Origin of the sequence: Tritonibacter sp. AK171 (genome assembly GCF_030127025.1) — a bacterium.
GTDB lineage: Bacteria > Pseudomonadota > Alphaproteobacteria > Rhodobacterales > Rhodobacteraceae > Epibacterium > Epibacterium mobile.
The window spans coordinates 1,982,331-2,038,938 of sequence record NZ_CP126134.1 but is presented as its reverse complement, the minus strand read 5'-3'; the positions used below and the strand labels follow the sequence as shown (position 1 = coordinate 2,038,938).

At 60.0% G+C, this 56,608-nt stretch carries 51 protein-coding genes and 1 pseudogene (2 of these 52 only partly in view); 31 read left to right on the top strand and 21 right to left on the bottom strand.

Translation table 11 applies throughout. The features are described 5' to 3' along the window. Positions 1-267: the 5' end (the start) of a GcrA family cell cycle regulator gene (locus tag QNI81_RS09605; protein ID WP_283966355.1), read on the bottom strand. Its footprint begins 324 nt before the window's first position; only the first 267 of its 591 coding nucleotides appear in the window; it begins with the start codon at positions 265-267; the stop codon falls past the left edge of the window. Between the two features lie 189 nt (positions 268-456). On the opposite strand from QNI81_RS09605, the gene QNI81_RS09600 reads away from it, so the two are divergent. Next, positions 457-1,281, top strand: coding sequence for an ABC transporter permease (locus QNI81_RS09600; protein ID WP_126137387.1), 825 nt, complete (start codon positions 457-459; stop codon positions 1,279-1,281). On the opposite strand, the gene QNI81_RS09595 is transcribed toward QNI81_RS09600, so the two are convergent. Further along, the gene (locus QNI81_RS09595; RefSeq protein ID WP_283966354.1) at positions 1,278-2,204 is read right to left on the bottom strand and encodes a DMT family transporter; all 927 of its coding nucleotides are present in this window, start codon (positions 2,202-2,204) and stop codon (positions 1,278-1,280) included. The genes QNI81_RS09600 and QNI81_RS09595 overlap by 4 nt on opposite strands. 398 nt (positions 2,205-2,602) lie before the next feature. Here QNI81_RS09595 and QNI81_RS09590 point away from each other — a divergent pair, with 398 nt between their 5' ends. The 3 genes from QNI81_RS09590 (at position 2,603) to QNI81_RS09580 (ending at position 5,901) form a co-directional block, all read left to right on the top strand. After that, positions 2,603-3,778 (top strand): aspartate aminotransferase family protein, encoded by a 1,176-nt coding sequence (locus QNI81_RS09590; protein WP_283966353.1) that lies wholly within the window; start codon positions 2,603-2,605, stop codon positions 3,776-3,778. A 76-nt stretch (positions 3,779-3,854) separates the two neighbouring features. After that, positions 3,855-4,781 (top strand): ornithine carbamoyltransferase, encoded by a 927-nt coding sequence (gene argF, locus QNI81_RS09585; protein ID WP_005630508.1) that lies wholly within the window; start codon positions 3,855-3,857, stop codon positions 4,779-4,781. Between the two features lie 175 nt (positions 4,782-4,956). Then, positions 4,957-5,901: a ketopantoate reductase family protein gene (locus tag QNI81_RS09580; RefSeq protein ID WP_283966352.1), complete on the top strand. Its 945-nt coding sequence runs from the start codon at positions 4,957-4,959 to the stop codon at positions 5,899-5,901. On the opposite strand, the gene QNI81_RS09575 is transcribed toward QNI81_RS09580, so the two are convergent. From QNI81_RS09575 to QNI81_RS09560, 4 genes are all read right to left on the bottom strand, one after another. Beyond that, a complete protein-coding gene (locus tag QNI81_RS09575; RefSeq protein WP_283966351.1) occupies positions 5,902-7,392 on the bottom strand; it encodes an inorganic phosphate transporter in 1,491 nt (496 codons plus the stop codon). It abuts the gene before it with no gap. A 109-nt stretch (positions 7,393-7,501) separates the two neighbouring features. After that, on the bottom strand, positions 7,502-7,969 hold the full coding sequence (locus QNI81_RS09570) for an NUDIX hydrolase (RefSeq protein WP_283966350.1): 468 nt from the start codon (positions 7,967-7,969) through the stop codon (positions 7,502-7,504). A gap of 143 nt (positions 7,970-8,112) precedes the next feature. Continuing rightward, entirely contained in the window at positions 8,113-10,608 is a 2,496-nt protein-coding gene (gene hrpB / locus QNI81_RS09565) for an ATP-dependent helicase HrpB (RefSeq protein WP_283966349.1), read from the bottom strand. Between the two features lie 26 nt (positions 10,609-10,634). After that, entirely contained in the window at positions 10,635-11,384 is a 750-nt protein-coding gene (locus tag QNI81_RS09560) for a DUF3108 domain-containing protein (protein ID WP_283966348.1), read from the bottom strand. A gap of 124 nt (positions 11,385-11,508) precedes the next feature. Here QNI81_RS09560 and meaB point away from each other — a divergent pair, with 124 nt between their 5' ends. The 4 genes from meaB to QNI81_RS09540 all read left to right on the top strand — a co-directional run bounded on the left by meaB (position 11,509) and on the right by QNI81_RS09540 (position 14,195). Continuing rightward, entirely contained in the window at positions 11,509-12,510 is a 1,002-nt protein-coding gene (meaB, locus tag QNI81_RS09555; protein WP_283966347.1) for a methylmalonyl Co-A mutase-associated GTPase MeaB, read from the top strand. Positions 12,511-12,812: 302 nt separating this feature from the next. Further along, a complete protein-coding gene (gene rpmB, locus QNI81_RS09550) occupies positions 12,813-13,103 on the top strand; it encodes a 50S ribosomal protein L28 (RefSeq protein ID WP_005661592.1) in 291 nt (96 codons plus the stop codon). A 168-nt stretch (positions 13,104-13,271) separates the two neighbouring features. Beyond that, positions 13,272-13,616, top strand: coding sequence for a hypothetical protein (locus QNI81_RS09545; RefSeq protein WP_227511849.1), 345 nt, complete (start codon positions 13,272-13,274; stop codon positions 13,614-13,616). 78 nt (positions 13,617-13,694) lie between these two features. Further along, complete coding sequence (locus QNI81_RS09540) at positions 13,695-14,195, top strand: copper chaperone PCu(A)C (RefSeq protein ID WP_283966346.1); 501 nt, start codon at positions 13,695-13,697, stop codon at positions 14,193-14,195. Between the two features lie 64 nt (positions 14,196-14,259). Here QNI81_RS09540 and QNI81_RS09535 read toward each other — a convergent pair. Beyond that, positions 14,260-14,963 (bottom strand): annotated as a pseudogene (locus QNI81_RS09535) (NAD-dependent deacylase). Between the two features lie 114 nt (positions 14,964-15,077). On the opposite strand from QNI81_RS09535, the gene QNI81_RS09530 reads away from it, so the two are divergent. Then, a complete protein-coding gene (locus QNI81_RS09530; protein ID WP_283966345.1) occupies positions 15,078-15,515 on the top strand; it encodes a low molecular weight protein-tyrosine-phosphatase in 438 nt (145 codons plus the stop codon). Between the two features lie 29 nt (positions 15,516-15,544). Here the strand turns inward: QNI81_RS09530 and QNI81_RS09525 are convergent, their stop codons facing one another. Beyond that, positions 15,545-16,510 (bottom strand): LysR family transcriptional regulator, encoded by a 966-nt coding sequence (locus QNI81_RS09525; protein ID WP_009179168.1) that lies wholly within the window; start codon positions 16,508-16,510, stop codon positions 15,545-15,547. A gap of 268 nt (positions 16,511-16,778) precedes the next feature. Next, positions 16,779-17,099, bottom strand: coding sequence for a hypothetical protein (locus QNI81_RS09520; protein WP_065334499.1), 321 nt, complete (start codon positions 17,097-17,099; stop codon positions 16,779-16,781). 202 nt (positions 17,100-17,301) lie between these two features. Between QNI81_RS09520 and lepA the strand changes: the two genes are divergently transcribed. Together lepA and murD are read left to right on the top strand one after the other, a co-directional pair. Further along, on the top strand, positions 17,302-19,101 hold the full coding sequence (gene lepA / locus QNI81_RS09515; protein WP_009179097.1) for a translation elongation factor 4: 1,800 nt from the start codon (positions 17,302-17,304) through the stop codon (positions 19,099-19,101). Between the two features lie 203 nt (positions 19,102-19,304). Then, positions 19,305-20,708 carry a UDP-N-acetylmuramoyl-L-alanine--D-glutamate ligase gene (gene murD / locus QNI81_RS09510; protein ID WP_283966344.1) on the top strand — a complete coding sequence of 468 codons (1,404 nt, stop codon included), beginning with the start codon at positions 19,305-19,307 and terminating at the stop codon, positions 20,706-20,708. 10 nt (positions 20,709-20,718) lie between these two features. Here murD and QNI81_RS09505 read toward each other — a convergent pair whose 3' ends face one another. Beyond that, entirely contained in the window at positions 20,719-21,894 is a 1,176-nt protein-coding gene (locus QNI81_RS09505; RefSeq protein ID WP_283966343.1) for a BaiN/RdsA family NAD(P)/FAD-dependent oxidoreductase, read from the bottom strand. Between the two features lie 223 nt (positions 21,895-22,117). Between QNI81_RS09505 and ftsW the strand changes: the two genes are divergently transcribed. From ftsW to QNI81_RS09435, 14 genes are all read left to right on the top strand, one after another. After that, entirely contained in the window at positions 22,118-23,287 is a 1,170-nt protein-coding gene (gene ftsW, locus QNI81_RS09500) for a putative lipid II flippase FtsW (protein WP_005628759.1), read from the top strand. A gap of 46 nt (positions 23,288-23,333) precedes the next feature. Beyond that, positions 23,334-24,431: a UDP-N-acetylglucosamine--N-acetylmuramyl-(pentapeptide) pyrophosphoryl-undecaprenol N-acetylglucosamine transferase gene (locus QNI81_RS09495; protein ID WP_283966342.1), complete on the top strand. Its 1,098-nt coding sequence runs from the start codon at positions 23,334-23,336 to the stop codon at positions 24,429-24,431. Beyond that, positions 24,428-25,837 (top strand): UDP-N-acetylmuramate--L-alanine ligase, encoded by a 1,410-nt coding sequence (murC, locus tag QNI81_RS09490; protein WP_009179233.1) that lies wholly within the window; start codon positions 24,428-24,430, stop codon positions 25,835-25,837. The genes QNI81_RS09495 and murC overlap by 4 nt, the downstream gene beginning before the upstream one ends. Before the next feature lie 43 nt (positions 25,838-25,880). Beyond that, the gene (locus QNI81_RS09485; protein ID WP_283966341.1) at positions 25,881-26,144 is read left to right on the top strand and encodes a DUF2484 family protein; all 264 of its coding nucleotides are present in this window, start codon (positions 25,881-25,883) and stop codon (positions 26,142-26,144) included. Next, positions 26,141-26,389 carry a DUF2484 family protein gene (locus QNI81_RS09480; RefSeq protein ID WP_009178985.1) on the top strand — a complete coding sequence of 83 codons (249 nt, stop codon included), beginning with the start codon at positions 26,141-26,143 and terminating at the stop codon, positions 26,387-26,389. The genes QNI81_RS09485 and QNI81_RS09480 overlap by 4 nt, the downstream gene beginning before the upstream one ends. 67 nt (positions 26,390-26,456) lie before the next feature. Further along, the gene (gene murB, locus QNI81_RS09475; RefSeq protein ID WP_283966340.1) at positions 26,457-27,383 is read left to right on the top strand and encodes a UDP-N-acetylmuramate dehydrogenase; all 927 of its coding nucleotides are present in this window, start codon (positions 26,457-26,459) and stop codon (positions 27,381-27,383) included. Between the two features lie 345 nt (positions 27,384-27,728). After that, positions 27,729-28,613, top strand: a complete 885-nt coding sequence (locus tag QNI81_RS09470) for a D-alanine--D-alanine ligase (RefSeq protein WP_283967882.1) — start codon at positions 27,729-27,731, stop codon at positions 28,611-28,613. Continuing rightward, positions 28,601-29,500, top strand: a complete 900-nt coding sequence (locus QNI81_RS09465) for a cell division protein FtsQ/DivIB (protein ID WP_009179186.1) — start codon at positions 28,601-28,603, stop codon at positions 29,498-29,500. Before QNI81_RS09470 ends, QNI81_RS09465 begins: the two co-directional genes overlap by 13 nt. A 1-nt stretch (position 29,501) precedes the next feature. Beyond that, positions 29,502-30,836 carry a cell division protein FtsA gene (gene ftsA, locus QNI81_RS09460; protein WP_009179265.1) on the top strand — a complete coding sequence of 445 codons (1,335 nt, stop codon included), beginning with the start codon at positions 29,502-29,504 and terminating at the stop codon, positions 30,834-30,836. A 423-nt stretch (positions 30,837-31,259) separates the two neighbouring features. Further along, entirely contained in the window at positions 31,260-32,960 is a 1,701-nt protein-coding gene (gene ftsZ, locus QNI81_RS09455) for a cell division protein FtsZ (RefSeq protein WP_065326808.1), read from the top strand. A 197-nt stretch (positions 32,961-33,157) separates the two neighbouring features. Then, positions 33,158-34,105, top strand: a complete 948-nt coding sequence (gene lpxC, locus QNI81_RS09450) for a UDP-3-O-acyl-N-acetylglucosamine deacetylase (protein WP_283966339.1) — start codon at positions 33,158-33,160, stop codon at positions 34,103-34,105. A 317-nt stretch (positions 34,106-34,422) separates the two neighbouring features. Then, the gene (locus QNI81_RS09445; RefSeq protein WP_009178973.1) at positions 34,423-35,274 is read left to right on the top strand and encodes an outer membrane protein assembly factor BamD; all 852 of its coding nucleotides are present in this window, start codon (positions 34,423-34,425) and stop codon (positions 35,272-35,274) included. A 76-nt stretch (positions 35,275-35,350) separates the two neighbouring features. After that, the gene (gene recN / locus QNI81_RS09440) at positions 35,351-37,000 is read left to right on the top strand and encodes a DNA repair protein RecN (protein ID WP_283966338.1); all 1,650 of its coding nucleotides are present in this window, start codon (positions 35,351-35,353) and stop codon (positions 36,998-37,000) included. 81 nt (positions 37,001-37,081) lie between these two features. Beyond that, positions 37,082-38,776, top strand: coding sequence for a chloride channel protein (locus QNI81_RS09435; RefSeq protein ID WP_283966337.1), 1,695 nt, complete (start codon positions 37,082-37,084; stop codon positions 38,774-38,776). Between the two features lie 106 nt (positions 38,777-38,882). Here QNI81_RS09435 and QNI81_RS09430 read toward each other — a convergent pair whose 3' ends face one another. Together QNI81_RS09430 and QNI81_RS09425 are read right to left on the bottom strand one after the other, a co-directional pair. Further along, positions 38,883-39,575: an EI24 domain-containing protein gene (locus tag QNI81_RS09430; protein WP_005609753.1), complete on the bottom strand. Its 693-nt coding sequence runs from the start codon at positions 39,573-39,575 to the stop codon at positions 38,883-38,885. Beyond that, on the bottom strand, positions 39,572-40,150 hold the full coding sequence (locus QNI81_RS09425) for a nitroreductase family protein (protein ID WP_283966336.1): 579 nt from the start codon (positions 40,148-40,150) through the stop codon (positions 39,572-39,574). Before QNI81_RS09425 ends, QNI81_RS09430 begins: the two co-directional genes overlap by 4 nt. Before the next feature lie 235 nt (positions 40,151-40,385). Between QNI81_RS09425 and QNI81_RS09420 the strand changes: the two genes are divergently transcribed. Further along, positions 40,386-40,664 carry a DUF167 domain-containing protein gene (locus QNI81_RS09420; RefSeq protein WP_283966335.1) on the top strand — a complete coding sequence of 93 codons (279 nt, stop codon included), beginning with the start codon at positions 40,386-40,388 and terminating at the stop codon, positions 40,662-40,664. Between the two features lie 32 nt (positions 40,665-40,696). Here the strand turns inward: QNI81_RS09420 and QNI81_RS09415 are convergent, their stop codons facing one another. Then, positions 40,697-40,939: a DUF8831 family protein gene (locus tag QNI81_RS09415; RefSeq protein WP_283966334.1), complete on the bottom strand. Its 243-nt coding sequence runs from the start codon at positions 40,937-40,939 to the stop codon at positions 40,697-40,699. A 133-nt stretch (positions 40,940-41,072) separates the two neighbouring features. Here QNI81_RS09415 and QNI81_RS09410 point away from each other — a divergent pair, with 133 nt between their 5' ends. The 3 genes from QNI81_RS09410 to QNI81_RS09400 all read left to right on the top strand — a co-directional run bounded on the left by QNI81_RS09410 (position 41,073) and on the right by QNI81_RS09400 (position 42,494). After that, positions 41,073-41,732 (top strand): M48 family metalloprotease, encoded by a 660-nt coding sequence (locus QNI81_RS09410; RefSeq protein ID WP_065320753.1) that lies wholly within the window; start codon positions 41,073-41,075, stop codon positions 41,730-41,732. Between the two features lie 9 nt (positions 41,733-41,741). After that, positions 41,742-42,122, top strand: coding sequence for a YigZ family protein (locus QNI81_RS09405; protein ID WP_283966333.1), 381 nt, complete (start codon positions 41,742-41,744; stop codon positions 42,120-42,122). Positions 42,123-42,218: 96 nt separating this feature from the next. Continuing rightward, positions 42,219-42,494: a DUF6455 family protein gene (locus QNI81_RS09400; RefSeq protein ID WP_009179338.1), complete on the top strand. Its 276-nt coding sequence runs from the start codon at positions 42,219-42,221 to the stop codon at positions 42,492-42,494. Positions 42,495-42,572: 78 nt separating this feature from the next. Here QNI81_RS09400 and gatB read toward each other — a convergent pair whose 3' ends face one another. Further along, entirely contained in the window at positions 42,573-44,081 is a 1,509-nt protein-coding gene (gene gatB, locus QNI81_RS09395; protein ID WP_283966332.1) for an Asp-tRNA(Asn)/Glu-tRNA(Gln) amidotransferase subunit GatB, read from the bottom strand. 292 nt (positions 44,082-44,373) lie between these two features. Here gatB and QNI81_RS09390 point away from each other — a divergent pair, with 292 nt between their 5' ends. Continuing rightward, positions 44,374-46,719 carry a Tex family protein gene (locus QNI81_RS09390; protein ID WP_283966331.1) on the top strand — a complete coding sequence of 782 codons (2,346 nt, stop codon included), beginning with the start codon at positions 44,374-44,376 and terminating at the stop codon, positions 46,717-46,719. An 89-nt stretch (positions 46,720-46,808) separates the two neighbouring features. Here the strand turns inward: QNI81_RS09390 and QNI81_RS09385 are convergent, their stop codons facing one another. The 3 genes from QNI81_RS09385 to pepN form a co-directional block, all read right to left on the bottom strand. Then, positions 46,809-48,095, bottom strand: coding sequence for a hypothetical protein (locus tag QNI81_RS09385; protein WP_283966330.1), 1,287 nt, complete (start codon positions 48,093-48,095; stop codon positions 46,809-46,811). A gap of 240 nt (positions 48,096-48,335) precedes the next feature. Further along, the gene (locus QNI81_RS09380) at positions 48,336-48,788 is read right to left on the bottom strand and encodes a hypothetical protein (protein ID WP_283966329.1); all 453 of its coding nucleotides are present in this window, start codon (positions 48,786-48,788) and stop codon (positions 48,336-48,338) included. Beyond that, positions 48,781-51,345, bottom strand: a complete 2,565-nt coding sequence (gene pepN, locus QNI81_RS09375; RefSeq protein WP_283966328.1) for an aminopeptidase N — start codon at positions 51,343-51,345, stop codon at positions 48,781-48,783. Before pepN ends, QNI81_RS09380 begins: the two co-directional genes overlap by 8 nt. A 121-nt stretch (positions 51,346-51,466) precedes the next feature. Here pepN and QNI81_RS09370 point away from each other — a divergent pair, with 121 nt between their 5' ends. Beyond that, complete coding sequence (locus QNI81_RS09370) at positions 51,467-51,673, top strand: hypothetical protein (protein WP_009179102.1); 207 nt, start codon at positions 51,467-51,469, stop codon at positions 51,671-51,673. A 211-nt stretch (positions 51,674-51,884) separates the two neighbouring features. Here the strand turns inward: QNI81_RS09370 and QNI81_RS09365 are convergent, their stop codons facing one another. The 4 genes from QNI81_RS09365 to QNI81_RS09350 all read right to left on the bottom strand — a co-directional run. Continuing rightward, complete coding sequence (locus QNI81_RS09365; RefSeq protein ID WP_216012075.1) at positions 51,885-53,318, bottom strand: NAD(P)(+) transhydrogenase (Re/Si-specific) subunit beta; 1,434 nt, start codon at positions 53,316-53,318, stop codon at positions 51,885-51,887. A 13-nt stretch (positions 53,319-53,331) separates the two neighbouring features. Beyond that, positions 53,332-54,906 carry a Re/Si-specific NAD(P)(+) transhydrogenase subunit alpha gene (locus QNI81_RS09360; RefSeq protein WP_283966327.1) on the bottom strand — a complete coding sequence of 525 codons (1,575 nt, stop codon included), beginning with the start codon at positions 54,904-54,906 and terminating at the stop codon, positions 53,332-53,334. A gap of 364 nt (positions 54,907-55,270) precedes the next feature. Next, positions 55,271-56,008 (bottom strand): gamma-glutamyl-gamma-aminobutyrate hydrolase family protein, encoded by a 738-nt coding sequence (locus QNI81_RS09355; RefSeq protein WP_283967881.1) that lies wholly within the window; start codon positions 56,006-56,008, stop codon positions 55,271-55,273. A gap of 194 nt (positions 56,009-56,202) precedes the next feature. Then, positions 56,203-56,608, bottom strand: the final stretch of a protein-coding gene (locus QNI81_RS09350) for a malate synthase G (protein WP_283966326.1). Its footprint extends 1,724 nt past the window's final position; the window shows 406 of its 2,130 coding nt (coding positions 1,725-2,130); its start codon lies off the right edge, out of view; its stop codon occupies positions 56,203-56,205.

Here is a 56,608-nt window from a genome sequence, read left to right as displayed (position 1 = left end):
CACCGGCTCCGGCGTCACCGGGCGTGCCGGTTCGGTCTTGGGCTGGGCCTTGGGCTTTGCGGCCGGCTTAGGCGCTGGCTTTTCCTTCGGCTCGGCTGCAGCCTTGCTGCTGCCGCCGGTGGTGCGGTTGGACAGACCGAGGCGGTGAACTTTGCCGATGACCGCATTCCGGGTCACGCCACCAAGTTCTTTTGCGATCTGACTGGCCGACTGGCCTTCGCCCCACATTTTCTTGAGCAGTTCGACGCGCTCGTCTGTCCAGGACATAAAGTGCCTTTCAAAGCTAATAGCGGCCTCAAGAAACCTGTGGCCGCCATCGAATTCCAGAGTACCGCCCTACAATAGTCACTGGCGGGCGAGATACAAGCCATGAACCGACGTCTCATTGCATAGAACCGCAGCTTGCATCCCTGTGATGAGCGATTATGCAGGAGGCAGCGAGAAAATGAGGGTGGCATGTCAGATAACAACACACAGTCGAGCTTTCGCATCGAAGTGGGTGAACGCCGGTTTGGCAGGGTGAATTGGCTGGGTCTTAAAACGCTCGCCGGGCGTGAAATTAAACGTTTTCTGGTGGTCTACACCCAGACCTTGCTGGCACCGATGGTAACGGCAGCGCTGTTCTTGCTGATTTTCTCCATCGCAATTGGTCCGCGCCGCGGGGATGTGATGGGGGTGCCGTTTATGTCCTTTATCGCGCCGGGCATTATGATGATGACGGTGATCCAGAATGCTTTCGCCAATACATCGTCCTCGATTGTGATTTCAAAGGTGCAGGGCAATATCGTCGACACCTTGATGCCGCCGCTGTCGGGATTTGAGATCCTGCTCGGTTATCTCGCAGGTGCGATTGCGCGCGGCGCTTTGGTTGCGGTTGGGATTGGGCTCGGTCTGGTGCTGGTGCTTGGAATGATGCCTGCTCACCCGCTGGTGGCGCTGGGATTTGTCATCTTGGGGGCGGCGTTCCTAGGCGGGCTGGGCATTGTCGCCGGGGTTTTTGCAGATAAATTCGATCAGATGGCGGCGATCACCAATTTTGTGGTGACGCCATTGGCGTTTTTGTCTGGCACCTTTTACTCGGTCGAGGCGCTGCCGCCGGTGCTCTATGCAATTTCGCACGTCAATCCGGTGTTCTACCTGATCGATGGGGTGCGCTACGGCATGATTGGCGTATCTGACAGCGACCCGGCCTTCGGCGCGCTCGTTTGCCTTGGGGCGACAGCTGTCATTGTTGCGCTGGCGTGGCAAATGCTGCGTACAGGATACCGGTTGAAAAACTAACGCTCTGCCTCGGGGCGGGGCAGGCGTTCTGTGACCGTTGGACGCTTGCCATTGACGCTTTCACGCCATGCAAGCAGCCCCGCGCCAGACAGGATAATGCCAGCCCCGAGGATTGTGACCCAGTCTGGTACAACGCCAAAGATCACCGCATCATAGATTGCTGCAAAGACCAGTGTCCCATAGGCAAATGGGGCAACAAAAGACGCATCCGCCCGCGCCATCGCATTGACGAAACAGGCCTGCGCACAGGCCATAAGCGCGCCGAGCGCGGCCAGCGCGCCCCATTGCGCCGCTGTTGGCATTTGCCAGACGGCAAGCGCGGCGCAAGAGGCAATAACCATCCCAATCAGGTTGTTAACCCACAGGATCTGCACCGGCGGCTCCCCACCGGCCAGTTTCTTGATGAAGATCAGCTCAGCCCCCATGGCCAAGGCCGCGCCAAGTGCCAGCAACGCTGCAGGTTGAAAACTCTCAGGTGTTGGCCGCAAGAGAATCATTGCCCCCATAAGAGCAATCGCAGCAGCAAGCCACCGCCACGGCCCGACCTTTTCGCCGAGAAACGGGATCGCCAGCATCATGCCGATCACCGGGTTGAGGAATGAAATGGCCGTTGCGTCTGCCAGCGGGATAAAGGCTACAGAGGCAAACATCAGCGTGACACCGCCCCAGCCAAACGTGGATCGCCCGATATGCAGCCCCCAATGGGGCTTGTGGATCTTCTGACGCAAGACCACAACGGCCGCTGAAATCCCGATAAAGGCAAAAACAAATCGCCCCTGACTGATTTGCAGGGCGTGCAAGGGCGGCCCCAGCACATCTGTCCCGAGCGATTTCGCCAGCAGGGTGGTGCCTGCAATAAACACAGTTGCCAGCAGGATCAGTGCCGCGGCAAGGGGAGGGTTTTGTGGGGTCTCATGCGTCATGCGACAATCGGTGCGACAGCGCGGCTCTAAAGGCAAGCGCAAAGGTTGCGCGGTTGATCGATGCATTCCAGACGCTTTTACCGTGCCCCGCCAGCATGCCAGTCAGCGCGTCCGTCGTTTTGTTCTAAAATAGGTGCCGAAGGGGGTTTTCACGCGTCGATGCTTCCGTTATGGAGCCTTCCTATGATCAAACACGCAACTCTCTTGTCGACTCGACGTCGACGCCAATGTGCCTGACACGCTGCCAATCGCAGCGCTTTTGATCCCGCGCGCCTCGCTTGTTCTTCAAAATGGCGCCACCCTTTCAAACCAAACCGGACCAGTTGTTGACCGTCGCCCCGTGGTGGGGCACTGATTTGGTCCTGACCCCGTTAGATCTCTCTTAAAGGATGTTTCAGATGATCCCCTCCGTTCTTCCGACCTATAACCGGGCGCCCTTGAACTTCGTCAAAGGCGAAGGGTCTTGGCTGATCGAGGCGGATGGCCGACGTTTTCTGGATCTGGGCTCTGGCATTGCGGTGAACGCGCTGGGCCATGCACATCCCGCTCTGGTGGAGGCGCTGACCAGTCAGGCGCAAAACCTCTGGCATGTCTCCAACCTCTACGAGATCCCTCAGCAGCAGGCGCTGGCGGATAAGCTGGTCGCGGAAACCTTTGCCGATACGGTGTTTTTTACCAATTCCGGCACCGAGGCTTGTGAACTGGCCGTTAAAATGGTCCGCAAGTATCATTTTGAGAAGGGCACTCCTGAGAAGGTCGAAATCATCACCTTTGAAGGGTCGTTCCATGGGCGCTCCTCTGCGGGTATCGCTGCGGCAGGGTCTGAGAAAATGACCAAAGGCTTTGGTCCATTGCTTCCCGGTTTTGTGCATCTGCCATGGGGCGATGCACAGGCGGTCGCAGCGGCCATTGATGAAAACACTGCAGCCATCTTGGTAGAGCCGGTGCAGGGCGAAGGCGGCATCCGCCCGATGCCCGATCAGGATCTCAAAGATTTGCGTGCCCTCTGTGACGAACATGGCATTCTTTTGATCCTCGATGAGGTGCAATGCGGCGTAGGTCGCACCGGCAAGCTTTTTGCGCATGAATGGGCAGGGATCACTCCCGACATCATGATGGTCGCCAAGGGCATTGGCGGCGGTTTCCCCCTTGGTGCAGTGCTGGCAACAGAGAACGCTGCCTCCGGCATGACCGCTGGAACCCATGGCTCGACCTATGGCGGCAACCCGCTTGGTTGCGCGGTGGGCTGCGCGGTGATGGATCATGTAGCGGCTCCTGAATTCCTCGCCGAGGTAAACCGCAAGGCAGGTCTTTTGCGTCAGAAACTCGAAGGTCTCGTGGCGTCGCATCCAGAGGTTTTTGAAGAAGTACGCGGCTCCGGTCTGATGTTGGGCCTCAAATGCAAGGCGGTGAATGCAGAGGTGGTCAAGGCGGGCTACGCGGCTGAGGTCATCACAGTGCCTGCAGCCGACAATGTCATCCGTCTGCTGCCTGCGCTGACGATCTCAGATGCCGACATCGAAGAAGCCATCTTGCGCCTTGAGGCTGCGGCGACGGCGGTTGAAGCCGCCTGATCTTCATCTTTTCATAAATACCTCGGGGGTGTGGGGGCTGGCCCCCACGTCTCCCTCTCCAGAAAGCGACGACAGTATGAACCATTTTCTCGATATCCATAAAACCTCACCGGCTGATCTGCGCACAATCATTGATCAGGCAGGCCAGATGAAATCTGCGCGTCAGGGCCGGCCCAAGGGCACCCCCGATGACGACCAGCCGCTTGCTGGCCGCATGGTGGCGCTGATCTTCGAAAAACCATCGACGCGGACCCGGGTGTCCTTTGATGTAGGCGTGCGCCAGATGGGTGGCGAGACAATGGTTCTGTCGGGCAAGGATATGCAACTCGGGCATGGCGAAACCATTGCCGATACGGCGCGTGTCATGTCGCGCTACGTCGATCTGATCATGATCCGGACCTTTGATGAAACAGTTCTGACAGAAATGGCGGAATACGCGGATGTGCCAGTCATCAACGGGCTTACCGACCGCACGCACCCTTGTCAGATCATGGCCGATATCCTCACCTATGAGGAACATCGTGGCCCGATCAAAGGCAAGAAAGTTGTCTGGACCGGTGACGGCAACAACGTCTGCGCCTCATTCATTCACGCAGCGGGGCAATTCGGCTTTGATTTGACCTTTACAGGCCCCTCGCAACTGGATCCTGAGGATGAGTTCATCGGCCTTGCGCGCAGGGCCGGATCTAAGATCACCATTGAACGCGACGCGGCCAAGGCGGTCGAGGGTGCTGATTTGGTGGTGGCAGACACTTGGGTCTCCATGCACGACAGCCAGTCATCTAAAGAGCGGCGTCACAACATGCTGCGCCCCTATCAGGTGAACGATGCGTTGATGGCGCATGCAAAACCGGATGCGCTGTTTATGCACTGCTTGCCCGCACACCGCGAAGAGGAAGTGACCTCTGCGGTGATGGACGGTCCACAGTCCGTGATCTTTGATGAGGCGGAAAACCGGCTGCATGCGCAAAAGGCCGTGATGCGCTGGTGTCTGGGCGTCTGACCTGACCACGGCGGGAGCGCTCCCGCCCGTCGCAGCCGCATTAAAATGCAACTCCTCCCGTTGGGCGTAGCGCCGGGCCTTTGGCCCGGCGCGTTGCGTTCCCCGGGTCAGATCTGGTCAGGACCGCTCACGTCTGACACAGTGGCGCTGCGTGGACCGGCAAGGGAGTGCCGTTGTGAGTGAGGGCCATATCGTTGTACTGGGAGACCCGGCTCTGGCGGGGTTTTGCGCAGGGCTTTGGGCGGCGGCCGGGCATAGGGTGACATGGGCTGTGGCTCGACAAACCCAAGCGCAGTTTGAACGCGGCGGATTGCGCCTTACCGATCCCAGCGGACTAGATGCACGGATCGGGCCGGATGTGTTGGACTGTCTGCCGGTGCGCGACGCTCTGCGGTGTGCTGATCTTGTGGTTCTGCTGGATCTGGACGAATTGGAAGCCGCAACAGTCTGGTCCGAAATCACACCAAACGCGCCTGTGGGCACCATGGTGCTGAACGTCACTTCTGCGACCTCCGCAAACTGCGTGCTACCGCCGGACCCACCCACGGGAAGGCAGATGGTCTTGGGCTTTGCGCCATGGTCTGTGGACCAACATGTCGAGGGCTCGCAAGATGAGGCACTCTGGATGCACCGTTATGGGGCAGGAGGGCCAATGCGCGTCGCGGAAGAAGCAGGCATTTGGGCTCGCGATTTGAGCGTACCCTGTCTCGATGTCAAAGCTCAGTCTGATATTTCGGGTGTGATTTGGGGGAGCAAATTGGCTGGGCTGCTGCCGCTGTGCGCGAGCCTTGCAGGGATTGCGCCACGCGCGCTCTTGCAGGACCGCGTGTGGCGCAACCTGTGTGCCGACCTGCTTGAAGAGGCGCTGGCTGTGCTGCGAAAAACGGGCATTTGCCCAAAACCAGCGCGGGGCTTGCCGCTGTCCTTGCGGCTCAGGGCCTTGCGAGTGGGTGGTCTATTGAACACCTTGGCATGGCCAGAGGTTTCGATGGTTCAAGGCGGCCCCGCGAAAGAGGCAGATCTGTCGCTATTGCAAGACTTGTCAAATCTTGGCGCACGCGTCGGGATGGCGATGCCGGTCAGCGCCTCTCTGCTTCGGGAAGATGTGCGAGGCGGCTGATCAGACCGAGAATACATGCATCAACGCATAAATGCCGGCAGAGAGCGCGGCGGATAAAGGAACGGTGATCAGCCATGCCGCCAGAATGGTCAGCACATGGCTGCGACGCACCAAGCGCCGGCGGCTGCGATCTTCGCGTGGAAGGCCGGGCCGCTCCGCCTTTTGCCCAGCACGGCGCGCATGTGCGGCCGCATATTCGCGGTAAAACCCCACGCCAAAGACCGCACCGACCGCCACATGCGTCGATGAGACTGGCAGCCCAAGCCAACTGGCCACGATCACCGTGAGGGCTGCAGAGGTAGAGACGCAATAGGCGCGAATTGGGTTGAGCTTGGTGATTTGGTTGCCCACCATATTGACCAACCGAGGGCCAAACAGCAGCACCCCCATCGCCATCCCAAAAGCGCCGATGATCAGCACCCAGAATGGGACATGGAGCGAGGCCAGTGCATTGATTTCGGCCGGGTGAGTGCCTGCCTCCTGTTGGCCCATGACATGTACGATGGTCGCAAGCGGGCTGATGGCGTTGGCGACATCATTGGCCCCGTGAGCAAAAGACATCAGCACCGCCGCGATCACCAGCGGCAGTCTGAACAACGCTTTGATTGCGCCTTTTTGATGCTCCAGCTGCGCCGCGCGATGCAAAATAAGCGGTCGGGCAATGAGGAACGATAGCAGTGCCACACCAACCCCGGCCAAGAGCGCTTGACTGGACGTTGCAGACGACAGGCTTTCGGGCAGTTTCAGCACAAAGAACGTGCCAAATGCGCCCCCCATTCCGGCCAGCAATAGCGGAACCCAACGCCGCGCTGCTGCCATTTTGTCATCCTGTTGGGTGATCAGCTGGCGGATCAAAGCAAGAAGCGCCATTGCAAGCACTGCACCGATGAGTGGCGACAGCATCCAGCTGGTCGCAATACCACTGAAGGTGAACCAATCTACCGCGCCAAATCCCGCCGCTGCGGTGGTCGCGCCCAAAATGGAGCCGATGATGCTCTGGGTGGTGGAAACTGGTGCGCCCATCCATGTGGCCAGATTGACCCAGAGCGCCGATGCGATCATGGCCGACATCATCGCCTGCACAACGGTTTGTGGGGCGCTCATGGCCTCTGGGTCGATCAGCTTGCTGGACACCGTCGCGACCACTTCGCTGCCACCAAGGAGCGCGCCAGAGACCTCTGCCAAGGCGGCGGCAATCAGGGCCGCGGTCATCGGAAGCGCCTTGGCACCAACCGCAGGCCCCATGTTGTTGGCCACGTCATTGGCCCCGATGTTGAGCGCCAGGTAAGCACCAAACACTGCCGCAACCATGGCCATGATGGTCGTAGGCGATGTGCCGAGCACGAGTGCGGCCTCGACACCGGCCAGTGCCATGAACGCGAGCGCCAACCCAAACCCCAGAAGCGGGCGCACGACATAGCCTGTGGTGCGCTCCATCTGGTTCAGACGGGCGAGATCTTTGTCCAGCAATCTCCAGTCAGGGCGCGCCATCAGAGGGAACTTTCGTCAAAACGACAATTGGCTACGGTATGCCCGGCATATCGGGCAGACTGACCGGATGCCTTGTGGGCAAGGATAAGGGCGAAGGGTAACAGCGAGTTCAAGAGGGGCGGAAGCTGTTCAGAAGGTCTTGAAGCTGAGGTTCGCGCACCATTTGCGCGGCTTCTTGAGGTGAAACCCAGTTGCGCTTGCGCTCGTGAACCTCTGGAAAATCATCGCGCAGATCTTCGACCTCGATTGCATAGACCAAAGTCTCCAAAGGCTCAGCAGTGCCGTTATCGAGACGTTTGTCATATTCAAAACGCCCCACCGGAGCCTCGTCGAACTGCCCCTGACGCACGCCTGCTTCCTCCCAGGCTTCCTGTGCGGCACTTTCTGCACTGGATTTACCTTCCATGGGCCAGCCCTTCGGGATGACCCAGCGGCCTGTATCTCGGCTTGTTACAAGCAACACCTCGCACCCCGTGTCGGTGCGGCGAAAGCACAGCGCAGCAACCTGCAGCCTGCGCGGGCGCGACAGCATGGGGAGAAAGGTCTGAGACCAGAATTTCTGCAGTAACTGTTGCATCGAATGCTCGAAGCCTTTTGGGCGTGTTCTTATACTCTTTAGCTGAACGAGGAAGTGCAGATAGTCTTGTTCTGGGGTGAGTACAACTTCTTTGTGTTAAACTTTCGCTACCGTTGCTCTTATATCATCGTTGCATCGACCGTTCACTTGCGCGGGCGGGCGCGCAGGGTTGCTTCGGCCTGCGTGGGATCTTCGGGCCAGGGGTGTTTGGGGTACTGCGCGCGCATGTCCTTGCGCACATCGGCGTAGGAGCCGGACCAGAATCCCGGCAGATCGCGGGTGATCTGGATCGGGCGACGGGCTGGCGACAAGAGCGTGACCTTCAGCGCCACACCCGCGACGGTCGGATGGCGGGTGACGCCGAACATCTCCTGCAGGCGGACCTCGATCCCCGGTGTGTCGCTGGCGTAGTCAATGGGGATCTTGCGCCCAAGCGGCGTGATGAAACTGCCCGGAACCTCGCGGTCAAGGAGCTGGGTCTGTTCCCACGTCAGCGCGGCGCGCAGGGCCGGGAGCGCGTCAAACCCCTTCCAATCGGCGTCTGAGCGCACGCCGGTGAGCATCGGCAGCAGCCAGTCCTCGAGGGTTGCCATCAGACCCGCCTCGGAGAAATCCGGCAGGTCGTGGCCTTCGGCGCGCAGCAGTTCGACACGGGTGGCAAGCCGCGCGGCGGCGGGCGACAGGCGCAGGCCGAGGTCTCGCACGCCGTCGAGCATGGCGGTGGCGGTGGCCTCGGGCGGGACGTCCTTCCAGATGCGGTCGTCCAGCACCAGCGCACCAAAGCGTTCCTGTTTGCGCGCCACCACGCGGCGGTCGCGTTTGGACCAGCTGCAGAGATCCTGCCAGTGGATCAGATCTGCAAACAACGCGCGGATTTCGGCCAGGGTGATCTGCGCCGCAAGGCGGATCCTGGCCTCGCGCGGATTGCCGTCGCTGTCGGTCACAACAAGGTAAGGGGCCGCGGCCAGCGGGTCGGAGTTTTCCAGCACCGCGCCCTTGCCACCGGAGAGCACATAGCGGGCATCATCGCCCTTGCGGCGCTGGGCCACCCGATCCGGATAGGCCAGCGCCGCCATGGCCGCCGCAGAGAGTGGATCTGATGTGGCGGCGGCGGCGGGTCTGCCCTCGGCGCTGGTCGAAGCGTCGCTCTGCCCGCCGCGTTGCCGGCGCAGGCGCTTTGCCTCACTGGTAATGGCCTGCAGAGCGGGGGTCTTGACCTGATAGGGGCGGCGGTCGCGGAAGCGGCGCAGATCCCGCAGGGCTTCAAGACGCAGCGCCAGATCCACCGGCGCGCCACGCAACGGATCGCGGTCCGCCAACAGCGCCGCCAGTGTGGCGCTCTCCGGTCCCGCCACCGCCAGCATATGCGCCAGACGCGGGTGCAGGGGCAGGCGGGCCAGCGCGCGGCCATGGTCGGTGATCCGCATCTGCCCATCCAGCGCGCCGAGCATCTGCATCAGGGCACGCGCCTCGGACAGGCTACCGGCGGGGGGCTGGGTCAGCAGCGGCAGATCCGCAGGCTCCGCGCCCCAAAGTGCCAGTTCCAGCGCCAGACCGGTGAGGTCTGCGGCCTCGATCTCGGCCGGGGGATAGGCCATCAGCGCGCCCTCTTCGCCCTTGGACCAGAGCCGATAGCAGGTGCCCTCGGCCACGCGACCGGCCCGGCCCTGCCGCTGGGTGGCTTCGGCGCGGGTCACCCGTTCGGTCACCAGCCGCGACATGCCTGCACCGGGGTCAAACCGGGCGCGCCGGGCCTGTCCCATATCCACCACGACGCGGATGTCCTCGATCGTCAGGGAGGTTTCGGCGATGGAGGTCGCCAGCACCACCTTGCGTCCCTCGGACACGGGGGCGATGGCGGCGCGTTGCTCGGCAAAGGGGAGGGCGCCAAACAGCGGGCGGATCTGGCAATGGCCGGGCAGCCGGGCCTCCAGCGCGCTGGCGGCCCGGCGGATTTCGCCCTCGCCGGGCAGGAACACCAAAAGGCCCCCGCCGGTCTCGCGGGTCTCACCTTCCGCGCGGACGACCAGATCCACCAGCGCGTCCAGCTTGCGTGCCTTGGCGGGCAGGGGGCTGTCGAGCCAGCGGGTTTCGACCGGGTAGCTGCGCCCCTCGGAGGTCACAATGGGCGCATCCATCAGGGCCGCCACAGGGCCTGCATCCAGCGTCGCGGACATCGCCAGCAGCAAGAGATCGTCGCGCAGGGCACCTGCAACCTCAAGGCAGAAGGCGAGCCCCAGATCGCCATTGAGGGAGCGTTCGTGAAATTCGTCGAAGATCACCGCGCCGACGCCCGGCAGATCCGGGTCCGATTGCAGCATCCGGGTCAGGATGCCTTCGGTGACAACTTCGATGCGGGTGGATTTTGAGATCTTGGCCTCGCCGCGCACCCGGTAGCCGACGGTCTGACCCGGGCTTTCCCCCAATGTTGACGCCATGCGCTCTGCCGCAGTGCGGGCGGCGAGGCGGCGGGGCTCCAGCATCAGGATGCGCCCGGTGGTCAAGCCTGCCTCAAGGATCGCAAGCGGCACCTTGGTGGTCTTGCCCGCACCGGGGGGCGCTTGCAACACCGCGCGGCCCCGCGCGCGCAGAGCATCAATCAGGTCAGGAAGCGCGTCATCAATCGGGAGCCGTATCATGGCGGCGCTTATCGCCAATCGCGGGCTTAACGTCCAGCCTGCGTAAGCCCACCTTGCAGCGTGACAGTGCCAAAAACCGTGGCGACTTTGGCGGTGGACATGTGGAAACGCCCATCCGGCCCGGCCTCGTAGCTGAGTTCGAGGTCAAAGGACTTTGCCCGCGCCAGTTCTCGCGCGCTGTAGCCGTCTTCGCGTTGCAATGTGCCCCGGCAGACAAACCCCGCTCCCTTTGGACGTGGCGGGTCCAGCACCAGCCGCGTGCGCCGTGCCCCATCAAAGATTGGCTGATCAAAAGAGCAGAGATCATCTGCTGCTTGCGGTGCCACCGCGCGGAAAATGGCGGTGGCGGGATCAACTGTGTCGCGCTGGTGCTCCGGGCGAAGAGGCGGGGTGTCAGCGTCAAGACGCCCGCCGGTGACGCGGGGCACGCCACTTGCATAATCGAGGTGGGCCGTCGATTGCCGCCGCCCCGTGTCGACGTTTTCCAGGAACCACGCGGGCCGAGGTCCTGCGGAGGTCCAGCGCCCGGTCGCCTGCATCTCAAAGTGAACCCGCGCCAGCAGTGCCACCGCACCGGTCGAGGTAAAGCGGCTGCGCACGCCGTAGGTGCCACCGCTGCGTTGGCTGGCAAGAGTGAAAATGCCAAGTTTGACGCCGAGGCCCCGCACAATATAGTGCTGCTGATCGCTCGTGCTGGGGTCATTCGCGAATACAGCCACGGGCGATATGAAGGCCGCGAGCAGCATAACCCCTCCGAGGACAAGGTAATGGCGCATCAAGGCAATTCCTTTCCAATATCAAGCGCATGTTTCGAAGCGTCATTGAGGTTTTGCGGCAGGGCCACTGGACAAGCGCGCCCCGGCTGCGCCATCAATGCGCGGCAAGGACGAGAGGCGCGCCATGGACATCGCACAGCTGAGTGACAGGATCTTAAACGCGGACCGTCGGGCCTTGGCCCGCGCCATCACATTGGTGGAAAGCGCCCGTCCGGATCACCGCGCGCAGGCGGATGACTTGCTGTCGCGTCTGGCCAAGAGCGACCGTCATGCCCTTAGGATCGGTCTGTCAGGAACGCCCGGGGTGGGTAAATCCACCTTTATCGAGGCCTTTGGCATGATGCTCATCGCGCAGGGACTGCGGGTCGCGGTGCTGGCGGTTGATCCCAGCTCGGCGCGGTCCGGTGGATCAATTCTGGGGGATAAAACCCGGATGGAACGGCTCAGCCGTGAACGCGCGGCGTTCATTCGCCCCAGTCCTAGCCAGAGCCACCTTGGTGGTGTTGCCCGCCGCACCCGCGATGCGGTAGCGCTATGCGAGGCGGCAGGCTTTGACGTGGTGCTGATCGAAACCGTGGGGGTGGGGCAGTCGGAAACCGTTGTGTCGGAACTGTCCGATCTGTTCCTGTTGTTGCTGGCCCCTGCGGGCGGCGATGAGCTTCAGGGCGTGAAGCGCGGCATCATGGAGATCGCCGACATGATTCTGATCAACAAGGCCGATGGCGATCTGAAGGCGACGGCGACTCGCACCTGCGCCGATTATGCCGGGGCGCTGCGGCTTTTGCGCAAACGTCCGCAAGATCCGGATGGTTTTCCCAAGGCGTTGACCGTCTCCGCGATCGAGGCCGCCGGGCTGGACAAGGCCTGGGCAGAGGTGCAGGCGCTGGCGCAGTGGCGGCGCGACAACGGGTTCTGGGATCAGAACCGGGCGCAGCAGGCGCAGTACTGGTTTTCTGAAGAGGTTCGGCAGGCGCTTTTGGCGCGGCTTCAGACCTCTTGGGCAAAGTCGCGCATGACGGAACTGTCGAAAAAGGTGGCCGAGGGCGCGCAAACCCCACAAGAGGCTGCGCGCGATCTGTTGACGGGGTTGGGTGTCGCGGACCTTGATCCGTCGCGCGTGGGCTAGGACCTGCGACTCAGGTGTGAGGGCTGGGGGTGTTGACGGCCCAATATGGCGCGCACACGCTTGCATCTTGGCCCCGAAATTGTAAAAGTCCGCCAGCGCTGGAGGGGATGGCGCGGGAATGTCGGCTGGTCTGCCATAAAAGCGTCGCATATGGCTTGACCATCTTCGCGATTCCTCCTAAACGCATCCAACCAGTTTTCGGGCGCAGCCAATGGCAGCGCCCTTGTAATTTGGCGACTGATTCCAAAAGGCCGGGCAGGCTGTACTCGGGTCGGGACGCCGCAGATACGAAGGATAACACCATGTCGCGCCGTTGCGAACTGACCGGAAAAGGCCCGATGACTGGCAACAATGTCAGCCACGCCAACAACAAAACCAAGCGTCGTTTCTTGCCGAACCTGAACGACGTTACCCTGCAGTCCGAGACTCTCGGCCGCGGTGTGAAGCTGCGCATCTCTGCTGCAGCGCTGCGTTCGGTTGATCACCGTGGTGGTCTGGACGCCTTCCTTGCCAAAGCAAAAGACGCAGAGCTGTCTGACGCGGCGCTGAAGGTCAAAAAAGAAATCGCAAAGGCACAAGCCGCGCAGGCCTGATAGGTCGCGTGATTTCTTGATCCTGCCCAAGAATTTTAAAAGACCACCGGGTGCGAATCTCGGTGGTTTTTTCCGTTTGGTGCCAATGATTCATCTCCGCGACTCTTTGCCCGCGGCTTTGGGTCGGGGCTTGTGGCATGTCTGTCTTCCTGAGATATGATTGTGCCAATGACATTGCTTAGACGGTATACTGCCCTGCTGCTCGCGGCGGCATTGTTGCTGACCGGCCATAGCGCCGCTGCCAGCCGCTTTGCGCGTGATGCGACGGGGCAGGTCATCCTGTGCACCGGCACGGGGCCTGTGACTGTCTATGTCGACGAGAACGGCGAACCGACGGGCGCGCCGCATATCTGCCCGGACTGCATCAATCACATCCTTGATCTGGCTCAGAGCCCGATGGTGTTCCTCGCGCCCGCTGCCGTGATGCGGCAAGCGCATCGACTGCCCTCGCGCGCGCAGAGCGATGTTGCAACGGAGCGCACGGCCCGTGCGCGCGCGCCGCCGTTGGTCTGACCTGTTCCCAAACTTTACGTCAGGCCGGTTGCACGCATGTGCCCGAAGCCAACAGTCAAATTCTCAAGGAGACAACAGATGTCCATTAAAACTCTCAGCCGCTCGGCAGCATTTTCCGCGATTACAACCCTCGCTCTTGCGGGCACCGCTGCGGCGGAAATGGTCGTGCAGGACGCCTACGCGCGGTCCAGCAACAAAATGTCGGGCGGGGCCTTCATGGAGGTCCTCAATCAGGGCGACACCGATGATCGCCTTGTAGAAGCACGCTCTGACGTGGCCAAGCGGGTGGAGTTGCACACCAGCAAAGAGGACGCCAACGGCGTTATGAAGATGATGCCCGTAGAAGAGGGCTTTGCGATCCCGGCGGGTGGGACGCATATGTTCCAGCGCGGTGGCGATCACATCATGTTCATGGGCCTCAACCGTGAACTCAAGGATGGCGATAAAATCGACGTCACCCTGGTGTTTGAAAAGGCCGGAGAGGTCCCGGTTCAGATCGAGGTGGATATGGACCGTCAGCCGACAGAAGGGCATGCGGGCCACGATAATCACGGCGACCACAGCGAGCATTCCAACTGATCGTCAGCCGCTCTTTGATCGCAAGACAGACGAAAGCAAAGCCCCGGCATGTGTCGGGGCTTTTTTATGCGTTGCTGCCCGTCAGCAGGCCTTCAACCCATTTTGGCACAATCTCTGTTGCAGGACCAAAATGACGTACACCGAAGGCCCGGCTGATCTCCGAGGGTTCCAGATTCAGTTCGACCGTATCAGCGCCATTGACTGCCGCCTCCTGCACAAAGGACGCGGCTGGGTAAACCTGCCCAGAGGTCCCGATGGACGCGAACAGATCGGCTTCTTCCAGATGAGAGATGATCTCTTCCATGTGATAGGGAATTTCACCGAACCAGACCACATCGGGGCGCGCCTGTTGAGCGCCACAGGCGGGGCATGTTGTCGCCAGTGTCATCTCCATAGGGGCCTGCCATTGATGCGCACAGGCAGCACAGAGAGCACCTCCTAGTTTGCCGTGCATGTGGAGCACATTGCGCGCACCTGCTGCTTCATGCAGCCCATCCACGTTTTGCGTCACGATGACGACCTCTCCCGCCCAGCGTTGTTCGAGCTGCGCGAGGGCGAGATGGGCTGCGTTCGGCTGAGCCTCTGCGGCCTGTTGGCGGCGCGCGGAGTAAAAGCGATGCACCAGCTCGGGGTCGCGCGGGCAAAACCCTCAGGTGTTGCTACATCTTCGATCCGGTGCTGGGACCATAACCCGCCCTCGTCGCGAAATGTGCCGAGCCCGCTTTCTGCTGAAATCCCGGTACCGGTGAGGATCACAATCTTGCTCATGTCGGGCCCTTTGTGTCGCGGTTTATTCATGGTCGCTGTGTTGATAAACTGGCATAGTCGGGCAGGTGCCGAAAATACTTAATTTCAGCATTTCAAATCTAAAAGGGATCTTCCGTGAAAAGCGTATTGTTTGTCTGCCTTGGAAATATTTGCCGATCGCCCGCTGCGGAAGCGCTTTTTCGAGAAAGATGCCCTCATATACGAACGGATAGTGCTGGCACCTCGGATTTCCACGTGGGAGAGCCGCCATACGCGCCTATGGCGACCGCAGCAGGCGCGCGTGGAATTGATATGAGCGATTTGAGGGCACGGCAATTCACCACGAGTGATTTTCGAAATTTTGATTTGATCGTCGTGATGGATAAAGAAAACCGGCGCAACGTGGAGAGCTTGCGTCCAGCCGGAAATACCACCCCGGTCGAGCTATTTGCTCCCTTGGCTGCGGAGGGGTCTGCAGATGAGGTGCCTGACCCCTATTACTCTCGCGACTTCGACGGCTGCCTCGACCTATTAGAAAGCGCTGCAATTGGATTGCAGCGCAAGATCTCGTAGCGGTGATTGGGAGGGAGCGTCGGTAAACCTTAGCTCTCAAGCACGCGCAATTGCCCGGCCAGCCATGGCAGGCGGTTGATTGCGGGTGCGATGATCTGGCTTTGGGTCAGGCGACGCACAGTGCCGGCAACTTCGAGCGGAACCGTGTCCGGCCAATCCGACTGCGCAAACAGAGAAATACGACGTGAAAAGCCTGCGAAGGGCAGGGCGAACGCGTCGATCTCTTCGTGGAAGCGCGCGGCACGCATATAACCCAGCGGCGTGGTGATCGCCCAACCGATGCGGCGTGCAACCATTGCCATCAGCGCAAGATGAGAGCCGATTTCGAAACGATCATCAAACTCCATCTTGTGGCGGGTCAGGTGAGATTCGATCTGCTGGGAGATCAATTGATCACGGGCATAGCGCAACAAAGGCAGGTGATTCAGTTGATTTCCAACGTCATCCGGGTCGGTGACACGTCCGCGCGGTGCAACAAGGATGAACGGATCTTCGACCAGCGGATATTCGTTCATGCCGGAACGCAGCTCTCCGGTGGAAGCGGCGACGCCGATATGCAGTTCTTTTTCTGCCATTGCCTTATAAATGTCATGGCTGGAGGCGGTGACCATCTTAAAGCGGCATTGGGTCAGGCTATCGGCTAAAATGGTTGCAAGACGCGGTGTCAGATCATTGTCGAAGTCATCAATCAGCCCCATAGAAAGCGCAGGCAGATGTGAAAGATCCATCACCGTAAGCTCGCTCTGGGCCAGTCGCAATTCGCTCAAAACGGCCTGAGTGCGGGACAAGAAGCTGCGCCCGGCCGAAGTCAGAACCATGGGGCGACGACCGTGATCTACAAGATCGGAGCCAAGTGCTTTCTCGAGGTTGCGAAGCTGCTGGCTGACCGCTGGCTGACTAAGACCAGTAATGTCGGCAGCCTGCGCAACAGAACCCGACTTGGCCAAAGCTTCAAAAACTTCTAGCCCTCGGAGAGTAACGCCTTTCATAAGCATAGGTTGGCTCCCAAAAGTCCAATTTCATTCAAACTCCGTCACGCGATGCTTCTGCCGGGGGAGCGTCTGAACACTACACATCACAGGATTTCCCTGCATGCGAAACAATCTTCAATGTTTCTATTTTTATTTTATTAGTTTGAAAAGGAAAAAGTTATCAATTCGGATGATTTATAGGAAGTTTCACGTTTTTGAAAGAAAAATGGTCACGGGCAACGCCAATTAACCATTTTTCCATCAAAGATCAAAGTTGACGGTAAACGCAGCATTAACCGCAGATGCGCTCGGCGTCACTTCCAAAAACTTTGTATTTCTTCCACAGGCGAGCATCGCTGCTGCGTGCTGATTGGCGCACTTCTTGTGCCCGGTGGGGATCAGCAAACCATTTGGAGACGGTGCGCTGTTCGGATTTGGTCAATCGGCCTTCGGCGACCTGCTGGATGCAACGGCACAGGTTTGCCTCTGCAGCGCTTCTGTTTGAATTGCGGCATGCACGCTCAATCGCCCCGGCTTCAGCTGACGGTGCGATAAAGAGGGTGGAGGTAACGCATAGGCAGGCGGCGAGGGTCAGTCGGAACACGATCATCATTCTCCGGTTGGCACAGTTGGGAATACAAGAAATTTGACTACCTATTCCACATCTCAACGGGATATTTCAATGGGGAGACAGCGGAGTTTGGCTGCTTGGGATCTCGTAGGCGGCAACAGGTCGCATCTGCGTGCATTTCACCGGCGCACAAGCGCACGATCCACCTTGACCAAATGCAAAATCCCAATCATATGCGCTTGTCATGACAGAGCTCTCGAAAATCCGCAATTTCTCCATCGTCGCTCATATCGACCACGGCAAGTCCACGCTTGCTGACCGCCTCATCCAATCGACGGGGACGGTGCAGGATCGTGACATGAAAGAGCAGCTGCTCGACGCCATGGACATCGAGCGCGAGCGGGGCATCACCATTAAGGCGAACACCGTCCGCATCGATTACGAGGCAGACGACGGTGAACGCTATGTGCTGAACCTGATCGACACCCCCGGTCACGTCGACTTCGCCTATGAGGTCTCCCGCTCCATGCGCGCGGTAGAAGGCTCTCTGCTGGTGGTCGACTCAACCCAAGGGGTTGAGGCGCAAACACTGGCGAATGTCTATCAGGCGATCGACGCAGATCATGAGATCGTACCGGTTCTCAACAAGATCGACCTGCCCGCCGCCGATTGTGATCGCGTCGCCGAGCAAATCGAGGATGTGATCGGAATCGATGCGACAGATGCCATTCAGGTGTCAGCCAAAACCGGCATTGGCATCAAGGAAACCCTTGAAGCAATCGTGCAGCGCCTGCCCGCACCAAAAGGGGAGCGCGACGCCCCCCTGAAGGCGATGCTGGTGGATAGCTGGTATGATGCCTACCTCGGCGTCATCGTGCTGGTGCGCATCATGGATGGCGTTCTGAAAAAGGGTGACCAAATCAGGATGATGCAGACCAACGCCCGCTATGGTGTTGAGCGCATCGGCGTGTTCCGCCCTGCCATGCAGACCGTTGATGAGCTTGGCCCCGGCGAGATCGGCTTTATCACCGCTTCGATCAAACAGGTGCGCGATACCAAGGTGGGCGATACCATCACCCATGACAAAAAGGGTGCCGAGGTTGCACTGCCAGGCTTTAAACCTTCGGTGCCGGTGGTGTTCTGTGGTCTGTTCCCAGTAGACAGTTCCGAATTCGAAGACCTGCGCAACGCGATTGAGAAACTTGCCCTCAATGATGCGTCTTTCTCTTACGAGATGGAAACCTCTGCGGCACTGGGCTTTGGCTTCCGCTGCGGCTTCTTGGGGCTCTTGCACCTTGAGGTGATCCGCGACCGGATCGAGCGCGAATACAATATCGAACTGATCACCACCGCGCCCTCCGTTGTTTATCACGTCTTTGGCAAAGACGGTGTGATGTCCGAACTGCACAACCCCGCTGACATGCCCGATCTGTCCACAGTGGATCACGTCGAAGAGCCGCGCATCAAAGCGACCATTCTGGTGCCGGACGAGTATCTCGGTGATGTGTTGAAACTCTGTCAGGATCGCCGTGGCATTCAAGAAGACCTCTCCTATGCGGGGTCGCGCGCCATGGTCGTTTATGATCTGCCGCTAAACGAAGTGGTCTTTGATTTCTATGACCGGTTGAAGTCGGTGACCAAGGGCTATGCCTCTTTTGACTATCAGATGATCGGCTACCGTATCGATAATTTGGTCAAAATGTCGGTGCTGGTGAACGATGAGCCTGTGGATGCGCTGTCGATGATGGTACACCGCGACCGCGCCGAAGCGCGGGGACGTGCGATGTGCGAAAAGCTCAAGGAGCTGATCCCGCGCCACATGTTCAAGATCCCGATTCAGGCGGCTATCGGCGGCAAGGTCATCGCCCGCGAGACCCTTTCCGCAATGCGCAAGGACGTGACCGCGAAATGCTACGGCGGCGATGCCACCCGGAAGCGCAAGCTCTTGGACAAGCAAAAAGCCGGTAAGAAAAAGATGCGCCAATTTGGTCGTGTCGATATCCCGCAAGAGGCGTTTATCTCTGCTCTGAAGATGGACGATTGATCCTCAAGGCCTCCCCCAGCGGGAGGTCTTTTTCGTTGCGCTGCCTGCTTTGGTGAGGGGATGGCTCTGCGCCACAACGCCGGATGACTTGTCGTCGGCCTGTGTGGGGAGGTGGTTCCCGCCACATGTTGTCTGCGCTTGCATTCTGGCCGCGCTCAGGTGCAATGTCGCGCCGATTTGAACCACTATAAATGAGGTGAAGCATGATCCCGGTCAAAGGTGTCACAGGACAAAACGTGGCAGTGCTGGGGTTGGGGCGTTCGGGGCTTGCCACTGCACGTGCGTTGCGCGAGGGCGGGGCCGAGGCGATCTGTTGGGATGACAACCCTGCCGCACGCGAAAACGCCGAGGCGGAGGGGTTCACCTGCCGCGAGTTGACCAAGCAGGGCGCTTTCGAAGGCATCTCAGCCCTGATCGTGTCACCCGGTATCCCGCACCTCTATCCCAAACCGAACCCGGTGGTGCGTGCGGCATTGAGCGCGGGGGTCCCGGTGGACAATGACATTGGCCTGTTCTTCCGCTCAGTGGCGACGTCGGAATGGGATGAGTTCGATACACCGCCAAAAGTGATCGCAGTGACCGGCTCCAACGGGAAATCAACCACGGTCGCGCTGTTGCACCACATTCTTGAACATGTCGGGCGCAACAGCCAGATGGCGGGCAATATCGGGCGCGGGGTGCTGGATATCGACCCACCCGTGGACGGCGGTGTTGTGGTGCTGGAGCTCTCATCTTATCAGACGGATTTGGCGCGCGCGCTTACCCCGGATGTGGCTGTTTTCACCAATCTCACCCCGGATCATCTGGATCGCCACGCAGGCATGGGGGGCTATTTCGCCGCCAAGCGACGTCTGTTCGCCGAAGGTGGCCCTGACCGCGCGGTCATTGGCATCGACGAAGATGAGGGCCTGTTCCTTGCAGGGCAGATGAGCGAGGGCAATGGCGATGACCGGGTGATCCGCGTCTCGTCAGGGCAAAAACTGTCTGGCAGTGCGGGGTGGAGTGTATTCGCCCGCAAAGGGTTCCTGTCGGAGTACCGCAAGGGACGGCAGGCAGGATCAATTGATCTGCGCGATATTCCCGGCCTGCCCGGCGCGCACAATCACCAAAACGCCTGCGCGGCCTATGCGGCGGCGCGCACCCTTGGTCTTGCGCCGCGGGTGATCGAGGCTGCGATGAAGACCTACCCGGGCCTGCCACACCGCAGTCAGCGTGTCGCGCAGGTGAATGGGGTGTCTTATGTAAATGACAGCAAGGCCACCAATGTGGACAGTGCGGCCAAGGCGCTGAGTGCGTTCAAAAAAATCCGCTGGATCTGTGGCGGTCTTGAAAAAGAGGGCGGGCTTGAGGCGCTGAAGGGCGCGACAGGTGAGGTGCTCAAGGCCTATGTGATCGGTCGCGAGGCGGCGCAATTTGCCATGCAGCTCAACGTCGATGCGGAGGTCTGCACCACTATGGCAGCGGCGGTTGAACATGCGATGGCCGATGCAGGTGAGGGGGAGACTGTGCTCTTGGCTCCTGCGGCGGCGAGCTTTGATCAATACGACAGCTTTGAAAAACGCGGCGAGGATTTTATTGCAGAGGTCACGGCACGTCTGAACGGCTAGGCCCCAACGATTAACCCCGGATAGCGGTTCCTGCGGCGTGGCCTGACGCCCATGCCCATTGGAAGTTATAACCGCCAAGCCAGCCGGTCACATCCACTGCTTCGCCAATTGCATAAAGGCCGGGCACCGCCTTGGCCTCCATGCTGCGCGACGATAGCGCATCGGTGTCGATGCCGCCCAATGTGACCTCGGCGGTGCGGTAACCTTCGGTGCCTGTGGGTTTCAATCGCCAGTCTTTCAGCCGGTCGCACAGCGCCTGAAGCGCTGCGTCGGACTGATCGGCCAATCGCCCCTTGAGGCTGCCATCTGCCGCCAGATCTTCTACCAGCCGTGTGGGCAGGTGGCGGGCAAGTTCTGTGGTCAGATCTTTGCGTCCGCTCTGCTGGCGCTGCTCGCGCAGGGCCACAAAGAGATCCACCTCCGGCAAGAGGTGCACTGCGATCTCCTCGCCCTCGCGCCAATAGCTGGAGATTTGCAGGACCGCAGGGCCAGAAAGTCCACGGTGCGTGAACAACAAGGCCTCATCAAAACTGGCCTCGGCATTGGAAATGCGCGCAGGGACCGACACGCCCGCAAGGGGTTTGAACCGATCCGCCCCAAAGGTGAAGGGCACAAGGCCAGGGCGGGTGTCCAGAACATGAAGGCCGAACTGCGTGGCGATCTCATAGGCAAGCCCAGTTGCACCCATCTTGGGGATCGATTTGCCCCCCGTCGCCAGCACGAGGTTTTGCGCGATGATCGTCACCGGCTTGCCTTCGCGTTCCAGCCGCACGGTGAATCCGTCGCAGCCATGAGACACATCGACCACCGAGGTTTGCAACCACAGATCGGCGCCCGCATCGCGCAGCTCTTTGACCAGCATCGCAACGATCTGTCGGGCGGAGTCGTCGCAAAACAGCTGGCCAAGGGTTTTCTCGTGCCATGCGATGCCGTGGCGGGTGACCAGTTCGATGAAATCCCACTGGGTGTAGCGCGCCATCGCCGATTTGCAGAAATGCGGGTTCTGCGAGAGGTAGTTTTCCGGTGCTGCATACATATTCGTAAAGTTGCAGCGCCCGCCGCCAGAAATGCGGATCTTTTCGCCCGGTGCCTTGGCATGGTCCACCACGAGGCAGTCGCCCCCTGTGCGCGCCGCGCACATCATGCCAGCTGCGCCAGCGCCGAGAATCAAGGTTTTTATCCGCATGGGCCGCATCGACCATGAAAGCGCGCACCACGCAAGTCGCAGCTGCAAAAGCAAATGTGGCCACTGCGGGGCGGAATGATGTCATTTTCCCCGGCTGGATGCCCGGAAGATGCTGGCCTGATCGGCGCAATCGGGTTACACTTTAGCCAATAAGTCCCAAAAACGGGACACATCGAGGCGAAACAGGCCCTGCACCTATGGGCCCAATCAAGGCAGTGAACCCATGACTGAGATGGTCTATGGCGCGCTTCCCGCGCAAGAGGGGGAGCCGATCCTCCCGAAATGGTGGCGGACACTGGACAAGTGGACGACGACTTTCATCGTGTCCCTGTTCATTGTTGGCCTGCTTCTGGGGCTGGCGGCGTCGGTTCCGCTGGCGGCGCGCAACGGTCTGGACAATTTTCACTATGTTCAACGTCAGGCCTTTTTTGGCTGTAGCGCATTGGTGGCGATGATGCTGACCTCGATGATGTCGCCGACGCTGGTGCGTCGGTTGGCGGTGATCGGTTTTATCTTTGCTTTCGTGGCGATGGCGCTCTTGCCCATCTTCGGCACCGATTTTGGCAAAGGGGCGGTGCGCTGGTACAGCCTTGGCTTTGCGTCGCTGCAACCGTCGGAGTTTCTAAAGCCCGGTTTCATCGTGCTTGCCGCCTGGATGATCGCCGCCAGCCAGCAGATTTATGGCCCTCCGGGGACGCTGCTGTCCTTTGGGCTTTGCATGGCAGTTGTGATGCTTCTGGTGCTGCAACCTGACTTCGGTCAGGCCTGTCTGATCCTCTTTGGCTGGGGTGTGATGTATTTCGTCGCCGGCGCGCCGATGCTGCTCTTGGTGGGCATGGCTGGCGTGGTGATCTTTGGCGGCGTCGTTGCCTATTCCAACTCAGAACACTTTGCCCGCCGGATTGATGGCTTTCTGAGCCCGGACCTCGACCCGACCACGCAGCTTGGCTATGCCACCAATGCGATCCGTGAGGGTGGTCTGTTTGGTGTCGGCGTCGGCGAAGGACAGGTAAAATGGTCGCTGCCGGATGCGCATACCGATTTCATCATTGCCGTCGCGGCCGAGGAATACGGGCTGGTGCTCGTCTCCATCATCATCTTCCTCTACGCGATGATCGTCGTGCGCTCGCTGTTCCGTCTGATGCGCGAACGGGACACATTCATCCGCCTCGCCGGGGCGGGTCTGGCCTGCACATTCGGCGTTCAGGCGATGATCAACATGGGCGTTGCGGTGCGTCTTCTGCCCGCGAAAGGCATGACTTTGCCGTTCGTAAGCTATGGCGGCTCCTCCCTGATTGCAGGCGGCATCGCAATGGGTATGCTCCTAGCCTTCACCCGGTCCCGACCTCAGGGCGAAATCGCGGACGCCTTGCGCGGACGTGGGCGCGGATAAGAGAGGTGGGCCGGTCAACGGATAAGAACGCGAAGGCAGGCACAAGATGACACAGAAACTGCTCCTGATGGCGGCGGGCGGCACCGGGGGACATATGTTCCCCGCGCAGGCCTTGGCAGAAGCGATGTTGCGCAGAGGCTGGCGGGTGAAGCTCTCTACCGATGCGCGCGGGGCGCGCTATACCGGCGGTTTTCCCCATTCGACCGAGATCACCGAAGTGTCCTCGGCCACATTTGCGCGTGGCGGGTTGCTAGCAAAGGCTATGGTCGCGCCCCGCATCGCGGCTGGCGTGGCTTCTATGGCGCTGGAAATGCGGCGTGAACGGCCTGATGCGGTGATCGGCTTTGGCGGCTATCCCTCGATCCCGGCGCTGGGGGCGGCGACGCTGTTGGGGCTGCCGCGCATGATCCACGAACAAAACGGCGTGCTGGGCAAGGTGAACCAGAAATTCGCCACCCGCGTGGCGCAGGTCGCGTGCGGCGTCTGGCCCACGGAGCTGCCGGAGGGCGCGCATGGCGTGCATGTCGGCAATCCGGTGCGCGGTGCGGTTCTGGAACGTCAGGGCGCGCCCTATATTCCGCCCGGCGATTATCCGATGTCGCTCTTGGTGATCGGCGGCAGTCAGGGCGCGCGCATCCTGTCGGATGTTGTCCCCGGCGCAATTGCCGCGCTGCCCGAAGCCCTTCGCCGCCATTTGCGCGTCAGCCATCAGGCCCGCGACGAAGATCAGGCGCGTGTTGCGCAGTTTTACGCCGATGCGGGGATTGATGCCGAGGTGCAGCCCTTCTTTACCGATGTGCCGTCGCGCATTTCCGAGGCGCAGCTGGTGATTTCGCGCTCCGGTGCGTCCTCTATCGCGGATATTTCGATCATTGGACGCCCTTCGATCCTGATCCCGCTGGCCACGGCCGCAGGGGATCACCAGACCGCCAATGCCCGCGGGCTGGTTGAAGCAGGCGGTGCCATTCGTATCCCAGAGAGCGCCCTTGACACTGCATCACTAGCAGAGCAAATCGCCGCAGTCCTGACCAATGCCCAAGGGGCCACCCAGATGGCGAACGCAGCATTGAGCACAGGCATCCCCGATGCCACGGATCGTCTCGTGGCGCTTGTTGAACATTTGTCCGAGGAAGCTGCCCAATGACCCCTGCCACCAAATTGCCCGGCGACGTCGGCCCGATCCATTTCGTCGGCATCGGCGGCATCGGTATGTCCGGCATCGCCGAAGTTCTGCTCAATCTCGGCTATGTGGTGCAGGGTTCGGATCTGAAATCTTCTAAGATTACCCAGCGGCTGGAAACCCTCGGGGCCACCGTGTTTGAGGGCCAGCGCGCCGAGAATCTGGAAAACGCCGAAGTGGTGGTGATCTCCTCCGCAATCAAACCCGGCAATGCCGAGCTGGACGAAGCCCGCGCGCGCGGTCTGCCGGTGGTGCGCCGGGCCGAGATGCTGGCCGAGCTGATGCGGCTCAAGTCCAACATCGCCATCGGCGGCACCCACGGCAAGACCACCACCACCACCATGATGGCCGAACTGATGGTCGCGGGCGGCTTTGACCCCACCGTGGTCAACGGCGGCATCATCCACGCCTATGGATCGAACGCGCGGATGGGGCAGGGCGAATGGATGGTGGTTGAGGCCGACGAGAGCGATGGCACCTTCAACCGGCTGCCCGCCACCATCGCCGTCGTGACCAATATCGACCCCGAGCATATGGAACACTGGGGCGATTTTGACCGGCTGCGCGACGGGTTTTATGAGTTTGTCTCCAACATCCCCTTCTATGGTCTTGCGGTCTGCTGCACTGACCACGCCGAGGTGCAGGCGCTGGTGGGACGGATTTCGGACCGCCGCGTGGTGACCTATGGCTTTAACGCACAAGCGGACGTGCGCGCGGTGAACCTCACCTACAAAGGCGGTGTGGCGCATTTCGACATCCTGCTGCAAGCCGAAGGGCAGAAGATCGAAGGCTGCACGCTGCCGATGCCGGGCGATCACAACGTCTCTAACGCGCTGTCGGCGGTGGCAGTGTGCCGTCACCTCGGCATGAAGCTGGACGAGATCCGCGCAGCACTTGCGGCCTTTGGCGGCGTGAACCGGCGCTTCACCAAAGTGGGCGAAGTCGACGGCGTCACCATCATCGACGATTACGGCCACCACCCGGTGGAAATTGCCGCAGTGCTGAAGGCCGCGCGTCAGGCCATTGGTTCTGAGGGTGAGGGCCGCGTCATCGCGGTGCACCAGCCCCACCGCTACTCGCGCCTGTCCAGTCTGTTTGACGATTTCTGCGCCTGTTTTAATGACGCCGATGTGGTCGCCATTGCCGAGGTCTTTGCCGCCGGTGAGGACCCTATTGAGGGCGCGAGCCGCGATGATTTGGTGGCGGGGCTAATCCGCCACGGCCACCGCCACGCCCGCGCGATCCTCAACGAGGACGATCTGCTGCGTCTGGTGCGCGAACAAGCGCGCCCCGGCGACATGGTTGTGTGCCTCGGTGCCGGTACGATTTCGGCTTGGGCCAACGGCTTGCCCGAAAGACTGAAGGGGTGAGACCGGACGCACTCCGGCCCGCGACGGCAGAGGGGAGGGGCAGATGATACCCCTCTCGCTCATTGCCAGTGCGGTCTGGGTGCTAAGTGCGAGCGTGGTGGCGTTCCTGCCGCTACGCTACCAGCGCCCACCGGGGCTGTTGCTTCTGTTGATTGCGCCCGTCCTGATCTGGTTGCTGTATCGAGATTTTGGCTGGCTCGCCGCAGGTTTTGGCCTGTTTGCGCTGCTGTCGATGTTCCGCAAACCTCTGACTTACCTATTGCGCCGCTCCTTTGGCGGGATCGAGAGTGGAGGCCCCCGGCCATGAACACCTCGTTGATCCTTGCCTGTCTCTGGGTGGTGCTGGCCAATGTTCTGGCGCTGATCCCGTCAAAAGACAACCACTGGACCCGCGCCTATGTGCTGATCGCAATCGGCATCCCGATCCTCGGGTATGTCACCTATGAAAATGGCCCATGGTGGGGGCTGGCGATGCTGGTTGCGGGCATGTCGATCCTACGTTGGCCGGTGATCTATCTGGTGCGCTGGCTGCGCGGATTGCGGCGCGGGTGAATGGCTCAGGGGTTTTCCTTTGGGTGGGCATGGCCTAAACCCACCGCAAAACCTGAAGTGAGCCATTATGACCGACCTTCCTGCCGTACGCGGGCGGCTGACGCCGAACCGAGACCTCTCTGACCTCACTTGGCTGCGCGTGGGCGGGCCTGCGGACTATCTGTTTCAGCCTGCGGACCTTGAGGATTTGCAGAGCTTCCTGCGGGATCTCCCTGCGGATGTGTATGTCTTTCCCATGGGGGTCGGGTCAAACCTGATCGTACGGGACGGCGGTTTGCGCGCAGTGGTGATCCGGCTTGGTCGGGGGTTCAACACGATTGAGGTCGAGGGCAACACCGTAACTGCAGGCGCGGCGGCGTTGGATGCGCATGTGGCACGTAAGTCTGCTGAGGCTGGGGTGGATCTGACATTCCTGCGCACCATTCCCGGCAGTATCGGCGGGGCTGTGCGAATGAATGCCGGATGCTATGGCTTCTATGTCGCGGATGTCTTTGTCTCCGCACAGGTGGTGTTGCGCGATGGCAGTCTAAAAACGTTGACCGCTGACGACCTGAATTTCCAGTATCGCCAGACCGATCTGCCAGAGGGCGCTGTGCTGGTCTCCGCCACGCTACGCGGCCCCGAGGGCGATCCCGATGCACTCGCCACGCGCATGGAAGAGCAATTGCGTAAGCGTGACGAAAGCCAGCCCACCAAAGAGCGCTCGGCGGGATCGACCTTTCGCAATCCGGCGGGATTTTCCTCCACGGGCAAGGCAGATGACGTCATGGACCTCAAGGCGTGGAAGGTGATCGACAACGCCGGATTGCGGGGTGCGACCCTTGGCGGCGCGCAAATGAGCGTAAAACATTCCAACTTCATGATTAATGCCGGTGGCGCAACCGCCGCTGATCTTGAAGGATTGGGCGAAAATGTGCGAAAAAAGGTTTACGCGGACTCCGGCATTTGGCTAGAATGGGAAATCATGCGTGTGGGCGATCCTGAGCGGTCGTGACCTCCGAAAACTCAAGTGAATTCATGAATTTGGGCCAGTGTGGCGATGTGCCGTCCGGGCTCCGCGGCGAGGTTTCGAGGGGATCAGGGCGCGCTGACAGGTTACCTTGGTTAATGAAGCTGTAACGCTTTAGTCATAATCTGGGCACTGTCGGAGCAGGCCGTGACGTGTTCGCAGGTGTGAAAATTCGGCAAAGGGGAACAGGCTCCCGCTGTCGAGACAAAGAATTACTGTACGGGAGCCGGAAAACCGGTGCCGTTATAATGATAATACGGGCGCAAATGCCCGAGTAAAATTGAGGCAGTGATCGTGGGTGGAGCGAGCGGAACACTCCCGAAGGTTGCGATGTTGATGGGTGGCCCCTCTGCCGAGCGCGAGGTGTCACTGTCGACGGGGCGTGAATGCGCCCGCGCGCTGAGAGGGGAGGGCTATGAGGTGGTCGAAGTCGATGCGGGCCCGGACCTTGTGGCGCAACTCAAAGACATCAAACCGGATGTGGTTTTCAACGCGCTGCATGGCCGTTGGGGCGAAGACGGCTGCGTGCAGGGTATTCTTGAATGGCTGCGCATTCCCTACACTCATTCCGGTGTGCTGGCCTCTGCCTTGGCGATGGATAAAGAACGCTCCAAAGCGGCCTATCGCAGCGCGGGTCTGCCGGTGGTGGATAGCGTTCTGGCCTCAAAAGATGAGGTGATGGCCGGGCATGTGATCGCGCCGCCTTATGTGGTAAAGCCCAACAATGAGGGCTCCTCCGTCGGGATCTATATTGTGCATGAGGCCGCAAACAGCCCGCCGCAACTCTCGGACGAGATGCCCGCGCAGGTGATGGTCGAAACTTATGCGCCGGGTCGCGAGATGACAGTGACCGTGATGGGCGATCGCGCACTTTGCGTGACCGACATCGTCACCGATGGTTGGTACGACTATGAGGCCAAATACGCCACGGGCGGATCGCGCCATGTGCTGCCTGCGGATGTGCCCGAAGAGATTACCAAGCTCTGCCTTGACTACGCGGCTCGCGCCCATGACGTGCTTGGCTGTCGCGGTGTCTCACGTACAGATTTTCGTTGGGACGAGGCACGCGGTGCCCAGGGGCTGGTGCTTCTTGAGACCAACACACAGCCGGGCATGACGCCAACCTCTCTGTCGCCTGAACAGGCGGAGCATTGCGGGATCACATTTGGCCAGCTGTGCGCGTGGCTGGTGGAGGACGCCTCATGCGAGCGTTGACCTCCCGTATGTCTCGCAACCGTGCCGCCGAGGGAAAGGCCGATCCCGCGCCCTCCCGGCTGAAGTATCGTATTCAGCGCTGGATGCTCACCCCCGGTATTCGCACCGGGCTGCGTGTGGGGTTGCCGCTTGGTGTCATTTTGATCGCTGCGGGCAGTTATCTGGCGAGCGAGACGCGCCGGGATCACTTGGTGGCTCTTTATAATGAGGCGCGCGCATCCTTTGAGACCCGCCCCGAATTCATGGTTAACGTGATGGCCATCGACGGGGCAGGAGAGAGTGTTGCGACCGACATCCGCGAAGTCACCTCTCTTGATTTGCCGCTAAGCTCCTTTGATCTGGATCTTCCAGCCATTCGCGATCTGATTGTGGGGCTTGATCCGGTCAAAACCGCAGCCGTGCGCATCCGCCCCGGTGGCATCCTGCAAGTCGATGTTGTGGAACGTGAGCCTGCGATTGTCTGGCGCAGCCGGGACGGTCTGGCGCTGCTCGATGAAACCGGTGCCTTCGTGGCCGAACTCGGTCAGCGCAGCCTTCATCCTGAACTGCCACTGATTGCAGGGCGGGGCGCGGACAAACGCGCAGCGGAGGCCCTGCGTCTGTTTGCGGCGGCGCGCCCACTTGGGGATCGCCTGCGTGGCATCGTGCGTATTGGTGAACGGCGCTGGGACGTTGTGCTGGATCGCGGTCAGCGCATTCAGTTGCCGGTGGAACGCCCGGTGGCAGCGCTTGAGCGGGTGATCGCCGTAAGTGAAGTAAAAGATCTTTTGGAACGGGACGTGGCTGTCGTGGATTTGCGCCTGCCAGCCCGTCTGACCGTGCGGATGAATGCACCAGCCGTCGAGGACTGGTGGCGCATCCGTCAATTGAATGAGAGCTCCTATTGATATGACAGACCTGTATCAATCCCAACGTGCGATGCGGCAGATGCGCCGCCAGGCCATGCAACGCGGTGTGGTGGCCATTTTGGATGTAGGCAGTTCCAAGATTTCCTGTCTGGTACTGCGGTTCGACGGGATCGGGCGGCTGAGCGAGGACAACTCCATCGGCTCGCTGGCGGGACAGTCGGGGTTCCGCGTCATCGGCGCGGCCACCACACGCTCGCGCGGGGTGCAATTTGGCGAGATTTCCGCCATGCAGGAAACCGAGCGCGCCATTCGCACAGCCGTTCAGGCAGCGCAGAAGATGGCTGAGGTTCGGGTCGATCACGTGATTGCCTGTTTCTCCGGCGCTCTGCCGCGCTCTTATGGGCTGGACGCCACGGTCGAACTCGAAGGGCAGGAAGTCACCGAGAATGAAATCGCCCGCGTGCTGGCTGCCTGCGAGGTGCCGGAATATGGCGCGGGGCGCGAGGTACTGCACGCGCAGCCGGTGAATTTCGCACTCGACAATCGTTCCGGTCTTGAGGACCCACGCGGCCAGATGGGGCAGGCGCTTTCGGTTGATATGCATATGCTGACGGTTGAGGCTGCAGCGATCCAGAACCTGGTGCGCTGCGTGCAGCGTTGTGATCTGGAACTCGCAGGGATTGCCTCTTCGGCTTATGTGTCGGGTATTTCCGCCCTTGTTGAGGACGAGCAGGAGCTGGGCGCGGCCTGTATCGACATGGGGGGCGGAACCACCTCGGTGTCGATCTTCATGAAGAAACACATGATCTATGCCGATGCGGTGCGCATGGGCGGCGATCACATCACCAGCGACATTTCCATGGGGCTCGGGGTGCCGACCGCCACCGCTGAGCGGATCAAGACCATGTCGGGGGGCGTGCATGCCACCGGGGCGGATGACCGGGACATGATCGACATCGGCGGCGAGACCGGCGACTGGGAGCGGGACCGCCGCACGGTCAGCCGGGCCGAACTCATCGGGATTATGCGTCCTCGGGTCGAGGAAATCCTGGAGGAGGTGCGTGTCCGTCTCGACGCCGCCGGCTTCGATCATCTGCCGAGCCAGCAAATCGTTCTGACCGGCGGCTCCAGCCAGATCCTCGGGCTTGATGGGCTTGCAAGCCGCATCCTGGGTCAGCAGGTCCGTCTGGGGCGCCCGATGCGGGTGCACGGGCTGCCACAGGCGGTGACCGGGCCGGGCTTTGCCTCGGCGGTGGGGATGTGTCTCTTTGCTGCCCATCCGCAGGATGAATGGTGGGATTTCGACGCGCCGGTGGACCGGATGGCGGGGGGATCGATGCGCCGCGTCGTGCGTTGGTTTAAGGACAACTGGTGATTTGCGCGGCGCTCGGCAAACCTTTGCCGATTGCCGCAAATGCGCCAAAAGTTACCCACAGGTTTCCCACAGCTTCTCCACATTGGTCGTGACAGGCCCGTGCGGATCAGGTAAAGCTGCATGAAATAGGCTGAAAATCAGCGATGTGCGAGGCCGAGCAGGGGTTCGCCGCAATCTGAAGTTAAGGTTTTTGCCGTCCGCGTTTTGCGTGCGGGGTGACCTTCTGTTGTGTGTTGGTCCTGTAATTTACACCATATTTCGCCAGAAAGGCGATATTCGGCAAGTTCCTACGCCTTTTGGCCCATATTTTGTGGGGCAATGCGCTTTTGGGGATGACGAGACTCATGCGTCGCGATAAGATTAAGGCAGAAGAGTGACAATCGACGCCCTTGCGGGAGGGCTAAAAACACAGGCGGAAAAAGCATGACCCTGAACCTTTCGATGCCCGGACAAGAAGAGCTGAGCCCCAAGATCACCGTATTTGGTGTGGGCGGTGCGGGCGGCAATGCCGTCAACAACATGATCGCCAAGCAGCTTGAGGGCGTAGATTTTGTTGTGGCCAACACCGACGCGCAGGCGTTGCAGCAAAACGCGGCCAAGAACCGGGTGCAGCTCGGCGTTAAAGTGACTGAAGGTCTCGGCGCAGGCGCACGTCCTTCGGTGGGCTCTGCTGCAGCAGAAGAAAGCATCGAACAGATCGTGGATCACCTCGCAGGTGCGCACATGTGCTTCATTACTGCGGGCATGGGTGGCGGCACCGGTACCGGCGCGGCTCCGATCATCGCGCAGGCGGCACGCGAACTGGGCGTTCTGACCGTGGGTGTCGTGACCAAGCCCTTCCAGTTTGAGGGTGCCAAGCGGATGCGTCAGGCGGAAGAGGGTGTTGAGAGCCTTCAAAAAGTCGTCGACACGCTGATTATCATTCCGAACCAGAACCTGTTCCGTCTCGCCAATGAGAAAACCACCTTTACCGAGGCGTTCTCCATGGCGGATGACGTGCTCTATCAGGGTGTTAAAGGCGTCACCGACCTGATGGTCCGTCCGGGCCTCATCAACCTCGACTTTGCCGACGTCCGCGCCGTGATGGATGAGATGGGCAAAGCGATGATGGGCACCGGAGAAGGTGAAGGCGAAGATCGCGCCATTCAGGCCGCCGAGAAGGCCATCGCCAATCCGCTGCTCGACGAAATCAGCCTCAAGGGTGCCAAGGGTGTGCTTATCAACATCACCGGTGCGCATGACCTTACCCTGTTTGAACTGGACGAGGCGGCCAACCGCATCCGCGAAGAGGTCGACCCGAACGCAAACATCATCGTTGGCTCCACGCTGGATACCGAGATGGAAGGCAAGATGCGCGTTTCCGTCGTTGCAACGGGTATCGACGCGTCTGAAGATGCCCATGAGGTTCCGGTTCCGCGCCGTCCGATGTCTGCTCCGCTGACCAAAACCGTGAGCGTTGAAGAAAACCGTCGCGCACCTCTGGAGCTGACCGAGCCGATGGAAACTGCGGCCCCGGTTGCTCAGGCAGCGGCTGAGGTTCCTGCCGGGCAAGAGCCTTCGCTCTTTTCCGAGTTTGACTCACAGCAGGGCGCACAAAGCGATGACCTGATCGAGGATGTGCGCGAAAGCGCGGATGCGACCGATGGTCTGCCGCCACCTGCGTATCAGCCGCAACCTCAGCAGCAGATGCAACAACAGCAGCCGCAGCAGGTTCAACAGCAACCTGTGCAGCAGCAACCCGCAGTAACGCAGGCTGAAGTGTTCGTTGCACCGCGTGCCCCGGCGCCGGGAACGCCATCACAGGATGCAATCGTGCGTCTGCGTGAGGCGGCTCAGCGTCATCAGGGTGGCCAACAACAGCAGCAACCTGCAGCGGCCGCGCCGCAACAGCAGCAACCGCAGCGTCGTGCAGCAGATGCGCAAGAGCAGCGTCGTTTCGGCCTGAATTCTCTGATCAATCGTATGACCGGCCATCCGCAGGAGACGACGCAAAATCGTCCCCAAGCGGCGCAACGGGTCCAGCCGAGCATGCAGAATGCACAGCCCCAGCAGGCCGAGCAGCCGCATGATGAAGATCAGGAGCGGATCGAAATTCCGGCTTTCCTGCGTCGTCAGGCCAATTGATCTGTCAATAAATACGTGAAAAAAGGCCGCCGAAAGGCGGTCTTTTACTTTTTATTTTCATGAGGTTAGGTTGACCTCAGCGGTGTTTTGCCAAACTGTAATATTCATGTTTCATTCGGTTACAAAGATTGAATTGAGGCTAGTGCACAGAGCCCTTAGGTGTACCGGCAAGGCGGCCCCAGAGGCCGAAGCTACCCATGAGGCACATTGTGCAAAACACGCTCAAAGCAGCAGTTACCTTTGAAGGCACCGGCCTGCATTCAGGCAAACCGGCCATGATGATTGTGCGCCCGGCTCCCGCCGAGCATGGCATCACCTTCATGCGGACCGACATTGCCTTGGGTAACACACTCATTCCAGCGCGCTGGGACATGGTGGAGCGCACAGCGCTGTGCACACGTCTCGTGAATGGAGCCGGTGTGTCTGTTTCAACCGTAGAGCATATCATGGCGGCGCTTGCAGGCTGTGGTATCCACAATGCTCGTGTCGAGATCGACGGACCTGAAGTGCCGATCATGGATGGCTCTTCTGCGGAATTCGTCCGCAAGATGATGGCGACTGGCATCCGTCGTCTGGGTGTACCTGTCCGCGCATGGAAAGTGCTGAAACCGGTCATGGTGGAAACCGAGGATGCGCGCGCAACCCTGTTGCCCTGCGACCGGTTGAAAATCTCTTTTGACATTGAGTTTGCGGAAGAAGGCATTGGCCATCAGAGCCGCGAACTGGACCTGCGCAACGGCACTTTTGCTCGCGAACTCTGCGACAGCCGCACATTCTGCCGTCGCTCCGACGTTGAGGCGATGCAGGCCAATGGTCTCGCGCTCGGCGGTGTGCCGGGAGAGAATGCAGTGGTTTTTGACGGTCCTGTGGTCCATGCAGGTTCTGGTCTGCGCCACCCGGATGAGCCTGTTCGTCACAAGATGCTCGATGCACTTGGGGATCTTGCACTGGCAGGCCTGCCGATCTTTGGTCACTATGTGGGGGAACGGGCAGGGCACTCGCTCACCAATACTCTGCTGCGTGCGCTCTTTGACACGCCGGGTGCCGTACGCGAAGTTACCTGTGATCCGATCATGACCGCACGTCTGCCGGGCCAAGGCTTGGTCTGGTCCGAAATCCCTGCTCAGGTGCGCCGCGTCGCCTGATCGCGGGCCGTGCAAATACTCAAATCAGATATGAAACGGTCGGCTCGCGTCGGCCGTTTTTCACTTTGTGCATCAATGCGCGTGTTTGAGGCCATGGAATGCTGCGGTTTGAGGAAGCAAGCAGACTTGACCCTCACCGGCTTTCTCTGCCAATTGAGCTTGAGCAGTGTGAAAGGCGTTTTGCACATCATATGAATGTGCTAGACCGTGGCGACGCCCCGTCCCATACATGGGATGTTAGGCCCCGCCAGCGCCAAGACGCAGGCGAAAGGACGCGGTCGTGAGGCTGCAGAACGAGACGGTGAAGTGAGGCAGGAATGATCGGCATCAGGGCAGCAGCCAAAGGGATCGGAGTGGTCGCACTGATGGCGACTCTTGCCGCGTGCGGTGGTGCGGATGGTGATGCACAGCGCTCGGGACAAGATCTCGAAGTATTTACTCCGGCTCAGATCTACGAACGCGGTGAGTTTGAGCTTGCTCGGAACCGCGAACAGGATGCGGCTTATTATTTCTCCGAGGTTGAGCGGCTCTATCCCTATTCTGAATGGGCCAAGCAATCGCTGATCATGCAGGCCTTCACCTATCATCAGGCTGAGGATTACGAGAACAGTCGCTCCGCTGCACAGCGCTATATCGATTTCTACCCCACTGATGAGGATGCAGCCTACGCCCAGTATCTTCTGGCGCTGAGCTATTATGACCAGATTGACGAGGTCGGGCGCGATCAGGGGCTGACGTTCCAGGCGTTGCAGGCGCTGCGCACGGTGATCGAGGTTTATCCCGACAGTGAATATGCCTCCTCCGCGATCCTGAAATTCGACCTCGCCTTTGATCACCTTGCGGGCAAGGAGATGGAGATCGGTCGCTACTATCTGAAGCGCCAGCACTACACCGCAGCGATCAATCGCTTCCGTGTGGTGGTTGAGGATTTCCAGACCACCTCGCACACGGCCGAAGCATTGTATCGCCTGATCGAGGCTTATCTGTCGCTCGGTCTGACAGATGAGGCACAGTCTGCGGGCGCCATTCTGGGTCACAACTTCCAATCAACAGATTGGTACGAGGATGGCTACAAACTGCTGACCTCGCAGGGCCTCAAGCTCAAGGATCGCGGCAACAACTGGCTCGCCAAGATCTATCGCCAGTCGATCAAGGGCCAATGGCTCTGACGGACTACAGTTCTGCGCAATTGGATCCGAGCGTTGGTGTGCAGCGTTCGGATCGCGCTCAATACGGGGCATCTAGATGCTGCGCGCGCTTGATATTCGCGACCTTCTGATCATCGACCATCTGGAACTGACGTTCCAGCCGGGTCTGAATGTACTCACCGGGGAAACCGGTGCCGGTAAATCCATCCTTCTTGATTCTCTGGGCTTTGTGCTGGGCTGGCGCGGACGTGCTGCATTGGTGCGCCAAGGTGCTGAGCAAGGGGAGGTCGTTGCGGAATTTGATCTGCCCGAGGGACACGCGGCGCGGGCGGTGCTTGAAGAGGCTGGGTTGCCGGTTTCTGACAGTCTGCTGTTGCGGCGGGTAAATACCGCGGATGGGCGTAAAACGGCATGGGTCAATGATCGCCGTTGCTCGGGCGAGGTGCTCAGAGCGCTATCTGACACATTGCTGGAGCTGCATGGCCAGCATGACGACCGGGGTCTCCTTAATCCGCGTGGCCACCGGGCGATGTTGGATGAATTTGCCAATGCCGCAGCCCAAGTGGAAGAGGTGCGCACCGCATGGAGCGCCGCAGCCCGCGCGCGCAAGCAGGTGGCCGATACCCGTGCAGCCTTGGAAAACGTGCGCGCAGAAGAGGAATTCTTGCGCCATTCGGTGTCCGAACTGGACCAGTTGAACCCGGAACCTGGCGAAGATGAGAATTTAGACACCCGCCGCCGTCATATGCAGGCCGCTGAGCGTATCCGGGGCGATATTGCCCGCGCGCACAGCCTGCTGTCTGAAGGGGCGGAGGGCGCGATGGGAGAGGCGCAGCGCTGGCTGGAAGCCGTCTCAGGCGATGCGGGCGAAGCGCTTGATGCACCATTGGCGGCCCTGAGCCGCGCCATGATCGAGTTGGGCGATGCTCAGGACGGGGTGGAGCGGTTTCTCGAAGGGCTCGATTTTAACCCCGGCGATCTGGAAGATTGTGAAGAACGCCTCTTTGCGATCCGCGCCTTGGCCCGCAAACACAATGTCCAGCCAGATGATCTGGCAGAGCATGCGGATGTGTTGCGCGAAAAACTTCAGGCACTGGATGCGGGCGATCAGAATCTTGCGGATCAGGAAAAAGCACTGAAGGCCGCAGAGGCTACATATCAGACCGCAGCAGACCGTCTGTCCGCCAAACGTCGCGATAGCGCGGCGACGTTGGATGCGGCGGTAATGGCGGAGCTGGCACCGTTGAAAATGGAACGCGCGGTGTTTGAAACCTTGATCACTGACGCAGAACCGGGCCCAGAAGGTGTCGATGCGGTGGCCTTCACCGTCGCGACAAACCCCGGCGCGCCAGCGGGTCCGCTCAATAAGATCGCATCCGGTGGCGAGTTGAGCCGCTTCCTGCTGGCGCTCAAGGTCTGTCTGCGCGGCGAGGATGCCGAAAAAACGCTTATCTTCGACGAAATCGACCGAGGGGTCGGAGGCGCAACTGCAGATGCGGTTGGGCGCCGGCTCAAGGCGCTCGCAGATGGCAGTCAGGTGCTGGTTGTCACCCATTCGCCGCAGGTGGCGGCGCAGGGGGCTCATCACTGGCGGGTGCAGAAATCCGTTGAAGCGGGCGTGACGCTGTCGCAAGTGGTGCCACTCAGCGATGACGAGCGGATCGATGAAATCGCGCGTATGGTCTCGGGGGACCGTATCACACCAGAGGCACGCGCGGCGGCCAAAGCTCTGCTGGCAGACGTCTAGCGATGCGCCGCGAGAATATTTGTTAACCATCACAGGATGGGTGTGGCACTGATAGGTCAGTGAAGGGATCGGAGAACCTAAATGGCGCGATTTGAACGCTCTGCACTGTCCGAATATTTTGCCCAAGCCAAGGCGAGCCTGAAGGATGCGCAGCGTGTTCTGGTCCACCGTGGCCCGAGCCAGCTACAGTTTTGGCTGATCGCCATGATCATCGGTATCCTTGCAGGCTTTGCTGCACTGTTCTTTCGCAAGGGGATCACCGCATTGCAGGGCGCGGTCTATGGTGCGGAGGACGTCGACTATCTGCATAGTTTCGCCGCCACGCTGCCTTGGTATGTGCTGCTTTTGGTCCCGGTGCTTGGGGGGCTGATCGTGGGGATCATCCTGCATCGCTTTACGCCGGACGGGCGTGTACGCTCTGTTGCCGATGTGATCGAGGGCGCGGCCCTGCGCGACGGGCGTGTCGAGATCCGTGAGGGGCTTGCCTCAGCCTGTGCCTCGTTTCTGACGCTCTCGACCGGCGGGTCTTCGGGCCGAGAGGGGCCGGTGGTGCATATCGCGGGTATGATTTCCACATGGATCAGCGATCGCATTCGCGCAGATGGGGTCACGGGCCGTGATCTCTTGGGCTGTGCGGTGGCGGCAGCGGTCTCTGCGAGTTTTAACGCGCCTATCGCGGGTGCACTCTTTGCCATGGAAGTGGTGCTGCGGCATTTCTCGGTCAATACCTTTGCCCCGATCGTGGTGGCCTCTGTTGCTGGCACGGTGATCAACCGGCTGGAATATGGCGATGTGACCGAGTTCGTTCTCACAACCCCCGGCGCGTTGCAGTTCTATGTGGAATTGCCCGCCTTCTTGATCCTTGGTCTGATCTGCGGCGTTGTGGCGGTGGTGCTGATGCGTTCGATCTTCGTGACCGACAGGTTAGGGACTGCGGTCCAATCTGCGCTTGGCGTGCCGCGCTGGTTGCGTCCGACAGCCGCTGGCTTTCTGCTCGGCATGATCGCGATCTGGTTTCCTCACATTATCGGCGTTGGCTATGAAACCACGGTTCTGGCGCTATCTGGTCAACTGCTGCTCAGCCAAGCGATCCTCTTCACCATCGTCAAAGTGGCCGCCGTTTCCATCACGATGGGCGGGCGCATGGGCGGAGGCGTGTTCTCGCCGTCCCTGATGGTTGGCGCTTTGACGGGGCTTGCCTTTGGGCTTATCGCCACCAACCTGCTGCCAGATGTGTCGGGCACCCACACGCTTTATGCCTTCGCGGGGATGGGGGCTGTGGCGGCGGCGGTGCTGGGCGCGCCCATCTCGACCACGCTTATCGTGTTCGAACTGACGGGGGACTGGCAGATCGGTCTGGCGGTGATGGTCTCTGTGTCAATGTCCACCGCTCTGGCCTCGCGCCTTGTGGATCGGTCGTTTTTCCTGACCCAACTGGAAAAGCGTGACATTCACTGCGCCGCAGGGCCACAGGCTTACCTTCTGGGCACGCTGCGGGTCGGAAAAGTCATGCGCCCGCTGTCAGCCTCAGATCCTGAGAGCGCGCAATTGCTGATGGACGAAGGCATTGCGATCAGTCCAACCGCGACGCTGGAGGCGGCATTGCCGATCTTTGACAGGGCAGGGGTGGAGTTCATTCCCGTGGTTGATGAAGAGGAACTTTCTGAAGAGACCGGAGAGCCAAAGATGACCCTGATCGGGGTCATTCACCATATCGATGCGCTCAAGGCCTATAACCGGGCTTTGGTCGCCATCGCCGCAGAAGAGCATCGTTAAGGCACATAGAGGGCCTGCGCCCCGAAGGGGCGCTGGGCCCAAGGCTGCTTGTGCTGCATCTTTGATGCAGCGCACAGGCGCGGGAGCCACCCCGGCCTGTGATGCATCAGCGCTGACGCCAGAGGGCGTGAAAGATATGTGTAAAGGTCGCAGCGCCCAGGATCGGGATCAGCAGGTTCACCAACGGGATCGACAGCGGCATCGCCATCAACACACCCGCTGCCCAGATCGTAGCGCCATGACGCCGCCGCAGGCGTTTGGCTTCCACCAGCCCAACCCGGCGTGCCGCGGCAAGGGTGAAATACTCACGCCCCAGCAAGAACCCGTTGAGCCCCCAGAAAATGAACAACGCCGCTGGGGGGAACATGACATAGAGGATGAGCGCGAGCACGTTTGCAGTGAGCAAAACGCCGAGAAAATTCACGGTGTCTTTGACGCCTTCCCAAATCGATAACCCCGGAACCGGCGGCAAGTGGGGATAGTGTTTGGCCTCAACGGCGGCAGCCACCTCGTCCAGAAACATTGATGTGATCGCCGAGGCGACCGGTACCATCAAGAACACCGATAGCAGCATCATGAAGAAGAATGATCCGACCGAAAGCAGATCATTCAGCCATGTCACTTGACCAATCAGCGGCAGCGTCGTTTCAGGCCCGACCAGTGACTGGATCAGGATCAAAAGCGCTGCATAGGCCGCAACCAGTAGCGCAAACGTAAGCCCCACGCCGAGAAAGAGAACCCGGCGAAAGCGCGGGTCTCCAATTTGACCAAGAGCATTGCCAAAGGCGGTAAAGATCATGTTTCAACCCATGTGGTGATCGCGTCGACATCCGGACGCGGGCGCTCGGGCGGCACGGCACCTTCGGTGGCGATATGGATGAGGCCCGCGATACGTTCATTTTCCGCCAGCTCAAAGGCAGCTTTGCAAAAACCGCGATCATGGCTCATCCAGCCAGAGAGCCAGTTTGCACCCCAACCCGCCGCCAGTGCGGCGTTCAGCAGGGCGAGGCAAACGGCACCTGCGGAATAGGTCATCTCCAGTGGCGGGATCTTGGGGCTGTCCTTTTGGATCTCAACCACCACCACTGCAAGCTGGCCGAGGTCAAACTGGCTGCGTGCCTTGGCGATATCCTCAGATGATTTGCCCAGACGCGCGCCCGCTTCTGCAGTGAGATCACCCAGCCGCTGCATCGCGCCTTTTTCCACCACGATAAAACGCCAAGGCTCCAGCTTGCCATGATCCGGCGTACGTGCGGCTGCCGTCAACAGCGGCATGAGGTCTTCACGTGTGGGAGCAGGAGCGATCAGCGTTTTGGCCGGGCGAGAGCGGCGGCTGTGCAGAAAATCGAGGGCGGCATCATTGCGTTGTGGCATATGTAAAACCTTTTTACATCTTGTCCTGCCCTATGTCGGGCAGCTGGAGGCGGGTTTCAAGGGGAAAGCGGCCTTGCGGGGCCAGTCACTTGAGTGCGCGGGACTGGGGGCTGGGAACGCATCTTCTGCGGGTGTATTGCTGCCACGAGAATGTGTCCACGGGCATCATCGCACATGACAAGTGGCGCCAACGCACAACAGGCTTTTATGCGCGCCTCAACAAGGACCATGACCCATGGCAAAACCTAAAGCACGCGCATTGGCCGACCTGAGTGATCTGGCTCAACCCGGCGCTGAGATCACGGTGCGTGTCACGCCAAAAGCGGCCTATAACGCAGTGCTGCGCCAAGGGGATGTGATCAAAGTGATGGTGACCACCGTCCCAGAGGGCGGCAAGGCAACTGCGGATGTCGCAGCACTATTGGCGCGCGCATTGGGTATAGCACCGTCGCAGATCACTCTGCGTCGCGGGGCAACCAGTCGGGACAAGACATTTGTTCTGACAGAGCAGTGACGCGCGCACTCAGAGGCGAGCCAGGGGTTGGGTCAGCCGTTCTTTTCCATCACCAGCCGGTAAACCCCCTCGGGCAGGTCCAGTGCCGCAGCGAGGTCTTGAACCTGTTCTGGCGATAAGGTGATGCGCAGCGTCGAATTGGTGCGGGGATCGAATTGTTCGATTGTGACACATTCGGCGAAAGCATTGATAATCACATCCTCGTTCAGATGGGTTTTATCCTCATCGACGAGCGTGATCACAGTGGAATCAAATTCATGCTCAATGGTAAACATGACCTGAGCTTGCCACCTGTTTCGCTACGCTGGCAAGTCGCGTTCGACATTCGGTTCCAGTATCTGTGACGGGCCGTTGATTGCATATACTGCAAAATCCGGGCTAGCCTGAGGCAACCGATTGTGGAGTACCATGCGCCGTTTCCTGATTCTTCTCGTCCTCTGGGTTGCAGCTTGTACCGGGATCAACCCGGACGATCCGCATTATCGTGCCTTTGTTGATGTGGCGCAGAAGGTGGAGCCTGTGGGCGAGGCGCAGTGCCGGAAGAAGAACCCAAACCGCAATTGTGATTTTCAGGTGCAACTCGACCTTGATCCTGCAGCACCTGCAAACGCCTTTCAAACCGTAGACCGCAGCGGTCGGCCGGTGGTGATTTTTACAGGAACGATGCTGAAGAGCTTTCGCAATGCCGACGAGATGGCCTTCGTCATGAGCCACGAAATGGCCCACCACATCCTTGGCCATCTCGATCAGCAACGCATCAATGCGGTGAAGGGAGCGGTTTTCCTCGGTGAATTGGTGTCCCTCGAAGGGGGCACGCCGGAGCAGGTGGCCAATGCCCAATATGTCGGCGCAGTTGTGGGCGCACGCAGCTATTCCAAGGCGTTTGAGCTCGAAGCCGACACGCTCGGCACGATCATCACCCATCAGGCGGGCTACCGTCCGAGCATTGGCGTCAAATACTTTGATGCGATCCCCGATCCCGGCGATGCATTTCTGGGCACCCATCCCGCCAATCCGGATCGCATCCGTTTGGTCAATCAAACCATCCGCAAATACCGCCTGAACTGAGAGGGCATCATGTCAAAGAATACCGAGGTCACGCGGCTGGCCCTCAAAAAGCTTGGCGTGGTGCTGACAGATCGCGGATCAAAATACGCGGTGAGTGGTGCATGCGTGCGCAGCCGCGAGGATGTGGATGCAGTGCTCACCACCCTCAAAGCAGAACGCAGCTACGCCAAGGCCACCCACAATACATGGGCTGCAATGCTGCCCACCGGTGTGCTCAAGGCTGACGATGGTGAAAGTGGCGCCGGTATGGTGATCCTGCGCATGATGGAACGTGAGGGCCTCAGCGATCATGTAATCATCGTAACGCGCTGGTATGGGGGCAAAAAACTCGGTGGAGATCGATTTCGCCGGGTGCAGGATGCAGTCCGCGCCTATATTGAAGCGCTCTGAGGCGCAGGCGTAAAACCTCTATTTGACCTGCATCAAGGCGCTATCTGTCGGGGGGCGGCATGCTTCTCCCTGAATTCAGGAGCAGGAGCGCGCAGCATGATTGACCCGGAAAAGCTCAAAACCCACGCAGCCCTTTTTGACAAGATGGGCAAAGCGGTCGGTCTCGATCTCGAAGAAGAAGCCATAAATGGTAATCTTCAGTTCGACGAGATTGCCGAGGCGGTATTGCGCTGTACGCGCTGCGCCTGTCCCAAGACCTGCTCTCGCTATCTGGGTGGTTTGACCGAGGAGGTCGAACGCACGCCCGACTATTGCCGCAACGCTGATCTGCTGAGCTATCTTAAGGAAGAGCGCGCGATGGCGGCGGAATAGGGGCCGCACACAGCCAGAGCGATACACAAAAGGCGACCCGGAGGTCGCCTTTTTTCATTGGAAGGGCAAGACGTCGCCTTAGCCCAATTTCTTCGCGACCAGTTCGTTCACAGCCTTGGGGTTGGCCTTGCCGCCGGTGGCTTTCATCACCTGACCGACGAACCAGCCTGCAAGTTTCGGGTTCTCTTTGGCCTTTTCCACCTGTGCGGGGTTGGCGGCAATGATCTCGTCCAGAGCTGCCTCAATCGCACCGGTATCCGTGACCTGCTTCATGCCGCGCTCTTCGACGATCTGGGCCGGGTCGCCGCCTTCGGTATAGACGATCTCAAAGAGGTCCTTGGCGATCTTGCCGGAGATGGCATCAGAGGCGATCAGATCAATCACACCGCCAAGCTGCGCAGGCGAAACCGGGCTGTCGGTGATGTCCTTGTCGTCCTTTTTCAGGCGACCGAACAGTTCGTTGATGACCCAGTTCGCGGCCAGTTTGCCGCTGCGGCCCTTGGCCACCTCATCAAAATAGTTGGCGCTTTCCAGATCTGCAGTCAGCACGGAAGCGTCATAATCCGTCAGACCGAAGTCTTTGATGAAGCGTGCTTTCTTCTCATCGGGCAGCTCGGGAAGGGCGGCCTTGATGCCATCCACCCAGTCTTGCTCGATCTCCAGAGGCAGCAGATCGGGGTCGGGGAAGTAACGATAGTCATGCGCTTCTTCCTTGGAGCGCATCGAGCGGGTCTCGCCCTTGTCGGGATCATAGAGCCGGGTTTCCTGCTCCACTTCGCCGCCCGCCTCGACGATGGCGATCTGACGCCGGGCCTCGACCTCGATCGCCTGTTGAATAAAGCGCATGGAGTTCATGTTCTTGATCTCGCAACGGGTGCCGAGATGGGAGAAATCCTGCGTTTCCTGATACTTTTCGTACTGGCCCGCGCGGCAGATGGAGACGTTCACATCGGCGCGCAGGTTGCCGTTCTGCATGTTGCCGTCGCAGGTGCCCAAATAGCGCATGATCTGGCGCAGCTTGGCGATATAGGCGGCGGCTTCCTCGGGGCCACGGATGTCCGGGCGCGAGACGATCTCCATCAGGCAGACGCCGGTGCGGTTCAGGTCCACGAAGGACATCGACGGGTCCATGTCGTGGATCGACTTGCCGGCGTCCTGCTCCATGTGGATGCGCTCGATCCGCACGGTGCGGGCGGTGCCGTCGCCAAGCTCCACCAGCACTTCGCCTTCGCCCACGATGGGGTGGTAGAGCTGGGAGATCTGATAGCCCTGCGGCAGGTCGGGGTAGAAATAGTTCTTGCGGTCAAAGGCGGACCAGAGGTTGATGTCGGCCTTGAGGCCAAGGCCCGTGCGCACCGCCTGTTCGACGCAATATTCGTTAATCACCGGCAACATGCCGGGCATCGCCGCATCCACGAAGGCCACGTTAGAGTTGGGCTCCGCGCCAAATTGGGTCGAGGCCCCCGAGAAGAGCTTGGCATTGGAGCTGACCTGGGCATGCACCTCCATGCCGATGACCAGTTCCCAGTCATGCTTGGCACCCGCGATCACTTTGGGCTTGGGGAGTTCATATGTCAGGTCGAGCATGGTTTTCCGCCGTATCCGTATATCTGTGTCTGCACAGCGTTCTAGGCCCGCGGGCGGCAGGGGGCAAGGGGGCAGGGGGTACATGAAACCGGGAGCCGGGTCGATATTTCCACTTTTGCACGGGCTGTAGGCCCGGGCAGCGCCCGTCCGCCCCCATGGGCGGGCGCTTCGCTTCCGCTCGCGGACGGGCGTTGCCCTCAGCGAAGGATGGCTTGGCGGCGATTCAGCCTCTTGGCGGCGTGTGCCAGCAGGGCTAGAACTGGCAGCCCGAGCAGTTCAAAAGGAGGCCGCCTTGGACACATCCGCACGCATCAGCCAGACCATCGCCGGTGAAATCAGTGCCAACGCCAAACAGGTGAGCGCTGCCGTTGCGCTGCTGGACGAAGGCGCGACCGTGCCCTTCATCGCGCGCTACCGCAAAGAGGTCACTGGCGGGTTGGATGACACGCAGCTGCGCACGCTGGCTGAGCGTCTGGAGTATCTGCGCGAAATGGAGAAACGCCGTGCGGCTATCCTCGAGTCGATCAAATCTCAGGATAAGCTGACCGATGATCTGGCGGCCTCCATCGCCAAGGCGGAGACCAAGGCGCAACTGGAAGACATCTATCTTCCCTACAAGCCCAAGCGCCGCACCAAGGCGATGATCGCGCGGGAAAACGGGTTGGAGCCACTGTTGGATGCAATTCTGGCGGATCGCGGGGCCGATCCCGAGGCGCTGGCGGCAGGCTATCTGTCCGAGGCGGTAGAAGATACCAAATCGGCCCTCAATGGTGCGCGTGACATTCTGACGGAACGCCTGACTGAAAACGCCGATCTGTTGGGGCGTTTGCGGGCCTATATGCAGTCCGAGGCCGTACTGAGCGCCAAGGTTGTCGAAGGCAAGGAACAGGCAGGCGCCAAGTTCTCGGATTATTTTGAACACTCTGAAAGCTGGAAAACCACGCCCTCGCACCGGGCGCTGGCGATGCTGCGGGGCTCCAATGAGGGCATCCTGACGCTGGATATTGCACCTCCGGGCGAGGAGGGCGTGGCACGCGCTGAGGAGATGGTTGCGGCTGTGCTGGATGTGCGCGGCAGTGCGCCGGGCGACAAATGGCTGCGTAAGGTGGCGGGCTGGACGTGGCGGGTGAAACTGTCGCTGTCGATGATGCTGGAGCTGATGGGCGATCTGCGCACGCGGGCGCAGGATGAGGCGATCGCCGTCTTTGCGCGCAATCTCAAGGACTTGCTCTTTGCAGCGCCAGCCGGTGCGCGACCGACTCTCGGGCTGGACCCGGGCATTCGCACCGGCGTCAAAGCGGCGGTGGTTGATGCAACCGGCAAATTGGTGGCCACCGAGACCCTGTACCCGTTTCAACCCAAAAATGATCTGCGCGGGGCGCAGGTCTCCATCCTGAAGCTGATTGCAGAACATGGCGTCGAGCTGATCGCGATTGGCAATGGCACCGCCAGCCGCGAAACCGAACGCATGGTGGCAGAGGTTTTGAATAACCTGCCCGTCAAGGTCAAAGCCCCGACCAAGGTAGTGGTTTCTGAGGCTGGCGCTTCGGTCTACTCCGCGTCCGAACTGGCAGCGCGAGAATTCCCGGATCTGGATGTCAGCTTGCGCGGGGCGGTCTCAATCGCGCGTCGCCTACAGGATCCGCTGGCGGAGCTGGTCAAGATCGAACCCAAGAGCATCGGTGTCGGCCAGTACCAGCACGACGTTGACCAGCACAAACTCTCCAAATCGCTGGAGGCAGTGATTGAGGATGTGGTGAATGCGGTGGGCGTAGACCTCAATATGGCCTCAGCCCCGCTCTTGGCGCATGTCTCGGGCCTTGGCCCCGGCCTCGCCGAAGCCATCGTGGCCCATCGCGATATCAACGGCGCATTCGCCACCCGCAAGGAGCTGCTGAAAGTCGCACGCCTCGGTCCCAAGGCGTTTGAGCAATGCGCCGGGTTCCTGCGTATCCAAGACGGCAAAGAGCCATTGGATGCGTCCGCCGTTCACCCCGAAAGCTATGATGTCGCGCGCAAAATCGTGGCCGCCTGCGGGCGCGATATTCGCCAAATCATGGGTGATGGTGCTGCACTAAAATCCCTGCGCGCTGAAACATTTGTTGCGGGCGACGTTGGCCTGCCCACCGTTCGGGATATCTTTGCGGAGCTGGAAAAGCCGGGTCGTGACCCGCGCCCGTCCTTTGTGACCGCCAGCTTCACCGATGGTGTGGAAGAGATCACCGATCTCAAACCGGGCATGGTACTCGAAGGCACGGTGACCAATGTCGCGGCCTTTGGGGCCTTTGTCGATATCGGCGTGCATCAGGACGGGTTGGTGCACGTCAGCCAACTGGCCGACAAATTCGTGAAAGACCCGCATGAGATCGTGAAAACCGGTCAGGTGGTGAAAGTCACGGTGGTCGAGGTCGACGTGCCCCGCAAACGCATCGGTCTTACGATGAAAAAAGACGGTGGCGCGTCTGCACGGGATGATCGCAATGCCCGTGGTCCCGCAAAGGGGGGGACGCGCGATGGTGCGAAGGGGCGTTCATCGCAACACTCACGACAAAAGATGTCGGCCGCCCCGAAAGGCAAAGCCAACAACGACACTGGTGCGCTGGGCGCGGCTCTGATGGACGCGTTCAAGAAGAAATAGCGCAAGGGAGACGCGCTGCCCCAGTCCTCTTCTAACCTTAAATATCCCGGGGGAGAGGCCCTGCAAGGGCCGAGGGGGCAGCGCCCCCTCTAACCTGCGGTGACTTCGGGACCGGTGTCGGTGAAAACCACCCGATAGCCCGCCTCAATGTCATCGCGAAACAGATCTGCAATGGCACGCAGCGCATCCATTCTACCCCGTTCGGCAAATTGCCGGACGGATCGCACCTGCGTGTCATTGTCAAATCCGGTTGATGCATGTGCCCAGATCATCGGATGCAATTCACGCAGATGGTTGCGGATCAGCCAATGGGCGGCCTCAGCGATCTGTGCCCGGATCTGTGCAACCTCGGCTGGCGTTTCAGCCTGTGAGCGCAGGGCGATACTACAATAGGCTGACATCAGGTTGATGCGTTCCTGAGAGGGGGCACGGGCAACGATATCGGCCACACCATCCAGAAAAAACGCCACATCGACACCCTGACATGCGGCATCGGACTGCGCTAGCGCGTCGAAATAGACCCAAGTATATCCCGCAGCGCCCCAGTGGTCCTGCACCAAGGAAGCGACGCGGCGCGCCTCTAATTCCAGTGCCACCAAGCCTTCAGCACCTTGTTCCACTAGATGCGTCCCAAGCGCGCGCAGATGGCGCGGGTTGCCGGGGTCAAGGCGGATCAGATCAATGTAATCATCGGCGATTTGCCGCAGATCAGCCGCGCGATCCGCACTATAAAGCGCGCAACGCGCTGCGGCCACAAAGGGTTTGGCTGCCGCTTGCGCCGGGATTTGCAGCAACAGCGCTTTGGCACGGTTTTGATGAGCTTCTGACCGCGACGTCAGGGTCGCCCGTTGCCGGTTCGCTTTGCGCTTTGAAATCCGACGGCAGGCCCAGGCAATATCCAGATGGGCAAGCGCCACCAGCGTGGACATGACCGGTGTGCGCTCACATTCTAGCCGCATCCGTTCCAGCGACATAATTCCGTCCAGTGTGACACGTTCGGTCAGCGACAGGCCTTCGCTCAGCGCATGCTCAACAGCATTTATGACATCCGCGCGGGCCCCATAGGCGATGAGATCCGCAATGGGCGTGCCGCCGGGCGTCGCTTCGCGGGCCGTGTCTGCCGCGATGATCCGTGCCTCGACATCGTCCCATCGTTCTTGGCGCGCCAGAAATTGCCCTTGGGCAATGGCGGCATCGGCGGCTTCGTCCTCTGCATTGGTCGCGGGCACCGGGATGGACAACACGTCCTCAAGGCGCAGGGGGGCCTCCGATTCCTTAGCCTGTGCCCGTGCCGATGACAGCGATACCGGCATACGGAGCTTTGGAAAATTCATCCCATCACGGGCAAGCAACGTCGACACGCGAGGTGCGATCAAGCGGAGCGCTTTTTTTAAACCGTCTTTTGCCGGTGGTGCAGAGAGTGGCATCAGCTGGTCCCAATTATTTTCAGCAGTCTGTTCTGAACCAAACTGTCTGAAAGATTTGAGGCGCAAACATGGCAGGGGCGGGGTGTTCACCAGATCAATTTCGACAGGCCGCCGGGTAATGGCGGCAAAAGCGCGGCATTTTGCCGATAGCGCGAAAAGTCCGGGCAGAAGGCCGCCGATTGGTGCAGCTTAGAGAACAGTAAAATGCTGTCGTTTCATCGCGATCTGGCGCGCGGCCAATGCATCCTCAAAGGCGGACAATTTGGGAGTGACCTCTGCGGGAATGCGATGATGTGTGCCGATGCGCGTGTGAACAGTCGCGCGAATGGAAAAATCCCAGCGTGTCACCAGTAAGATATGATCGATTTCGCACAGTGCGATATCGGCGCTACTGCGCACGCTCTGCCAACGCAGTCGATCTTCGCAGAGTTCAAGCCACGCCACGGGGTTGCGCCACATTTCCCAAAGGGCTGGGAGCAGCGGCAAGGTCAGGAGCACAACAATCCACCCACGCGCCCCAAACATAAACGCGATCACGCCTACCGCCAGTGCCCATGCGCCGATCACCAATATGGTGCCAGTCGAGCGCGCGTCCCGTCTGAAACGGAACGCGTGGAGATTTGTGTCGCCTGGATCAGGCATCAAGGATACGGCTCACCATCTCATTGGTGTCGCGGCTCGGGCCGTCCACAGCTTTGATCCGTTTGAGTTCGGTCAGGATTTTCTCTTGCCGATCCGCATCATAACGCTTCCACGTCTGGAACGCGGTACACATGCGGGCAGTGGTCTGTGGGTTCAGCGGATCAAGCGCGATCAACTGATCTGCCAATAGGCGATAGCCGCTGCCATCCGCCTGATGGAAACCGGCATGGTTCATCGACAAGGCCCCCATCACCGCGCGAAAACGATTGGGGTTCTTGATGGTAAAGAGCGGATGCTGGGTCAGCGCTTCGGCCACGCCAGGGGCACGTTCGGGACGTGCGGTGGCAACCTGCAGTGCAAACCATTTGTCCATCACCAGCCGGTCGTCTTGCCATTGCTCGTAAAACGCCTGTGATTGCGCCTCGCCTTTTTCGGCCTTTAGCAAACACGCCAGTGCGGTGTTTTGCACTGTCATGTTGTCTGCCGTTTCAAACTGTTTGGCTGCGGCCTCTGCGCCATCGAGGCGGGTCAAAAGCGCCAGAATGCGCCCGTTGAGCGCCCGAAGGCCTGCATCCCGTGCGTCCGGCTTATAAGGCCCCTCGACCTTAGTTGCCGCAAACAGCCGGGGCAGGCTATCTGAGAGGTTCTGAGCCAACGTCTGAGCAAAAGTCTCGGCCGCATCATGGATGGCATCCGGGTCGGGAGTCACACCCTGATCGGCAAGCGCTTGCGCGATCTCGCTCTCGGAAGGGGGCGACAACACCAGTGCGCGGAAGGCTGGATCAAGCGCATCATCCCGCACCAGAGATTGCAGTGCGTCCAGATATTGCGCATCCGGGCTTGCACCCTCGGTCACCATTGCAATGCGCGAGGCCTTGGCCAACTCACGCCCTGCTTCCCAACGATTGAAAGGATCCGTGTCGTGGGCCAACAGGAACGCACGCTCCTCGGCCGAGGTTTCGCGTGTCAAAATGACCGGTGCGGAGAAATCCCGCAGGATTGACGGGATCGGACGGGCCGACAGCCCCTCAAAGCGGAAACTCTGTTCAGCCTGTGTCATTTCCAGAACTGTAGTTGGAACCACCTCATCGCCGTTGGGGTTGAGCAGCCCTACCGCAATCGGAATGACCTTTGGGTCTTTGTGATCCTGACCGGGGGTCGGTGGTGTGGTCTGGCGGAACGTCAGCGTATAGGTGCCACCCTCATAGGAGTCCTGCACCGTAAGGCGCGGCGTGCCTGCCTGACTGTACCAATTTTTGAACTGTGCCAGATCGCGACCGGTGGAATCCTCAAACACCTTGATCCAGTCCTCAATGGTGCAAGCCTGCCCATCGTGACGTTCAAAGTAGAGATCGAGTGCGGTGTAATAGGCCGCGTCCCCAACCAGCCGTTTCAGCATGCCGATCACCTCGGCACCCTTTTCATAGACGGTTGCGGTGTAAAAGTTGTTGATCTCCTGAAACGCCTCGGGGCGCACCGGATGGGCGAGGGGGCCATTGTCCTCGGGGAATTGGCGCGCCCGCAGGTCAATCGCATCCTCAATCCGCTTCACCGGGGCAGAGCGCATGTCGGCCGTGAACTGCGCATCGCGATAGACCGTCAGACCCTCCTTCAGACAGAGCTGGAACCAATCTCGGCAGGTGATCCGATTCCCGGTCCAGTTGTGAAAATACTCATGGGCGATGATCGCCTCAATGCGTTCGAAATTTGCATCTGTAGAGGTCTCTGGGCTGGCCAGAACACAAGAAGAGTTGAAAATGTTCAATCCCTTGTTTTCCATTGCACCCATGTTGAAGTCATCTACCGCGACGATATTGAACACGTCTAGGTCGTATTCGCGCCCATAGACTTCCTCGTCCCATGTCATCGACTTTTTCAGCGCTTCCATGCCAAAGGCACATTTGTCCTCGTCACCGGGGCGCACCCAGATGTTGAGTTCCACATCCTTGCCGGAGCCTGTGGTGAAGCGATCCGGATGATTGACCAGATCGCCCGCCACCAGCGCAAACAGATAGGCCGGTTTGGGCCATGGATCGTGCCATTCGGAATAGCCCGCCCCGCGATCACCGGGGTTGCCATTGGACAGCATGACCTTTTCCTCGCCCTCAATGCGCACGCTAAAAGTGCTCATTACGTCTGGGCGGTCGGGATAATAAGTAATCTTGCGGAACCCTTCGGCCTCACATTGGGTGCAATACATGCCATTGGACATGTACAGCCCTTCAAGCGCCGTATTGCCCTGTGGGTTGATCTCGACCTCCGCCTCCCAAATGAACGGTTGATCCGGCACATCGCAGGTTAGTCCCGTGTCGGTCAGAACGGGCGTGACCGCCTCACCATTAATGCGTGAAGATATCATTTTAAGCTTTTCACCATGCAGGAAAAAATGCCGGTCTGGGGCGTCTGGATTGGGGACAAAGCGGATCTTTGACAGCACCCGCGTGGTTTCCGGAGCGAGGCGAAAGGTCAGCTCGACACTCTCCACGACAAAGCCAAACGGGGCATAGTCCTTCAGGTAGAACGTCTCTGGCTGGGTGCTTGGAGCGGCGTCGTTCATGGATACATCCTTCGCGATTTTTGGGAACCTGCGCGGGGGCGCGTGCGTTTCACCTACAAGACCTATGCAACCGAGGGCAGACGGGCAAGCTCCCTTCGTCCTCATTTGAAAGGAGAAGCTCATGTCCGAAGCTGACACACCGATGACCACCCAGCGTGAGGTTCGCCAGCGCAAGCGCGGGCTCTACTGGCTGATTGCTCTCGTTGCGCTGATCTTGCTTGGTCTTGCGATCTTCGGGCTTGGCGATGACCTCACAAGCGTCGAAGGGCAGGCGATTGATGCGCCCGCAGCTGAGAGCGTGACCACGACGGGTGAAAGTGGCGATTGATCCCCTAGAGGGTGCGCCGTTCATGCGAAATTGTGGACATAAAACTAGAGCATCGTCCTGCAAATCTGCAACATGGGCGATGCTCTATCCATTTGTATTGTCGCGCAAAATTATCCGAAAACCGGTTCCCACTTTTCGGATTGCGCTCTAGACATATGAAAAAGGGCGCCCCGATCTCAGGGCGCCCTTCTTTGGATTTTATGCAGTGACCTCACTCGATGATATTGAGTAGCGTGCTGAGGGATTGTTTTGCGTCGCCGTAGAACATGCGGGTGTTTTCCTTGAAGAACAGCGGGTTCTCGATGCCGGAATAGCCGGTGCCCTGACCGCGTTTGGAGACAAATACCTGTTTCGCCTTCCAGCACTCCAGAACCGGCATGCCGGCGATGGGCGAGTTGGGGTCTTCCTGCGCGGCCGGGTTCACGATGTCGTTGGAGCCGATCACGATGGCCACATCCGTCTCCGGAAAGTCGTCGTTGATCTCGTCCATCTCCAGCACGATGTCATAGGGCACCTTGGCTTCGGCCAGGAGCACGTTCATATGCCCGGGCAAGCGCCCCGCCACCGGGTGAATCGCAAAGCGCACGGTCTTGCCCTTGGCGCGCAGGCGGCGCGTGAGCTCGGCCACATTGGACTGCGCCTGCGCCACCGCCATGCCGTAGCCGGGGATGATCACCACGCTGTCGGCTTCTTCCAAGGCCGCGGCCACGCCATCGGCGTCAATCGCCACCTGCTCGCCCTCGACCTCCATCGCGGGGCCGGTGCTGCCGCCAAAGCCGCCAAGGATCACCGAGACAAACGAGCGGTTCATCGCCTTGCACATGATGTAGCTCAGGATCGCCCCCGAGGAGCCCACCAGCGCGCCGACCACGATCAACAGATCATTGCCAAGGCTGAAGCCAATCGCCGCCGCCGCCCAGCCGGAGTAGCTGTTCAGCATGGAGACCACCACCGGCATATCTGCACCACCAATGCCCATGATCAGGTGATAGCCGATGAACAAGGCCGCCAGCGTCATCAGCACCAGCGGTAGCATGCCGCCTGCGCCCAGATACCAGAACAGGCACAGAAGCGAGACAGCCGCCGCGCCGATGTTCAGGAGATGCCCACCGGGCAGTTTGGTCGCCGCCGAGGAGACCTTGCCCGAGAGTTTGCCATAGGCAATCACCGAGCCCGTAAAGGTCACCGCCCCGATAAAGACCCCAAGGAAGACCTCCACCCGCAGGATGTTGATCTCAATGCTGTCTTTCTTGGCCAAGAGGGCGGCAAAGCCTTCGAGCGTTTTGCGCGCGCCTTCGTCCATCGCCAGCACCCGGCCCAGTTCGATATGGGCGTTAAAGCCCACCAAAACCGCGGCCAGCCCCACCAGCGCATGCATGCCCGCCACCAGTTCCGGCATCTGGGTCATCTCGACCTTGGACGCCAGCATATAGCCGATCACACCGCCCGCGCCGATCAGCACCAGCGACAGGAACCACAGGCCAGAGCCTGGCCCGATGAGCGTTGCAAACACCGCCAGCGCCATGCCGGTAATGCCATACCAGACCGCGCGTTTGGCGCTTTCCTGGCCCGAGAGCCCGCCAAGCGAAAGGATAAAGAGAACCGCCGCGACCACATAGGCCGCCGTCGTGAATCCAAAGTCCATGATCTCTCCTCCCTTAGGATTTCTGGAACATGGCGAGCATGCGCCGTGTCACGAGGAAGCCGCCGAAGATATTGATCCCGGCCATAAAAACGCTGAGGGCCGCGAGGAAAATCACCAGCCACGAGCCAGAGCCGATCTGCATCAAGGCACCGAGAATGATGATCGAAGAGATCGCATTGGTGACCGCCATCAAGGGCGTGTGCAGGCTGTGCGAGACGTTCCAGATCACCTGAAAGCCCACAAAGACCGAGAGCACAAAGACGATGAAGTGCTGCATGAAGCTCGCCGGGGCCACCAGCCCGACGGTCAGCAACAACGCAGCCCCCACCGCCAGCAATGTGACCTGATTCTTGGTCTGCTGCTTAAAGGCCGCGACTTCTGCGGCGCGTTTTTCCTCGGCCGTCAGCTCCTTGGGTGGTTCGGGTTTCTTTTGCGCCGCAATGGCTTGCACCTTGGGCGGCGGCGGCGGGAAGGTGATCTCGCCCGCGTGGGTCACGGTGGCCCCGCGGATCACGTCATCCTCCATGTCATGCACCACCTGACCGTCCTTTTCCGGGGTCAGATCGGTCATCATGTGGCGGATGTTGGTGGCATAGAGGCTGGAGGACTGGCTCGCCATCCGGCTGGGGAAATCGGTATAGCCGATGATGGTCACACCATTGTCGGTGACGATTTTTTCGTCCTTCACGGTGCCTTCGACATTGCCGCCCCGCTCGGCCGCAAGGTCGACGATGACCGAGCCGCGCTTCATCGCCGCGACCATATCCGCCAGCCAGAGCTTCGGGGCCTCGCGGTTGGGGATCAGCGCGGTGGTGATGACGATGTCCACCTCCGGCGCCAGCTCGCGGAATTTGGCCAGCTGGGCCTCGCGGAATTCTGGGCTCGATACAGAGGCATAGCCGCCGGTGGCGGCCCCATCCTGCTGCTCTTCCTCAAAGTCGAGATAGACAAATTCCGCGCCCATCGACTCGACCTGCTCGGCCACTTCGGGGCGCACATCAAAGGCGTAGGTCACTGCGCCCAACGAGGTGGAGGTGCCGATCGCCGCGAGGCCCGCAACACCTGCGCCCACCACCAGAACCTTGGCCGGGGGCACCTTGCCCGCCGCTGTGATCTGGCCGGTGAAGAACCGATCAAAATTGTTGCCCGCTTCGATCACCGCGCGGTAGCCGGCGATATTGGCCATGGAACTCAGCGCGTCCATCTTCTGCGCGCGGCTGATGCGCGGCACCATTTCCATGGCGATCACGGTGGCGCCCTTGGATTTGGCGAGCTCAAGGCCCTCTTCATTGCCGCCCGGATTGAAGAAGGAAATCAGCGTCTTGGATTTATTGAGCCGCTTCAGTTCGGTCTCATTGGGTGCGCGCACCTTGGCGATGATATCGGCGGCCTTCCACAGCCCGGCGGCGGTCTTGATCACCTCCACCCCGGCCTCGGCATAGGCCGCATCGGTAAACCCCGCAGCCTCACCCGCACCAGACTCAATACAGCACTCAAACCCCAGCTTCTGAAGATCAAGCGCCGACAATGGCGTCATCGCTACTCGCGACTCGCCCTCGGCTATCTCTTTTGGTGTGCCTATTTTCACCAGTCGTCCCCCTGTCTGCATCGATCAAGCTGATCGCATGCGCACGTTTCGCAAACACATTACATACATTGCGCAACAATCTTGCGCAAGTAATTTGCCGCGTTGCGGCAAGATTTTGAATTCACGCCCCTTATTTGACCTTTGGTCAGGTTGGGCCGTGACTGATCTGCCGAACACTTGCGCCCACAGCAGCAGATGTGACGCAGAATGAAAAGGACGCGATGGGCGATTCATCCCCTTTGCGACATTTCAACCTTCGATGACGCCAAATTCGCGCATGAGATTGTCAATCTGTCCACGAAACCTGCGCGGATTGGCGACAAATTGGCGACAAAGTGATGTCAGGAGGGCGATGTTGACCTGATTAGGCAGAAAGGGGCAGGGACACAGGGCTATGGTCCTGTGCCCAGGCGCGAACAGCCGCGCCAAAGGCCTCAAACAGCGGACGCGAGACAGGGTCCTGGCCTGCGCGATATTCGGGATGCCACTGCACCGCGAGCGAAAATCCGGGAGCATCTTTGACATAGAGCGCTTCGGGGGTGCCGTCTTCGGCCTCCCCGTCGATCACAATTCGCGCACCCGGTGCCTTTATGCCCTGACCGTGGAGCGTGTTGGTCATCACTTCGGATGCACCCAGCAGTTGATGAAAAACCCCACCCTCGCTCAGTCGCACCGGATGGCGCAGGGCGAATTTCTCTTCAATGGTGCCATCTGGGGGCATGCGGTGGTTCATCCGGCCGGGCAGGTCGCGAATTTCCGGATAGAGCGTCCCTCCCATGGCGACGTTCACTTCCTGAAAGCCACGGCAAATGCCCAAGAACGGCTGCCCCCGTTCCACACAGGCACGCACCAAGGGCAGGGTGATCGCATCACGGGCGCGGTCGAAATCGCCATGTGCTTCGGTCGCGTCTTCTCCGTATTCCTGAGGGTGCACATTGGGCCGACCACCGGTCAGCAAAAAACCGTCAAAGCTTTCTAGCAGTTCCTCGACAGAGACAAAGCGCGGATCGGTCGGGATCAGGAGCGGCAAACAGCCCGAGACATTGGCCACCGCGTCCGAGTTCATGGTGCCCCCCGCATGCGTCGGGTATTGGTCATTCATGAGGTAGGAATTGCCGATAATGCCGACTTTGGGGCGCACGTTTGATCTCCAGATTAATGTGTTCGTCCTATCACACTAATGTGGCTTGTCTTTTGCGCGCAAGGGCGCCGGGCGGCGCATAGGCCTGTTCGCTGATGCACAGACCTGAGGGTTCAGCCCCGAAAGGCTGAAACCTGTTGTATAAAGATGGGCGATCAGCCCCGCGCCTTAAGTTCCAGACGGCGAGCGTGCAGGACCGGCTCGGTATAGCCAGACGGTTGCACGCGGCCTTTGAACACCAGATCGCAAGCCGCCTGAAACGCGATACCGTCAAAGCTCGGGGCCATCGGGCGATATGCAGGGTCAGACGCGTTCTGGCCATCCACAACGGCGGCCATCTTCTGCATCGCGGCCATTACCTGCTGTTCGGACACAACCCCGTGGTGCAGCCAGTTTGCCAGTGCCTGACTGGAAATCCGGCACGTCGCGCGATCCTCCATCAGGCCAACATCATTGATATCTGGCACTTTAGAACAGCCCACACCCTGATCGACCCAGCGCACCACATACCCAAGGATGCCTTGGGCGTTGTTTTCGATTTCGCGCGCGATGTCCTCGTCC

What these genes read in the sequence shown, in the direction of transcription:
- QNI81_RS09485 (WP_283966341.1), top strand. Translation starts at nt 25,881, where the DNA reads ATGATACCCCTCTCGCTCATTGCCAGTGCGGTCTGGGTGCTAAGTGCG.
- QNI81_RS09525 (WP_009179168.1), bottom strand. Translation starts at nt 16,510, where the DNA reads ATGCTTATGAAAGGCGTTACTCTCCGAGGGCTAGAAGTTTTTGAAGCT.
- QNI81_RS09470 (WP_283967882.1), top strand. Translation starts at nt 27,729, where the DNA reads ATGTTGATGGGTGGCCCCTCTGCCGAGCGCGAGGTGTCACTGTCGACG.
- QNI81_RS09570 (WP_283966350.1), bottom strand. Translation starts at nt 7,969, where the DNA reads ATGCAACAGTTACTGCAGAAATTCTGGTCTCAGACCTTTCTCCCCATG.
- QNI81_RS09480 (WP_009178985.1), top strand. Translation starts at nt 26,141, where the DNA reads ATGAACACCTCGTTGATCCTTGCCTGTCTCTGGGTGGTGCTGGCCAAT.
- rpmB (WP_005661592.1), top strand. Translation starts at nt 12,813, where the DNA reads ATGTCGCGCCGTTGCGAACTGACCGGAAAAGGCCCGATGACTGGCAAC.
- QNI81_RS09595 (WP_283966354.1), bottom strand. Translation starts at nt 2,204, where the DNA reads ATGACGCATGAGACCCCACAAAACCCTCCCCTTGCCGCGGCACTGATC.
- murD (WP_283966344.1), top strand. Translation starts at nt 19,305, where the DNA reads ATGATCCCGGTCAAAGGTGTCACAGGACAAAACGTGGCAGTGCTGGGG.
- QNI81_RS09465 (WP_009179186.1), top strand. Translation starts at nt 28,601, where the DNA reads ATGCGAGCGTTGACCTCCCGTATGTCTCGCAACCGTGCCGCCGAGGGA.
- QNI81_RS09415 (WP_283966334.1), bottom strand. Translation starts at nt 40,939, where the DNA reads ATGTTTACCATTGAGCATGAATTTGATTCCACTGTGATCACGCTCGTC.
- QNI81_RS09420 (WP_283966335.1), top strand. Translation starts at nt 40,386, where the DNA reads ATGGCAAAACCTAAAGCACGCGCATTGGCCGACCTGAGTGATCTGGCT.
- QNI81_RS09425 (WP_283966336.1), bottom strand. Translation starts at nt 40,150, where the DNA reads ATGCCACAACGCAATGATGCCGCCCTCGATTTTCTGCACAGCCGCCGC.
- ftsW (WP_005628759.1), top strand. Translation starts at nt 22,118, where the DNA reads ATGACTGAGATGGTCTATGGCGCGCTTCCCGCGCAAGAGGGGGAGCCG.
- QNI81_RS09540 (WP_283966346.1), top strand. Translation starts at nt 13,695, where the DNA reads ATGTCCATTAAAACTCTCAGCCGCTCGGCAGCATTTTCCGCGATTACA.
- QNI81_RS09430 (WP_005609753.1), bottom strand. Translation starts at nt 39,575, where the DNA reads ATGATCTTTACCGCCTTTGGCAATGCTCTTGGTCAAATTGGAGACCCG.
- QNI81_RS09355 (WP_283967881.1), bottom strand. Translation starts at nt 56,008, where the DNA reads ATGAATGACCAATACCCGACGCATGCGGGGGGCACCATGAACTCGGAC.
- QNI81_RS09370 (WP_009179102.1), top strand. Translation starts at nt 51,467, where the DNA reads ATGTCCGAAGCTGACACACCGATGACCACCCAGCGTGAGGTTCGCCAG.
- meaB (WP_283966347.1), top strand. Translation starts at nt 11,509, where the DNA reads ATGGACATCGCACAGCTGAGTGACAGGATCTTAAACGCGGACCGTCGG.
- lepA (WP_009179097.1), top strand. Translation starts at nt 17,302, where the DNA reads ATGACAGAGCTCTCGAAAATCCGCAATTTCTCCATCGTCGCTCATATC.
- murC (WP_009179233.1), top strand. Translation starts at nt 24,428, where the DNA reads ATGACCCCTGCCACCAAATTGCCCGGCGACGTCGGCCCGATCCATTTC.
- ftsA (WP_009179265.1), top strand. Translation starts at nt 29,502, where the DNA reads ATGACAGACCTGTATCAATCCCAACGTGCGATGCGGCAGATGCGCCGC.
- gatB (WP_283966332.1), bottom strand. Translation starts at nt 44,081, where the DNA reads ATGCTCGACCTGACATATGAACTCCCCAAGCCCAAAGTGATCGCGGGT.
- QNI81_RS09435 (WP_283966337.1), top strand. Translation starts at nt 37,082, where the DNA reads ATGGCGCGATTTGAACGCTCTGCACTGTCCGAATATTTTGCCCAAGCC.
- QNI81_RS09410 (WP_065320753.1), top strand. Translation starts at nt 41,073, where the DNA reads ATGCGCCGTTTCCTGATTCTTCTCGTCCTCTGGGTTGCAGCTTGTACC.
- QNI81_RS09600 (WP_126137387.1), top strand. Translation starts at nt 457, where the DNA reads ATGTCAGATAACAACACACAGTCGAGCTTTCGCATCGAAGTGGGTGAA.
- QNI81_RS09365 (WP_216012075.1), bottom strand. Translation starts at nt 53,318, where the DNA reads ATGGACTTTGGATTCACGACGGCGGCCTATGTGGTCGCGGCGGTTCTC.
- ftsZ (WP_065326808.1), top strand. Translation starts at nt 31,260, where the DNA reads ATGACCCTGAACCTTTCGATGCCCGGACAAGAAGAGCTGAGCCCCAAG.
- QNI81_RS09495 (WP_283966342.1), top strand. Translation starts at nt 23,334, where the DNA reads ATGACACAGAAACTGCTCCTGATGGCGGCGGGCGGCACCGGGGGACAT.
- QNI81_RS09560 (WP_283966348.1), bottom strand. Translation starts at nt 11,384, where the DNA reads ATGCGCCATTACCTTGTCCTCGGAGGGGTTATGCTGCTCGCGGCCTTC.
- QNI81_RS09590 (WP_283966353.1), top strand. Translation starts at nt 2,603, where the DNA reads ATGATCCCCTCCGTTCTTCCGACCTATAACCGGGCGCCCTTGAACTTC.
- hrpB (WP_283966349.1), bottom strand. Translation starts at nt 10,608, where the DNA reads ATGATACGGCTCCCGATTGATGACGCGCTTCCTGACCTGATTGATGCT.
- QNI81_RS09400 (WP_009179338.1), top strand. Translation starts at nt 42,219, where the DNA reads ATGATTGACCCGGAAAAGCTCAAAACCCACGCAGCCCTTTTTGACAAG.
- QNI81_RS09405 (WP_283966333.1), top strand. Translation starts at nt 41,742, where the DNA reads ATGTCAAAGAATACCGAGGTCACGCGGCTGGCCCTCAAAAAGCTTGGC.
- argF (WP_005630508.1), top strand. Translation starts at nt 3,855, where the DNA reads ATGAACCATTTTCTCGATATCCATAAAACCTCACCGGCTGATCTGCGC.
- QNI81_RS09445 (WP_009178973.1), top strand. Translation starts at nt 34,423, where the DNA reads ATGATCGGCATCAGGGCAGCAGCCAAAGGGATCGGAGTGGTCGCACTG.
- QNI81_RS09520 (WP_065334499.1), bottom strand. Translation starts at nt 17,099, where the DNA reads ATGATGATCGTGTTCCGACTGACCCTCGCCGCCTGCCTATGCGTTACC.
- pepN (WP_283966328.1), bottom strand. Translation starts at nt 51,345, where the DNA reads ATGAACGACGCCGCTCCAAGCACCCAGCCAGAGACGTTCTACCTGAAG.
- QNI81_RS09380 (WP_283966329.1), bottom strand. Translation starts at nt 48,788, where the DNA reads ATGCCTGATCCAGGCGACACAAATCTCCACGCGTTCCGTTTCAGACGG.
- murB (WP_283966340.1), top strand. Translation starts at nt 26,457, where the DNA reads ATGACCGACCTTCCTGCCGTACGCGGGCGGCTGACGCCGAACCGAGAC.
- recN (WP_283966338.1), top strand. Translation starts at nt 35,351, where the DNA reads ATGCTGCGCGCGCTTGATATTCGCGACCTTCTGATCATCGACCATCTG.
- QNI81_RS09575 (WP_283966351.1), bottom strand. Translation starts at nt 7,392, where the DNA reads ATGGCGCGCCCTGACTGGAGATTGCTGGACAAAGATCTCGCCCGTCTG.
- QNI81_RS09545 (WP_227511849.1), top strand. Translation starts at nt 13,272, where the DNA reads ATGACATTGCTTAGACGGTATACTGCCCTGCTGCTCGCGGCGGCATTG.
- QNI81_RS09505 (WP_283966343.1), bottom strand. Translation starts at nt 21,894, where the DNA reads ATGCGGATAAAAACCTTGATTCTCGGCGCTGGCGCAGCTGGCATGATG.
- lpxC (WP_283966339.1), top strand. Translation starts at nt 33,158, where the DNA reads ATGAGGCACATTGTGCAAAACACGCTCAAAGCAGCAGTTACCTTTGAA.